Origin of the sequence: Vibrio sp. 10N.222.49.A3 (assembly GCF_041475145.1) — a bacterium.
Lineage (GTDB): Bacteria > Pseudomonadota > Gammaproteobacteria > Enterobacterales > Vibrionaceae > Vibrio > Vibrio tasmaniensis_A.
Genome location: NZ_JBFRVM010000080.1, coordinates 1 through 56,938, shown reverse-complemented (window position 1 = coordinate 56,938; position 56,938 = coordinate 1). Strand labels below are relative to the sequence as shown.

Below are 56,938 nucleotides of genomic sequence, written 5' to 3'. Positions count from 1 at the left end.
CTGACTGGAGCAGATCAGATTGCTGTTGATGGTCAGTAGCTAAAGTTGATAGCAATTGACGACATCACGAACACGAAAAAAGGGTTGGCATAATGCCAACCCTTTTTGTTTTTAATTCTTTAGACTATCAGATCATGCGTACGCGCAGCGCAGTTTCATGATTTCACTATTTATTTCTTTCACGGTTTGGAAGTGACGCTTCTCTGCTCGGTCTGGTAGTACGAGTTTACCGTTATCAAACTCAAATTTACCTACGCCGTAAATGTAGATTCGTCCTTTGAAAAGTCGACTTACATGTTTAGCAATCATACTCGGTGTATAGCGCTTAAACAGTCTCATTTTTAATTATCCTTATATTTACCTAGCCTGCATATTATAGAAAAACTCCGAGATAATTATTGTGATAAGCATGGAGTAATATGCAGTAGAGTTGACGTTAATTAGATATTTGTGCTGTTCTAAGCACTTTCTTCAGTAAATATCTATTTTTACGTGAGCTCCTCCCCAAAATAGTACTGAGTAGTGAACTGCTACGAACTTTCCTGTCCGGTATTAAGCAGTGCTAATGTTACAAGTATAAGAATAGGCGGAATTTTTTTGTTTGTGTAATCAAATTGTAAATTTTGAACAAAAAAAAGCCCGTCTAAAACGGGCGAATAGTCACAGATGCATTACACAAAAGTGGATACTGATGTTACTCAGTGGATTCACTTGTACTGATTTGCTTAAAGGCTAGTCAGTAAAATCACAATAACGCAAATTCAACATTGTGACTACTTATGCTTTTATTTTGAGTAACTATTTAAGGTGGGTGTGTTTTTCTTATGACGAAGTTCACACTAAAAATGTACTCAATGAAATATTAAAATGAAGTTTGCGAAGCATGATCTGTTCGAAACGTTCATCGACTGATGTCAGCGACGATCGGTGCACATAGTGCTATGAGATCATTGGGATCCAACGCAACGCCAGCCATTCGATCACCCGAGCTAATGGTAACGGTCGAGTTGCTCTGAATGGAAGGATCAAAAATGATCGGCATGTATCTCTTTAGAGCAATAGGCCCAACACATCCAGCTTTAAAGCCGGTGATGGCTTCAACATCAGCGAGTGATACGCAGGTCATTCGACGGCAATTCAGTACCGAGCGTACTTTCTTTGGATCGATAGAGCGATCGCCAGGAGTACAGGCCAACGCATACTGGTTTCCCATATCCTTAAGCAGGATGCACTTGACCATTTGAGAGGCATTAATACCTCGTTCTTGCGCTGTCTCTTCGATGCTGGTGGTTGGCTTGCTTTGCACCAACAGGCGATAGTCCACCTGCTGTTGATCTAACCATTGTGTAATCAGTGTTTCCACGTGGCTACTCTTCGTCAAGGCTGTAAGGCAGTGGCAGAATGTTCCATATTTGCTCAGGTTGCGCAGTCAATCGAAGCTGAACATCGTCATCAAGGTTGTTTGGCAACACCATCAAACCAATCGCCTGATTATCAGCAAATTGATAGACGTTTAATAGTCGGCCTGCACCGCGCCAGTTCTCACCTACGCTGCGCTCTAGTTCAATCGTATTCTCTAGAGACAATACATCTGAACTCGTTCCTGAAACAATGCGCATTTCACGCTTGTTCATGCCACGGTATTTAGCACGAGCAACTGTTTCTTGACCTGTGTAACAGCCTTTTGAAAAGCTGATACCGCCAATCGCTTGCAGGTTGAGTGCTTGAGGGATGTGTTCGTTTTGCTCTGCTTTCGATAGGTTCGGCTGAGCATCAAGAATTTCATGATACTGCCAAAGCGCTTCTGATACTTTTTCTGCAGTGCTGCTTGATACCAAGGCTTCTGCTGCTTCTTGCGTAACAAGTAGAGCCCAGCGGTTGTCAGAGACTTGAACAGCGGTGCCACCAGAGATTACACGCACTTTACCTTGGCTTTTTGAAATCGAGTCAATGTATTGATCAGCGGACGCGCCCATGACACCGATAACAACGTCAGACGTTTGCTCGATATCAACCTTAGAGAATACAGCGTATTTCTTGATTTCAACTAATTCGACTTCAATCGCAGACTTAGGCTGCATGAGTGCGTAGCCACCGTTGTGGTGGAACAAGCGAAAGATACTCCATACCTTTCCTTTCGCATCACAATGCGCACCTAATGTAGATTCATCATTAGGAAGAGTGACGACATCGCACGTAACTTGACCTTGTAGGTACGACTTTTTGTCATCGCCTATCATGGTAATTGCGCTCCAATCTGACACGTGTGTCATCATCAGTTCTGGAAGCGATTCATTTTGCGTATGAGCGAGCGGCTGAAATGTGTTTTTCCAATCCATTTTATCTTTCCTAAGAATTTTATTTGGCTCTATGTTAATCCGGTTCTGTTTCTTTGTCAGCTTAGGTTTTTTTGTGAGCTTAGATAGGGACTGTGACTCACATAGTAGTTGCAGAGCGTATGACTTGTTACACTCCGAGAAAGAAAAATTATAGGTGAGGATAGCCAATGTACACTGCAGAGCAGAAAGCACGAATTAAATGGGGTTGCCGTCGTGGCATGTTGGAACTTGACGTAGTTATCATGCCATTTTTCGAAGAGTGTTTTGATTCATTGCAAGAGCAGGAGCAGCGTGAGTTTGTTTCTCTATTAGAGTGTGATGACCCAGACCTGTTTACTTGGGTAATGGGACACGGACGCAGTGAAAACCTAGGCCATGCTTCAATGGTTGATAAAATTGTCGCGCATAACCTCAGCAAGGTTCGTTAAGCTTCAGCTTAACCCTTCGTATTCCGCATTATTTGCAAAAGGCACTGTTTTTGGGTGCCTTTTGTTTTTCATCGTTTTCTCTTCTATTCCACTCGCTGTTGCCCTCTATTGTTTAGCTTTAGTGTTCAGTTTGTTTAAAGCCAATCATGTAATCTTGAATACAGCACATGGATGCTTTGACTATAAAGAAGATGGCGAGATTCGACTCAATGAGCAAGCCTACACACTTAAGTCCGTTGATAAGATCTGGGCGCAGTTCTTCGTTAAATTGCAGTTTGAGTGCGGATATTCAGTCTTGTTGTGGCGAGATAGTTGCAATGAACGTGAATATCGACACTTCTTGGCGCATTTACAACGAGTCCGTTTGATAAACGAAAGCATTGGATAAACAAGAACCAAAGATAAAAGAAAGGGAGCGCTAGGCTCCCTGTCGTCTTTTTCCATGACCAAAAATTAAGACTGGTTTTTCTCTGGTGTCAGAATGGTTGGGCCGCTGTCTTCAGCAAGTTCTGGGTAATCCAGCGTGTAGTGTAGGCCGCGGCTCTCTTTACGTTGCATTGCACAGCGAACCATCAACTCAGCCACTTGTAGTAAGTTACGCAGTTCTAATAGGTTATTTGAAACCTTAAAGTAGCTGTAGTACTCATGAGTTTCCTGCTGCAACATCTGAATGCGGCGCATTGCACGTTCAAGGCGTTTGTCCGTTCGAACAATACCCATGTAATCCCACATGAACAGTCTTAGCTCGTGCCAGTTGTGTTGAATGATCACTTCTTCATCACTGTTGGTGACTTGGCTTTCATCCCATGCCGGAAGTTCAGCGCACAGTTGAGATTGGTCGATGTTTTCAACGATATCTTTTGCGGCTGCCCACGCGTATACCACACACTCAAGCAGTGAGTTTGAAGCCATACGGTTTGCACCGTGCAAGCCGGTATAACTCACTTCGCCAATTGCATATAGGTTAGTTAAGTCGGTTTGACCTTGCTTATTCACCATGACACCACCACAAGTGTAGTGAGCTGCCGGTACGATTGGAATCGGTTCTTTGGTCATATCAATCCCCAAATCCATCAAGCGAGTATGGATCATTGGGAAATGCGTCGTGATGAATTCTTCAGGTTTGTGGCTGATATCAACATACATGCAGTCAGCACCTAAGCGCTTCATTTCAAAGTCAATCGCACGAGCAACCACATCGCGTGGAGCCAATTCACCGCGCTCATCGAAGTCCTTCATAAAGCGAGAGCCATCTGGGCGACGCAAATAGGCACCTTCACCACGCAATGCTTCCGTTAGTAGGAAGTTACGCGCTTCTGGGTGGAATAAGCAAGTCGGGTGGAACTGGTTGAACTCAAGGTTTGCCACACGACAACCCGCACGCCAAGCGATAGCAATACCATCACCTGAAGAGACATCTGGGTTAGAGGTGTATTGGTAAACCTTTGAAGCGCCGCCTGTTGCTAATACAACAAATTTAGCGCGCACGGTTTCAACGTGTTCTTGGTTACGGTTCCAAATATAGGCACCGATAACCTTGTCTTTCGAACCACCTATCTTATCTTCAGTGATTAAATCCAGCGCATTGTGACGCTCGAAGATCTCGATATTTGGGTGATTCTTGACGTTATCTTGCAGTGAGGTTTGCATCGCCATGCCAGTTGCATCGGCAGCGTGCAGAATTCTGCGGTGACTGTGGCCGCCCTCACGAGTGAGGTGATATTTTGGTTGGCCTTCTGTGCTGTTCTCATCTTTATCAAATGGAACACCACCATCAATCAGCCATTGCACACACTCTTTAGCATTTTCAGCAATGAATTGAACTGTATCTTCTTCGCATAACCCAGCCCCAGCAATTTGAGTATCTTCTACATGAGACTCAATACTGTCTGATTCATCGAACACCGCCGCAATACCACCTTGTGCGTAATACGTCGATCCTTCGCTGCGTGGTCCTTTGCTTAATACAATTACTTTTGCATGTTCTGCTACGCGTAAGGCTAATGACAAGCCTGCCGCACCACTTCCTACCACTAATACATCACACTGATGTTCACGGTTTGCGTTCATAAAACTTATTAAATCCCGGGCTATAGTCGAGTTGTCCATGCTCAATTGACTTCGTCTTGTTTTAGGAGTTTGGGTAAGACTGTTATAATCTTTCCCTAGTCATCCTAAAACACGACACAAAATCAATATATAGACAGCTATCTAGAAATATTTAATTGCTCAATACCATTGCTTTTGCTCAAGTTTCCCCAAATTGATAGGGATAACTATTTTTATTACATCACATTGTGAAACAATAATGGCAAATAATTTTAGGAAAGTTGGAACTTTCGGTATTTGGCTTAGTCACAATAGTGCTCTTGTAGACGGTGGTGTCAATACTACATTTCGCATAATTAGTACCCATATCTGTGAAGGTAAGGGTTATAACAATAGGAGTACCCGCTCGAATGAACGAGCAGCTAACCGATCAAGTGTTGATTGAGCGAGTTCAGAGTGGAGATAAGCAGGCATTTAACTTATTAGTGGTTAAGTATCAAAACAAAGTTTGTAATCTTATCTCTCGATACGTGAATAATTCCGGTGATGTACCTGATGTAGCACAAGAAGCTTTTATTAAAGCTTACCGCGCGATACCTAACTTTCGTGGTGAGAGTGCTTTCTATACATGGTTGTACCGAATTGCCGTGAACACCGCTAAAAATCATATTGTTGCCCAGAGCCGCAGGCCGCCAGCAACAGATGTCGATGCAGAAGATGCAGAATATTACGAAACAGGCAGCGCGTTAAAAGAAATATCGAACCCTGAGAACTTAACGCTGTCAAACGAATTGAAACAAGTTGTTTTTGGAGCGATTGAAGCGCTACCCGAAGACTTAAAAACTGCAATGACGTTGCGTGAGCTCGAAGGTTTGAGCTACGAAGAGATTGCAGAAGTAATGGATTGCCCTGTAGGAACCGTACGTTCGCGTATTTTCCGAGCTCGTGAAGCGGTAGAAAAGAAAATTAAACCTCTTTTACAACGCTAGAACTTGTAATAATTATGGTGAAAATAATGGCTGATAAAGAAAAGCTTTCGGCACTCATGGATGGTGAAACGATCGATAAAGCTCTCATAGTAGATCTCGAATCTGATCAAGAAAGCATGGATACCTGGCAGAGTTACCATTTAATTGGTGATGTTATGCGTGGGGATGCGCCAGAAACTCCAGAGTGGAACATTGCTAACAGTGTAGCGGCAGCGCTTGATGATGAGCCTGCACATGGTTCAATGTCGAACCTGCACCAATTGAATGTTGAACCTACTGTTGCTCCAATTGAAGAGCAGCCTAAACCTCAGCAAGCGAAGCGTCAGCTTCCTGCATGGTTACAACAGTTTGGACAAGTTGCCGTGGCAGCGTGTGTTTCATTAGCAGTTGTATTAGGTGTTCAGCAATATGGCGGCAGCGATCCCGCAGCTCCAGAGCAGTTGCCTGTACTCCAGACGATTCCATTTGCAGGTTCTGCGGAACCAGTAAGCTTAACACGTGACTCTGTTGAGAGACCTGCATCTGAAGCTAACATGCAAGAGCAACGCAAACGCGTTCATGCATTGTTAGAAGATTATGAGCTACAACTAAGATTAAACAGTGATGCATCGCCAATGGAAGATGCACGCCTAGAATCGGATATTGAATGAAGAAAATCCTGGTCAGTGCACTGACACTGTTCAGCTTGATGTCTCCAACAGCCTTTGCAGAGGAAACCACTGCAAAGGACTTGTTACATCAAATGAACGAGGCCAGTCAGCATCTAAATTACGAACTCTCCTACATATTGATAAAGAAGAGCAGTATTGAACCTCTGCTTTATCGTCATGCAGTTAACGACGACCAACAACTTGCACACCTTGTTTATCTAAGCGGCCCTGTTCGTGAGGTTATTCGACGTGGTAATGAAGTTAGCTACATCGAACCGGGTACAGAGCCATTTACTATTCAGTCTGGCAGCATGGTTGCACCTGTCATACCGATGATTAATCGAGATATCGATTCTCTCAACCAATACTACGATTTTGTAAAAGTTGGGCGTTCTCGTGAGGCGGGCAGTACCACGCAAGTATTACGCGTAGTGCCGAAAGACGGCCTTCGATACTCTTATGTGGTTTGGGTCGACGAGAAAACCAACCTTCCTTTGCGTGCCGATCTTTTGGATCGTGATGGCGAAGTGCTTGAGCAGTACCGCACTATCTCTTATGTCGTGAACGATAAAATTGCAGAAGCAATGGGCGGCTTGAATCAAGCTAAATTGCCGAAGGTTTTGTCATTGCCAGAAGGCTTGGTGAGTGAGACCGACTGGCAAGCCTCGTGGGTGCCAGAAGGATTTAAATCGAAAGAACTCAGCCGTTACCAAATGGCTGCGACCGAGAAAATGGTTGAAAGCCAGCTTTTCAGTGATGGATTATTTAGCTTTTCGGTTTATATCGCCGATAAAGACGAACATTCATTGAAAGGACAGCTGGTACGCCAAGGGCGAAGAACCTTGCACAGCTTAGTGATTGGCGACAAAGAAATCTCTGTGGTTGGTGATATTCCGCCAGCAACGGCCAAGCGTATCGCTCAATCCGTCACGTTCAATAAACCGGCACCAGCGCAATGATGACTGCGTTGGCAACCGTTAGCTCAGTCGAACAAAAAGGTAAGCAATATTTTGTTCAACTGAGCTGCGAACAACAAACCAGTTGCAGTAGCTGCTCATCTCAAAAAAGCTGCGGAACGGGTATTGTGACCAAGGCTGTTGGCAATAAATCCTTGTTTTGGCAGCTTAAAACCCAAAGCTTAGTTAAAGCCGGCCAGATCGTAGAAATTGGCTTTCCAGAAAAAAGCCTACTTCAGTCTGCAGCTATTGTTTATCTTATCCCGCTTTTCATGTTGATGGTTGGTGCTGGTTTTGGACAACTCTTGTTACAACCCTTATTCCAAGGGGGCGAGGGCATTGTTATCTTAACTGCAGCGCTGTTTACTGCTGGTGGTATTGGTTTGGCGAAGCGCTTAGCTAAACCAATGGAAGACAAATCCAAGCAAGAAGTTGTCTTGATTAGAATCCTAGGCAAGTCTCTCATCTAATTTATGATGCTTATTGCCCTTAAATTGGGTAGAATCTGCCAACTTGATTGAAATGCCGCCACCAATGCTGACTGTAGATTGGACGCGTTGCGGCTTTCTTATTATCCCTATTCAAAGAGTTTAGTCACACCAAGCCTATGAAGCACATTCGTAATTTTTCGATTATCGCCCACATCGACCACGGTAAGTCGACCCTTTCTGACCGCTTAATCCAAGTTTGTGGAGGGTTAAGTGAACGTGAGATGGCAGCTCAAGTCCTCGATTCTATGGATATAGAACGCGAGCGTGGTATTACAATTAAAGCGCAGAGTGTGACTTTAGATTACAAAGCTAAAGATGGTGAAACTTACCAACTTAACTTTATCGATACCCCTGGACACGTAGACTTCTCTTATGAAGTATCTCGCTCTCTAGCCGCTTGTGAAGGCGCGCTTCTTGTAGTGGATGCCGGCCAAGGTGTTGAAGCTCAAACTCTAGCAAACTGTTACACCGCGATCGAAATGGAACTGGAAGTAGTGCCAATCTTGAACAAGATTGACTTACCTGCTGCTGAACCTGAACGAGTTGCTGAAGAAATCGAAGAGATCGTTGGTATCGATGCGATGGAAGCGACGCGTTGTTCTGCAAAAACCGGTATCGGTGTTGATGACGTTCTTGAAAACATCGTAACGGCTATCCCGCCACCGGAAGGTGATCCAGAAGCGCCACTACAAGCTCTGATCATTGACTCTTGGTTCGATAACTACTTAGGCGTTGTTTCTTTGGTTCGTATCAAGAACGGTAAGCTGAAGAAGAACGACAAGATTAAAGTAATGTCGACAGACCAAGTTTGGGGTGTTGACCGTCTAGGTATCTTCACACCTAAGCAAATCGACACAACTGAGCTAAATACTGGCGAAGTTGGCTGGGTTGTTTGTGGTATTAAAGACATCCTTGGCGCACCTGTTGGTGATACGTTGACGCTTGCAAAAGGCGGCAGCACAGAACGTCTACCTGGTTTCCAAAAAGTGAAGCCTCAGGTATACGCAGGTCTATTCCCAGTATCGTCTGATGACTACGAAAACTTCCGTGACGCACTAGGCAAACTAAGCCTGAACGATGCATCACTATTTTACGAACCAGAAAGTTCAGCAGCACTTGGCTTTGGTTTCCGTTGTGGCTTCTTAGGAATGCTTCACATGGAGATCATCCAAGAGCGTTTAGAGCGTGAATACGACCTAGACCTAATCACAACGGCACCAACCGTAGTGTACGAAGTTGTAAAAACGGATGGCACAATTCTCTATGTTGATAGCCCGGCTAAACTGCCTGCTATTAATGACTTAGAAGAAATTCGTGAACCGATTGCTCGCTGTAATATTCTGGTACCTTCGGATTACCTAGGCAACGTGATCACACTGTGTGTTGAGAAGCGTGGCGTGCAAGTCGACATGGTTTATCACGGTAACCAAGTTGCTGTGACGTACGATCTTCCAATGGCTGAGGTGGTTCTAGACTTCTTCGACCGTCTGAAGTCAACGTCTCGCGGGTACGCATCATTGGATTACAACTTCCAACGTTACGAAGCATCAAACATGGTACGTGTAGATGTATTGTTGAATGGTGAAACGGTTGATGCACTGGCGATCATTACACACAAAGATATTGCCCAGTCTCGTGGTCGTCTACTGGTTGAGAAGATGAAAGAATTCATCCCTCGCCAGATGTTTGATATCGCGATTCAAGCCGCGATTGGTAACCACATTATTGCTCGTTCTACAGTGAAACAACTGCGTAAGAACGTAATCGCAAAATGTTACGGTGGTGATATCAGTCGTAAGAAGAAACTTCTTAAGAAACAAAAAGAAGGTAAGAAGCGTATGAAGCAGATCGGTAACGTTGAACTGCCTCAAGAAGCATTCTTAGCAATTCTTCATGTTGGCAAAGACTAGGTATCAATCGCACTAACTATCTGCTGAACATTACTGGTTAAAATCGTTTATTTCTTTGTTGCAAAGATTGCAATTAGGCCCACTAGTCACTGCACTTTGCGCCTCGAACTAAACGATTTTTCCTGCGTAATCTCCCCAGCATTTAGTCAGCATGATTGATACGGATTAGAAATATTAAGCAGAGTGAAAGGGTTATACTCTTTCACTTTCGTTATTTTTAAAGAAATGAAATTTAAGGGATATCAATGGCTAATACATTTTCGCTTATCTTAGTGATCGTAACTCTAGTGACTGGCATTGTATGGGCGTTGGAAAAGTTTGTGTGGGCGAAGAAGCGCCAACAAAAACTGGCTGACGTTGAAGCACAGTCGAATGGCCTAGACGCTGCAACCAGCGCAAAAGTTACGGCTCAGCCTTGGTGGGTTGAGAACAGTGTGTCCATTTTCCCTGTAATTGCATTTGTTTTGGTTTTGCGTTCATTTATTTATGAACCGTTTCAAATTCCATCTGGCTCGATGATGCCAACACTATTGGTTGGTGATTTCATCTTGGTAGAAAAGTACGCTTATGGTCTAAAAGATCCTGTATGGCGCACTCAATTGGTAGAAACAGGCAAACCAGAACGTGGTGATTCAATCGTATTCAAATACCCACCTCAGCCGAATATCGACTACATCAAGCGTGTTATTGGTATGCCGGGTGATACCATTCGCTACAGCAGCAATAAAGAAATCTGCATTCAAGCGAAGGGTGGCAGTAACTGTAAACCAGTGAAATTGAGTAACGTTGAAGAAAGCCAATTTATTCAAGATGGTGTGCCTCTAATTCAGTTGAATGAACAACTGGGTGACGTAGAGCACCAAATCTTAGTTAACCCATTACGCCGTGATCGTGTGCAAGCATATCAACCTCGCAATGGTGTTAACGAGTGGATCGTTCCAGAAGGCCAATACTTTGTTATGGGTGATAACCGTGACAACAGTGCTGACAGCCGTTACTGGGGCTTTGTCCCTGAAGCAAACCTTGTTGGTAAGGCCGTTGCTATTTGGATCAGCTTCGAATTCGAACGTGGTTCAGACAGTGTACTTCCAACATGGATTCCTACTGGTGTGCGTTTTAATCGCATCGGTGGGATTCATTAATCGATCACATAACACATCGAGAGAGCATGAATTCTCCAATTGATAAACTAGAGAGAAAGATTGGCTATCAGTTTAATGATGCCGATCTTATCCATTTGGCGCTGACTCACCGCAGTGCCGCAGGTAAACATAACGAACGTCTTGAGTTTCTGGGCGATTCAATTTTAAGTTTTGTTATCGCTGATGATCTTTACCACCGTTTCCCTAAGGTAAACGAAGGTGATATGAGCCGCATGCGCGCAACATTAGTACGTGGTCATACATTGGCAGAACTAGGTCGTGAATTCGAACTAGGAGATTACTTAAAATTAGGTCCAGGTGAGTTGAAGAGTGGCGGTTTCCGTCGTGATTCTATTCTAGCGGATGCGGTTGAAGCGATCATCGGTGCTGTCTATTTAGATAGTGATACCGAGGTTGTTCGCCGTATTATTTTAAGCTGGTACCAATCTCGCCTAGAGTCTATTCAGCCTGGTGTATCTCAAAAAGATCCAAAAACTCGCTTACAAGAGTTTTTACAAGGCCGAAGAAATCCCCTACCTGTCTACACAGTGACTAATATTAAAGGTGAAGCACACAACCAAGAGTTTACGGTTGAGTGTGAAGTGGCAGGTGTGGATAAACCTGTTATCGGTAAAGGCACTAGCCGCCGCAAGGCAGAACAAGCGGCTGCTGAAACAGCATTAGAGCAACTAAGCAATGTCTGATAACAATCAAGATTTCGATATCGATGCATTCTTTTCATCTGATAGCAAAAAAACGGGCCTACCGGAAAACCAACACTGTGGCTTCATCGCTATCGTGGGTCGACCAAACGTAGGTAAATCGACGCTTCTGAACCATATTTTGGGTCAGAAAATCTCGATCACATCACGTAAACCTCAGACGACACGCCACCGTATTATGGGCGTAGAAACTGAAGGCGATTACCAAGCGATCTACGTTGATACTCCTGGACTTCATATTGAAGAAAAGCGTGCAATTAACCGTTTGATGAACCGTGCGGCGAACAGCTCACTGAGCGATGTGAATCTAGTATTCTTCCTTGTTGACGGTACTCACTGGACTGACGACGATGAGATGGTACTGAATAAGCTGAGAAAAACAGATTTCCCAGTTGTCCTTTGTATTAACAAAGTAGACAACGTTCAAGACCGTACAGACGTGATGCAACACATGATGGAAGTGTCTAAGAAGATGGACTTCCTTGATGTTGTGCCAATCTCGGCGAAGCAAGGTAAGAATATCGATGTACTGCGTAAGCACGTTCGTAATTCTTTACCAAAAGCGACGCACCACTTCCCAGAAGAGTACGTAACGGATCGCTCACAGCGCTTTATGGCCTCTGAAATCATCCGTGAAAAACTGATGCGATTCACAGGCGAAGAGCTACCTTACTCAGTAACGGTTGAAATCGAGCGTTTTGATTACAACCCAGATAACGATGGTTTCCACATCAATGCTTTGATTCTTGTTGAACGTACTGGTCAGAAGAAGATGGTGATTGGTAAAGCGGGCGAGAAGATCAAAACGATTGGTCGTGAAGCTCGTATCGACATGGAAGAACTGTTCGGTCGTAAGGTTTACCTAGAGACTTGGGTTAAAGTTAAGTCTGGTTGGGCTGACGATGAGCGTGCACTTCGCTCGTTAGGCTACATCGACGATCTATAATATATTGAACGTCACTTTCTGATATTAAGAAAGTTGAATTGAATATAAATACAAGAGAGAGTGCGAACTCTCTCTTTTTGTATCTGTAAGAAGGGTAAGTGATTGAGCGAAGGGTTACAGCGATGCTTTGTGTTGCACCGTCGACCATACAGTGAGTCGAGCCTGATTCTGGACGTCTTCAGCGAAGAGTACGGTCGGGTGACGTTGATGTCTAAAGGTGCGCGGAGTAAGCGTTCTAATTTGAAAGGTGCATTGCAACCTTTTACGCCGCTACTGCTTAAGTGGTCTGGCAATGGTTCAATGAAAACGTTGCGCCAAGCTGAACCGATCAGCTTGGGGCTTCCTCTTGCCGGCATTAATCTGTATTCAGCAATGTACGTTAATGAATTAGTTGGGCGAGTGTTGATGGCCGAAGTGGCCATGCCCGCATTTTTTCATGACTATCTTCATGCCTTAACAGAACTCGCTCATAATGAGAACCCTGAGCCAGCACTGCGTCGTTTTGAATTGGCTCTACTTTCCGCTATGGGGTATGGCGTCGACTTTTTACACTGCGCGGGCACTGGCGAAGCGATTGATCCGAGCATGACTTATCGCTATCGAGAGCAGAAAGGCTTCATCGCTTCGGTGCGTCGAGATAACCTGACTTTTATGGGCGATGAACTTATCGCAATCAGTGAGCGTAGGTTTATCACTAAAGAGCAGTTAAAAGCGGCAAAACGCTTTACACGCATAGCCTTAAAGCCGTATCTTGGCGGCAAACCATTAAAAAGTAGAGAGCTATTTATGCCAACAATAGCCCTCTCTAGAGCACGGAGTATTGGAAAATGAGCTCAATCCTTTTAGGCGTTAATATCGACCATATTGCAACTCTACGTAATGCACGTGGTACTAAATATCCAGACCCAGTACACGCAGCTGAAATTGCTGAACGTGCGGGTGCTGACGGCATTACGATTCACTTGCGTGAAGATCGCCGTCATATTGTTGATCGCGATGTACGTATTCTTGCTGAGACAATCCAGACTCGCATGAACTTAGAGATGGCCGTAACGGACGAGATGGTTCAAATTGCACTCGATACTAATCCTGAGTTCGTTTGCTTAGTTCCAGAAAAACGCGAAGAGCTAACGACTGAAGGTGGCTTGGATGTAGTTGGTCAACTTGAAAAGATCAAAGCGGCGACCGAAAAATTGTCCGCTGCTGGTATCAAAGTATCTCTGTTTATCGATGCCGATCGTGAGCAAATCGATGCTGCGAAAGCGTGTGGCGCACCGTTCATTGAACTGCACACTGGCCACTATGCTGATGCTAAAACTGAAGAAGACCAACAAGACGAGCTTAAAAAGATTGCTGCAGGTGCAAGTTACGCAGACGACCTTGGTATTACAGTGAATGCGGGTCACGGTCTGACTTACCATAACGTAGCGCCGATTGCGGCACTTCCTGAGATTTACGAGTTGAACATCGGTCACTCGATCATGGGCCGCGCAGTCTTTGATGGTTTGAATAAAGCCGTTGCAGACATGAAAGCCGTGATGGAAACAGCGCGCAACAACGCTTAGTTCTTTAACTCGGCATTCGTTTAGTTGTAAGCGTTAAGCGGTTAATCAGTAGAATCGAAAAGTTAATAGATAGAAGTTGGTAGTAGGGTAAACATGGCTGTTGTTGGATTAGGTACAGATATCGCAGAAATTGAACGTGTTGAAAAGGCATTATCACGAAGTGGTGAGGCTTTCGCTCAGCGTATTTTGACCGATTCTGAATTTGAAGTATTCCAGCAACTTAAGCAAAAAGGGCGTTACCTTGCAAAGCGTTTTGCTGCAAAAGAGGCGGCGTCTAAGGCATTAGGCACAGGCATCGCTCTTGGTGTGACCTTCCACGACTTCGAGATTTCAAACGATGAGCATGGCAAGCCAGTTCTAAGCCTGCATAAAAAAGCGCGTGAAATCGCAGATGCGAGTGGTACAAAGTCGATTCACCTGACTATCTCTGATGAGCGCCATTATGCGGTGGCGACGGTACTACTCGAGTCGTAAATAGATTACAGCTACTTTATACCAATCGTAGTAAATAACTGTTCACCCTAGCTTGTTAAAAAACTCGATAACTTCGTTAGAATTTTTGATTGTAGAATAACTACTTATCGAAAAATCCTGCCTTGTTCTCAAGCTTTTTTCCTACGCTATTTTTGATCACTTACTTACTGTGATTGGTATTATATCTGGTGCTCTAGGTTCTAGACAGAAAAAAGCAGAGCTCATGAGCTCTGCTTTTTTATTGGCTGGTAAACCGTTTAATGAATGTTTGTGAGTCAGAAATATTCGCTAGGTCTTGGCTGGTTTCAAATAATGAATCGCGGTTGCTTGAACCTTATCTAATTCATCCTGAAGTTCAAAAAGCTCCGGTTCAATGTCTTCAACAGAAGTGCCTGAACGAAGTTCTTTCTCTATCGTTGCACATACCGACTTAAGCCTTGGTACCCCACTGTATGAGCTGCTGCCATGCATCTTGTGGATGATGTGTGTCAGCGCTTCAACGGGGTAGTCACTGTCTTCGATCGCTTTTTCCGCGGCTTCATAAACTTCAGGAATAAAATCTACGAGCATTTGCAGCATATCGCGTGCGAGGTCTTCTTTATTGGCGGCTTGTTTCAAAGCAGCTTGCCAATCAATGATGATGTTCTTGTGCTCGCTGGCTTCAACTTCTGAAACAGAGCTGTGGTCGATTTCAGCAGAGACCGCCGGGTGATCTGGGTCTATTTTATCAATGTGCTCAATCTCAGAGGTAGGGCTCCAATGAATAAGAACCTGTTGTAACACATGCTCTTCGATAGGCTTGGTTAGGTAGTCATCCATACCTGCTTCAAGTAGTCGGTCACGCTCTCCCATCATTGCATGCGCAGTAACAGCAATCACAGGCGTGTTTGCATTGTTCGCCAACGCCTTAATTTTTTGGCAAGCGGTCACGCCGTCCATCTGCGGCATTTGAATATCCATGAAAATGACATCAAATGGAGTCTCTGTCGCTTTGTCGAGAGCTTTCTGACCACTAGTACAACTGATCACTGTCTCTACGCGCTCTTTTAGCAGCGCAGTAATCAGTTTAAGGTTGGCAGGGTTGTCGTCGACCGCCAATACCGTAAGCGGTAGTTTCTCTTCTGAATGTGTTTCAATAGCGGGTGCAATTAAGGTTGGCGCTTGATTTGATACCAAAGTTTGCAGCAACTTCTTGCGAGAGAGAGGCTTAGTAATGCACTGAACATCGACTTCTTTCATCAATTGCTCACCCAACGCTAGCTCGGTACTTGGTGTACCAATAATCACGTTCTGAGCGATCTTCTTCGCGCCAATCGCCCAACCACTCACAGTATCAAATTGATACTCTTGGTTCGCGGCTAAGTTAAGTAGAACGTAGTCATACGAGGTAGATTCGTCAGGCATAACCGAACGGTACGTTACCACTAAGCCTTCTTGGGTTAGGATCTGCTGAGTAATTGATGCCGCTTGCATGTTTGGTTCGATAAGCAGCAGTTGCTTGTCTTGCAGGCACTGAGTCTCTATTAGTTCTGTCATCGGCATATCGGTAGTCGATAGTCTCAGGGTGAACCAGAAGGTGGAGCCTTGGTGAAGACGACTGGTTAGGCTGATCTCTCCGCCCATTTGGCTGACCAGTTTTTGGGTGATTACCAGACCTAAGCCTGTACCACCATAACGACGAGAGATGCTCGCATCGGCTTGGCTGAAGGCTTGGAAAAGTTGTGCTTGTTGGCGTTCTGAGATACCAATGCCCGTATCTCGAACCATAAACTGCAGCTCAATGCTGTCTTCGCTTTGTGAACGAAGTTCAACGCTGATGTCAATGTTGCCACGCTCGGTAAACTTGATCGAGTTACCCACAAGGTTAGTCAGGATCTGTTGGATACGCAGTGGATCACCAACAACGCCTGGTGGTACTTTCGGGTCGATCTTAAGTGTAAGCTCAAGACCTTTTTCATGAGCATTAGTGGCTTGAAGGTTAACCACCTCTTCTAGGCTCGCTTGGAACTCAAATGGAATGTTTTCTAGAGCGAGTTTGCCGGCTTCAAGTTTTGAGAAGTCCAAGATATCGTTGATGATGCTGAGTAGGTTATTGGCCGAGCGTTCAATGGTCTGTAAGTAGTCGGTTTGGCTGTTCGATAGGTGTGTCTTGAGCATCTGACGAGTAAAGCCAATCACACCATTGAGTGGTGTTCTAAGCTCATGAGACATATTCGCCAAGAACTCAGATTTAACACGAGCGGCTTCTTGAGCTCGTTTTTTCGCAATGTCTAACTCAACGTTTTGAATCTCTAATTGCTCTAGGGTTTCACGCAGATCAGATGTTGCTTGGTCGATGCTGTGCTGCATCTCGACGTGATATTCTGATAGCGAGACTGCCATCGCGTTGATACCGTTTTTCAGTGAATCAAGCTCACCATGCATTTTGCCTTCGATACGCACATCGAGGTGACCACGACGAATTCGGTCGACCATGTTTTTCATGTGTGTGATCGGTTGGGTTACATCGTGCATCAAGCGGAAGGCAAATACCCCAGAAAGTCCAAGACCGAGGATCAGCACCAAGAAGGCAGAGAACACTTCTTGATATTGCTGCAATCGAAGTGACGACAAGTCTAACTCTATCGCAATATAGCCGATCGCTTGATTCGCTTGAGACTGGCCATTAGCTGAGTTGATGTATTGCCCCTCAGCGATGATAGGTGTCCTAAGAATCAGCGTGTTATCGAGCAGGTTCGATGAGCTTAAATGCGGAATCGGTTTATCTTTCGGATAGGTCAGGCTTTCAAAATCAGGATGGAAGTTTGACGTTACAAACAACTCATGACGTTCATCAAACACCGCAATACTGCGCACCAGCTTAGAATTTTTTCGATGAGCATAGCTAATCAGCTGACGAACAGACTCTCGACTTTCGAGCTTCATGCCAGACTCACTCGCAATCGCTAGTGGTTCAATGATGCTAGTACCAGTGTTAACCACTTGACCCTCAAGGTCTTGATAGCGGTTAAATGAGAAAAATGCACTCAATAGCAGCCCAATAATTAGGGTTGGAGCTAGAGTTAAGGTAATTACACGGGCTCTTAAGCCATATCTGGTCATGTTCTTTAATTACATCGAGGTCTGGATATGGGAAAATAACGCACACAATGGCGGTTAAGTGAACGGTAAGCTTAATCAAAGCCGTGACGTTCGACAATGATTCCAAGACAGAATAGTGAGTCCTGGATACCAATTACTTATTAAAAGATACATTAGGCACAAGCAATGGCACGTTTTTTCCAACCAAAAAAGAAAACTCAACTCGAGACCAAGCATCAATCGGTTTTGGTTGAACGAATGGATCACAATGGCGCTGGCATCGCTTATCAGAAGAACAAACCAGTTTTCATTGATGGCGCATTGCCCGGTGAGAAGGTGGTTATTCAGCTTACTGAGAGCAAAAGTAAGTTTTCGCGAGCAAAACTCATCAAATTACTTCAACCGAGTGAGCTGCGTTTAAAGCCATTTTGTAAGCACTTTAATCAGTGTGGTGGCTGTCATCTTCAACATCTCGGTTACTCATCTCAGGTTGAGCATAAAGCACAATCTTTGACGCACCTGATGAGCAAATACCAAACGGCTAACACCGAAGTCGCCCAGCCGATTGTCGGTGATGAAACCGGTTATCGTCGTCGCGCGCGTATCAGTCTATTTGTTGATAAGAAGACACAGCTGCTTCAGTTTGGTTTCCGTAAGAAACAAAGTAAACAGATTGAAAACATCACCGACTGCGCGGTGCTTGACCCTCGCCTTAATGTATTGCTGCCAAAACTGAAAAGTTTACTGAACACTTTCAGTAGCCTTACGTCTTTAGGACATGTTGAATTGGTGTTGGGTGATACTGGCCCTGTTATGGTGCTGCGTCACCTTAAACCTTTGGTTGAAAAAGATGAGCAAGCGTTGATGACGCTCGCGAAAGAAGAAGGTGTAACGCTGTACTCGATGCCAGAAACCGATAAGTTGGTTCGTTTGGTGGGTGATTCGCCAAGCTATAGTGAAACCGGTGTAACCTTACCTTTTGAGCCAAACCACTTTATACAAGTTAACCAGAAAGTGAACCAACAGATGGTTGCTCAAGCGATTGAGTGGTTAGAGCCTCAAGCGGATGAGCGTGTGCTTGACCTGTTTTGTGGTTTAGGCAACTTCAGTCTGCCTATCGCACAACAATCGGCGTTTGTCGTTGGTGTGGAAGGCGTTGATGAAATGGTTCAACAGGCAACGGCTAATGCGGCGTTAAACCAGTTAAGCAATACGGAGTTTTATCAAGCGAACCTCGAAGAAGATTTATCTTCACAGCTTTGGGCAAAAGAGAAATTCGATAAAGTATTACTTGACCCTGCACGTGCTGGAGCGAGTGGGATCGTTGATCAAATTTCAGCGTTAGGAGCGAAGCGTGTGGTTTATGTTTCGTGTAATCCTGCTACTCTAGCGAGAGATTCTGAGAGTTTAGAAAAACAAGGCTATCAATTAGCCAAACTTGGTATGTTGGATATGTTTCCCCATACCAGTCATCTAGAATCGATGGCTCTCTTTATCAAGGCTTAGAAGCCCTTAAATATGGCTTAAAAATGAATCACAAAGGCGCAGGGAAGCCTGCGCTGATATCAATATGAGTCGAACTAACTTGGAATCAGTTAGTCATATTGAATTGGGTATAAAACATAATAACTAGGAAGGCATGATGGTTGCGGTACGAAGCGCACATTTAAACCCAAGCGAACAGTTTGAGCTAGAAAGTTGGATTGCGTCACTGAATCAAGACGTAAAAACCTCGAATAAACTGACCAAAGTTTATCGTCACTGTGAAGAGCTATTAAAAGATCACGAGCAAGCGTCGCTCCTGCTTTGGCGTGGGCGTGAGATGATCGAAATCTTGGTTACGTTGTCGATGGACCGTGCCACTTTAATTGCAGCGCAACTTTTCCCCGTTGTTTCAAGCGGCGTTTTTGGACGCGAAGCGTTTGAAGAAAGCTACGGTAAAGAAACCGTAAAGTTAATTGATGGCGTTGAAGAAATGGCAGCTTTGGGCCAGCTAAACGTTACCCTTGAAGGCAGTGCTGCCTCGGGACAAGTAGATAACGTTCGTCGAATGTTACTGGCCATGGTCGATGATTTCCGCTGCGTCGTCATCAAGCTAGCAGAACGAATTTGCAACCTCATCGAGGTAAAAAAGGCCCCTGATGCTGTTCGCCGTGCGGCAGCAAAAGAGTGTGCTAACATCTATGCGCCTCTTGCAAACCGTTTGGGCATTGGTCAGCTAAAGTGGGAAATTGAAGATTACGCTTTCCGCTATCAACAACCAGATACCTACAAGCAGATTGCCAAACAGCTGTCAGAGCGTCGTATCGTGCGCGAACAATACATCACTGACTTTGTTGATGACCTAACATCAGAAATGAACCGTTCAAGCATCAATGCTGAAGTCAGCGGTCGTCCCAAACACATCTACAGCATCTGGCGTAAAATGCAGAAAAAGGGCTTAGAGTTTGATGAGCTTTTTGACGTGCGTGCGGTACGTATTATTGCCGACCAACTGCAAGACTGTTATGCCGGTCTAGGTGTGGTTCACACCAAATATAAACATCTTCCAAGTGAATTTGATGACTATGTGGCGAATCCTAAGCCCAATGGTTACCAATCAATTCATACCGTAGTTCTTGGCCCTGAAGGCAAGACCATCGAAATTCAGATCCGTACCAAGCAAATGCACGAAGACTCTGAGTTAGGTGTGGCTGCGCACTGGAAGTATAAAGAAGGTGCTTCTAGCGGTGTACGCAGTGGCTACGATGAGAAAATCACGTGGTTGCGTAAGCTTATCGACTGGCAAGAAGAGATGTCAGATTCTGGCGAAATGCTGGATGAAGTACGTAGCCAAGTCTTTGATGACCGAGTCTATGCCTTTACACCACGCGGTGATGTGGTCGATTTACCAATGGGTGCAACGCCGTTGGATTTTGCTTACCACATTCACTCGATGGTTGGACACCGTTGTATCGGTGCCAAAGTCGCAGGTCGAATCGTTCCGTTTACTCATAAGTTGGCGATGGGCGATCAAGTTGAGATCATTACTCAAAAAGAACCGAATCCATCACGTGATTGGTTAAATCCGACCACAGGTTTTGTTCATTCAAGTCGAGCTCGAGCAAAAATTAACGCTTGGTTCCGCGCTCAGAGTCGTGAGAAAAACCTCGAAGCTGGACGAGACATCCTAGAAGTCGAGCTAGGCAGAGTCGGCGCAACACTGAAAGATGCTGAGCAATATGCGCTGAAACGATTCAACGTCAATACACCTGATGAATTGTATGCAGGTATTGGTAGCGGCGATTTGCGTATTAACCAAGTGGTTAATCACATCAATGCTCTGGTCAATAAGCCGACGGCTGAAGAAGAAGACAAGAAAGCACTCGAGAAGTTGCTTGAGTCTGACAATAAGCCAGCACATCAGAGCCGTCCGAAAAAGGATGCTGTCGTTGTTGAAGGTGTTGATAACCTAATGACCCACTTGGCTCGTTGTTGTCAGCCTATCCCAGGTGATGTGATCAAAGGTTACATTACTCAAGGGCGTGGTATCTCAGTACACCGCAGCGATTGTGAGCAGTTAAGTGAACTTAACCTACATGCCCCTGAACGTATCATCGATACGGTGTGGGGAGATGGTTTTGTAGGCTCGTATATCTTAACACTGCGTGTAGAGGCGCTAGAACGTACCGGCTTGTTGAAAGACATCACATCCCTGTTCTTGAACGAAAAAGTCAGTGTGACGACAATGAAGAGCCGTATTGACTATAAACGTCAGCTGTCGGTGATGGATTTCGATTTGGAAGTGACCAACATTGAAATTCTGAGTCGAGTGACGAGTCGAGTAGAACAAATCAAAGATGTCATGAGCGTAAAACGCCTCGGCTAACTTTCACGTTGCATTAGTCACTTTTACTGCGTTAACTGCGCTTTCTTGGTCCATCACATAGGCGAGCTATGCTCAGGAATCGCGAAAGCTTGTTGCCTTGTTAGAAGAGCCAATTACTTAGTAAAACAAAGATAGTTGTCATTCCCTACAGTGAGGGACGAACGTGATAGGGAATCTCTCTAAGCGATTTGAGATCCCCAACTCGCTCATTCTTCGCTCTTGAGGATGACTGAAAGAATAGAAAGGTGAGTGGTTTTGGCTGCTCACCTTTTTTAGTTTTAGTGAAGTTTTAAATTTAAAAATCAAAGACAGTGAATAGGAATAAAACGATGAATCACCCGATTGAACAACTTGAACAGATCATGACTAAGCTGCGCGATCCTGAAGGTGGCTGTCCTTGGGATTTGAAACAAAATTTTGAAACAATTGTCCCGCATACGATCGAAGAAACCTATGAAGTAGTGGACGCGATTCACAACAAAGATTGGCCGAACCTACAAGAAGAGCTGGGTGATTTGTTGTTTCAGGTGATTTTCTACAGCCAGCTCGCGAAAGAGCAGGGACTGTTTGAGTTCTCTGATGTGGTCGATGGCATCAATGAGAAGCTAACGCGCCGCCATCCGCATGTGTTTTCTGATACAGAGTTTGCCAGTGATGAAGAAATTAATGCCAACTGGGAAGCTGAAAAAGCCAAAGAGAAAGCACAGGCAGGCAAAACTCAAGAAAGTATTCTAGACTCAATACCAAACTCTCTACCTGCACTTTCGCGTGCTACAAAAATTCAAAAGCAAGTCGCGAAATTTGGCTTTGATTGGGACTCTATTGGCCCAGTCGCCGATAAGGTTTTAGAGGAAGTTGATGAGGTGCTAGAAGAAGCGCTTCAAGTAACACCAAACGAAGATTTAGTTGAAGAAGAACTGGGGGATTTGTTGTTTGCTACCGTCAATTTAGTGCGACATTTGGGTAAAAATCCAGAAACGGCTCTCAATAAAGCCAATCTGAAATTTTCACGCCGCTTTAAAGGTGTGGAACAAAAAGTTCGTCAGCAAGATAAAATTTTGACCGACTTTTCTCTACAACAGCTTGATTCCATATGGGATGAAGTCAAAGTGGCGGAGAAAAGATCATCAAAGCTTTTATCATGAATTGATTTGAAGCAAAAAATAAAAAATAGCAGTGTGATAGATTTCACGTTGTGGCGATAAGGGGCTTCTGGTATATTTTCATCCCGTCCAGAAGTAATCCATTTCCCTCATTCAACCAATTTCAGGTTAAACATGACGACAAATTACATTTTTGTTACTGGCGGGGTTGTATCCTCTCTAGGTAAAGGTATTGCAGCAGCATCTCTTGCGGCTATTTTAGAAGCTCGTGGTCTTAAAGTGACTATGATGAAGCTTGACCCTTACATCAACGTTGATCCAGGCACAATGAGCCCGACTCAACACGGTGAAGTGTTCGTTACGGAAGATGGCGCTGAAACTGACCTTGACCTTGGTCACTACGAGCGATTCATTCGCACCAAGATGACTAAGCGTAACAACTTCACTGCAGGTCGTGTTTACTCAGACGTACTCGCTAAAGAGCGTCGCGGTGATTACCTAGGTGCAACTATTCAGGTTATCCCGCACATCACTAACTCTATCAAAGAACGTGTAATTTCTGGCGCAGCTGGCCACGATATCGCGCTTGTTGAAGTTGGTGGTACGGTTGGTGATATCGAATCTCTACCATTCATGGAAGCGATTCGTCAGCTAGCAGTAGAGCTAGGCCGTGAACGCGCAATGTTCATGCACCTTACTCTAGTGCCATACCTAGCAGCTGCGGGCGAAGTGAAAACTAAGCCAACGCAACACTCTGTAAAAGAGCTGCTGTCTATTGGTATTCAGCCAGACATTCTAGTTTGTCGTTCAGACCGCAACATTCCTTCGAACGAGCGTAAGAAAATTGCTCTGTTCTGTAATGTGCAAGAAAATGCCGTTATTTCTATGCGCGATGTTGACTCTATCTACAAGATCCCTCAGCTTATTAAAGCTCAAGGCACTGATGAACTTGTATGTAAGCGTTTCGGCATCACAGCTCCAGAAGCCGACCTGTCTGAATGGGAACAAGTAATTTACGAAGAAGCTAACCCAACGGGTGAAGTGACGATTGGTATGGTTGGTAAGTACATTGAACTACCAGACGCATACAAATCAGTAAATGAAGCGCTAAAACACGCGGGCTTGAAAAATCGCCTAAGCGTTAATATTAAATACGTAGATTCACAAGACGTTGAGTCTCGTGGCGTAGAAGTTTTAGAAGGCCTAGATGCAATCCTAGTTCCTGGTGGCTTTGGTGATCGTGGTGTTGAAGGTAAGATTCTTGCTGCTCAATACGCTCGTGAAAACAAAGTACCTTACTTAGGTATCTGTCTAGGTATGCAAGTAGCACTTATCGAGTACGCTCGTAACGTTGCGAAAATGGAAGGGGCACACTCTTCTGAATTCTGTACTGAAACTAAGTACCCAGTTGTTGGTCTTATCACTGAGTGGACTGATGGCGAAGGTAAAGTTGAAGAGCGTACAGAAACATCTGACCTTGGCGGCACAATGCGTCTTGGTTCACAGCTTTGTCACCTAGCGAAAGGGACAAAAGCTTACGAATTATACGGTAGCGCGACGATCCATGAACGTCATCGTCACCGTTACGAAGTGAACAACAATCTTCGTCCACAAATTGAAAAAGCGGGCCTAAAAGTATCGGGTCTATCTGCGGACAAGAAACTGGTTGAAGTTATCGAGAACCCGAACCATCCATGGTTCGTTGCTGCTCAATTCCACCCAGAGTTCACTTCAACACCTCGCGATGGTCACCCATTGTTTGCAGGTTTCGTTAAAGCAGCTGGCGAGTTCCAGCGCGGCGAATTAGAGAAGTAAAAAGGAATACAGGTAGCTGCGTAAGTTGTGCTGCTACCTTTAAATTTGACATTTATATATTCAACGAGAAGGAAACATTCAATGTCTAAGATCGTTAAAGTTCTAGGTCGTGAAATCATCGATTCACGTGGTAACCCAACTGTAGAAGCTGAAGTACACCTAGAAGGCGGTTTCGTAGGTATGGCTGCTGCTCCATCTGGCGCATCTACTGGTTCACGCGAAGCTCTTGAGCTACGTGACGGCGACAAATCACGTTTCCTAGGTAAAGGTGTTCTTAAAGCTATTGAAGCTGTAAACGGCCCAATCGCTGAAGCTCTAGTAGGTTCTGACGCTAAAGCACAAGCTGACGTTGACCAAATCATGCTTGACCTAGACGGTACTGAAAACAAGTCTAAGTTCGGTGCGAACGCTATCCTAGCTGTATCTCTAGCTAACGCAAAAGCTGCTGCTGCTGCGAAAGGCATGCCTCTTTACGAGCACATTGCTGAGCTAAACGGTACTGCTGGTCAATTCTCTATGCCTCTACCAATGATGAACATCATCAACGGTGGTGAGCACGCAGATAACAACGTTGACATCCAAGAGTTCATGATCCAACCAGTTGGCGCTAAGACTCTTAAAGAAGGTCTACGTATCGGCGCTGAAGTATTCCACAACCTAGCTAAAGTTCTTAAGTCTAAAGGCTACAGCACTGCAGTTGGTGATGAAGGTGGTTTCGCTCCTAACCTTAAGTCTAACGCTGAAGCTCTAGAAGTTATCGCAGAAGCTGTTGCAGCTGCTGGTTACGAACTAGGTAAAGACGTTACTCTTGCTATGGACTGTGCAGCATCTGAGTTCTTCGACAAAGAAGCTGGTATCTACAACATGAAGGGCGAAGGTAAAACTTTCACTTCTGTAGAGTTCAACCACTACCTAGCTCAGCTAGCGAACAACTTCCCAATCGTTTCTATCGAAGATGGTCTTGACGAGTCTGATTGGGATGGCTTCAAGCACCAAACTGAACTTCTAGGCGACAAGCTTCAAATCGTTGGTGACGATCTGTTCGTTACAAACACGAAGATTCTTGCTGAAGGTATCGAGAAAGGCGTAGCTAACTCTATCCTTATCAAGTTCAACCAAATCGGTTCTCTAACAGAGACTCTAGCTGCTATCAAGATGGCTAAAGACGCTGGCTACACTGCAGTAATCTCTCACCGTTCTGGCGAAACTGAAGATGCAACTATCGCTGATCTAGCGGTAGGTACAGCTGCAGGTCAAATCAAAACTGGTTCTATGAGCCGTTCTGACCGTGTTGCTAAGTACAACCAACTTATCCGTATCGAAGAAGCTCTAGGTTCTAAAGCTCCTTACAACGGTCTTAAAGAAGTTAAAGGTCAATAATTCGTCCTATTTGGCACTGTAGCTGCGTTAACTGCAGAAGATTCACTAAGTCACATAGGAAACTATGCTCCATAGCTGAATCTTCTTTGTTGCCTTGCTACAGCACCAACTAGTTAGAATTATGCACTAATGCTTTTAAATGCCTCGCTTATGCGGGGCATTTTTTTGTCTGCAAAAAGGTGAAGAAAAGAAGCTCTAGGTTATATAGCTTTCTTTTTGATACCGAAAGTTCGTCATTCCCTAGACTGACGAAGGAAGGAGTAGGGAATCTCATTGTTACCATATCTATCCCGACAATAATTCTCCGACTTATTGATTCCCTAACACCACATATCTCGCACCAATAAGCTCATTATGGTATATATGTGCCTTATTCTAGTTCCTTCTTTTTCAACCGGCGAAAGGTGTTATGCGAATTTTTGCTTTAGTACTGCTCATAGTGTTTGGCTGGCTACAACACACACTGTGGCTCGGTAAAAATGGTATTTCTGATTACTACGGTGTGAACAACGAAATCCAAGTTCAACAGCAAGTAAACGAAAAGCTCCATCTTCGTAACGCAGAGATGTTTGCGGAAATCGATGATCTACGCCAAGGCTTAGACGCGATAGAAGAGCGCGCACGTCATGAGCTTGGAATGGTAAAAGAAGGCGAAACGTTTTTCCGCATCATTGGTGAGGAATCCGATTAATGTCGACTCAACTTCAAAGTGTGATTGCCGTTGTACCTGCCGCGGGCGTCGGTAGCCGAATGAAAGCAGACCGCCCTAAGCAATATCTTAAGATTAACGGCAAAACGATTTTAGAGCACACCATTGAGAAATTACTGTCTCATCCACAAGTCTCTCAAATTGTCGTTGCGATCAGCGATGATGACCCCTATTACCCGGAGTTAGCACTCAACCAGAATCCAAAAGTGGTCAGAGTGTCTGGCGGAAGCGAACGAGCGGATTCGGTACTCTCTGCGCTAAACTGTATCGCTGAGCAGCAGCTTAGCGATTGGGTAATGGTTCACGATGCGGCAAGGCCTTGTGTCCAACTCAGTGATATCGACAAGCTAATTTCCGGCGCGATGAGCCATGATGTAGGGGCTATTTTAGCGGCGCCAGTTCGTGACACGATGAAGCGAGGTGCCCAAGGGCAGATCGAACATACCGTTGAGCGAGCCGATCTATGGCATGCACTTACGCCGCAAATGTTCAGAGCAAAGCCTCTGTGGAATGCATTAAGCGAGGCGTTGCAACAAGGCGTTTCGATTACCGATGAAGCCTCAGCCTTTGAATGGAAAGGTTTATCGCCCGCTTTAGTGGCAGGGCGTTCAGATAATTTTAAGATTACTCAGCCTGAAGATTTAGCACTTGCTGAGTTCTATTTAAGTCAGAATAAGGAATAATGATGATTCGTATTGGCCATGGCTTTGATGTACATAAGTTTGGTGGTGAAGGTCCGGTAATTATAGGTGGCGTTAGAGTCCCTTATGAGCAGGGTCTTATCGCACACTCAGATGGTGATGTTGCCCTTCATGCGTTGTGTGACGCTTTATTAGGTGCGATTGCTGCCGGCGATATTGGTCGTCATTTCCCTGATACGGATGATGAGTGGAAAGGCGCGGATAGCCGTGAACTTCTAAAAGATGTTTATCGTCGAGTAAAAGAACAAGGCTACGTGATTGGTAATGCCGATATTACTATCATGGCGCAAGCTCCAAAGATGGCGCCTCATATAGACTCTATGTGCCACGCTATCGCACAAGATTTAGAAACCAGCATTAGCAATGTGAATGTAAAAGCGACGACCACTGAGCGTTTAGGTTTTACAGGTCGCAAAGAGGGCATCGCATGTGAAGCGGTGGTCCTAATTACTAAAAGTGCGTAAGCACCAACACGAAAAGAACAGCATGTCAGATATTTTATCTTCATTGGCTTATCTAAACGGTAAACCAACTGCGAAAGCAAAACTAAAAGCAAAAGCCGAACACTTTGTCGTTAATGAAGACTTAGGTTTTGAGTTCACTGGTGAAGGCGAACACCTTATGGTTCGTATTCGTAAAACGGGTGAGAACACGAGCTTTGTAGCAAACGAGCTGGCTAAAGCGTGTGGTGTTAAGTCGAAAGACGTGAGTTGGGCTGGTTTGAAAGACCGTCATGCTGTGACAGAACAGTGGTTGAGCGTGCATCTACCAAAAGGTGAACCTGACTTTTCTGCTTTTCTTGCACAATACCCAAGCATTGAGATCTTGGCGACAGCACGCCACAACAAAAAGTTACGTCCAGGCGATTTAGTTGGCAACCAATTCGAGCTAACTTTGTCTGAAGTAACGGACTGCGATGATGTAGTCAAACGTTTGGAAAAAGTCGCTCAAGTGGGCGTGCCAAATTACTTTGGTGCTCAGAGGTTTGGCAATGAAGGTAACAACTTATCTGAAGCTCGTCGTTGGGGGCGTGAAAACGTTCGTACGCGTAATCAAAATAAGCGCAGCTTGTACCTCTCTGCAGCTCGTTCTTGGATCTACAATTTAATTCTTTCTGACCGTATTGAGCACGATGCGTTTGCTTCGGCATTGGTCGGCGATATTGTTGTTAAAAACGATGCTCAACTTGCTGTGACAGCCGCTAATATCGAAGCTGTAAACCAAGATATCGCCAATGGTTCTGCGTTTATTACCGTTGCTTTAGCTGGAGATAATGCGTTACCGACGACGGATGCGTCTCAAGCTCTAGAGCAGAAACACCTTGATGCTGAACCGGATCTAATGGCGCTTATTTGTGGCAACCGTATGCGCCATGATCGCCGTGAAGCTTCGTTGAAGCCGATGGGTTTAGCGTGGGAAGTGAACGAAGACAATGTCACTCTTAAGTTCTCTCTCGATGCAGGTTGTTTCGCAACCGCTATTGTTCGTGAATTGGTTGAAGAAGTTCATGTAGAGAGAAGCTACGAGCAATAACGATTCTGCTTGGAGCGAAGTCACTTGATATCGGAAATTAAGTGACTTGGCATTGGAACAAAAGAAAGGATACAAGATGAAGATTTTACTCAGCAACGATGATGGTGTGCACGCTCAAGGTATTCATGAGCTGGCCAATGAATTACGTGATCTTGCTGAAATTATCATTGTTGCACCTGACCGTAATCGCTCGGGCGCTTCAAATTCATTAACTTTAGAACAGCCTTTACGTGTTCAAGAAATTACCGAAAATACATATTCGGTACAAGGAACACCGACCGACTGTGTACATTTCGCATTGAACGAACTCCTAAAGAGTGACATGCCTGATCTGGTTTTAACGGGTATTAATCACGGAGCTAACCTTGGTGATGACGTGCTTTATTCAGGTACAGTCGCAGCAGCAATGGAAGGCCACTTTCTAGGTGTTCAATCGGTGGCATTTTCTCTGGTTGGAAAACAACATTTTAAGACAGCAGCAGCGGTTGCTCGCCGTATTGTCGAACAACATTTAGCAAACCCAATCCCGACCAATCGCCTGTTAAACGTGAACGTCCCTGATTTAGCATTAGATCAACTATCGGGTACTCAGGTGACACGTCTAGGTGCTCGTCACCATGCTGAAGATATGATTAAGCAGAAAGACCCACGTGGTCATGATATCTATTGGCTTGGCCCTCCTGGTAAGGAGCAAGATGCTGGTGAGGGTACTGATTTTTACGCCATTGAACATGGTTTTGTGTCGGTAACACCACTACAAGTTGATCTGACGGCACATGAGTCGTTGGGTGCGATGACTACATGGTTAGGGGATAAATAAGTGAGTAATCCACAAGCTGAGCGCTTAGTTACTTTTCTGATAGAAAATGGTATTCGGGATCAAAAGGTTCTTGATGCTATTTACTTACTACCGAGAGAGAGCTTTTTATCACAGGCTATGCATCACCAAGCCTATGATAATAATGCGCTGCCGATCGGGCAGGGGCAGACAATTTCTCAGCCTTATATTGTTGCTAAAATGACCGAGTTACTTGAGTTACAACAAGACAGCCGCGTTTTGGAGATCGGAACGGGTTCTGGTTATCAAACGGCTGTTTTGGCTCAGTTGGTTGATCACGTGTATTCGGTTGAAAGAATAAAGTCGCTACAATGGGATGCTAAGCGTAGGTTGAAGCAACTCGATTTCTACAATATCTCAACCAAGCACGGTGATGGTTGGCAAGGTTGGTCTTCTAAGGCGCCTTTTGATGCGATTATTGTCACCGCTGCTGCAGAGTCGATCCCTCAAGCGCTTTTGCAGCAGTTGAAAGATGGAGGCCGCTTATTAATTCCGGTCGGGGATGACGAACAACAACTGTTGAAGATTGTTCGCCACGGTGATGAGTTTTTATCGAGTGTTATCGAGATGGTGCGATTTGTACCTCTTGTACCTGGTGAGTTAGCTTAATAAAATTATTGATGGTGTAGGTGGATAGAAAGTCGATGCGTTCGAAGGTTTTTAAAGGAAGTTCTCTACTGCTTAGCTGTGCACTTGTTGGGTGTGCGGCGAATTCGCCTGCGCCAGTTTCAAGCTTAAACAAGAATTACTCATCGATTGATCGTGGTAGTTATCGTGGTAGTTACTATGAAGTGAAAAAAGGCGATACCCTTTATTTTATTGCTTACGTAACAAATAAAGATGTTAAAGAGCTTATTCGTTATAACAATCTGTCTGCACCTTATACCATCCATCCCGGACAGAGCCTTAAGTTATGGCGTCCTAGCTACAACGCTCCAGCGTATGGTAAATCAACGGTAGCGGTTGCAGCCGTCGCTGCGCCTGTTGCCGCATCCACAACTTTGTTGGCCTCAAGCAAACCTAAAACAATATCTCAAAAGAGTAAAAGCTCTAAACCTGCGCCCGCTCAAACAACCACCAAAGTGGCGAAAAAAGATCCACAAAAGAAGGTTGTACAATCCAAATCAAAGGAGTATGTTGGTTCTAAAGGTAAACAGAATGTTACACCGCCAACAAAACCAACGAGTAACAAAGTATCCAAATGGTTATGGCCAACGAAAGGGAGAGTAATTAAGAATTTCTCTGTAGGCGAACAAGGAAATAAAGGCATAGACATAGCAGGACAGCGAGGTCAGCCAATAGTATCTACTGCAGGGGGAACGGTTGTTTATTCGGGTAATGCATTACGAGGCTACGGCAATCTAGTGATTGTGAAGCACAATGATAATTACTTAAGTGCATACGCGCATAACGACCGACTATTAGTATCTGAAGGGCAAAGTGTGAAACCAGGGCAGAAGATTGCAACAATGGGAAGCTCTGGAGCCAGCAGTGTCAGGCTGCACTTTGAGATTCGTTACCAAGGTAAATCAGTTAATCCAAAACGGTATTTACCTTAAATACAATATGCAAAAATTACGTATTGTATGGAGTGACATAGTCATTTAGCGACATATGAAGTTGTAATGTCATGCTAATTTCGCCAGGGGGAGGCGTTATGAGTATAAGCAATGCAGTAACCAAAGAAGAGTTCGATCTTAACCAAGCAACCACGGAACAGGAAGCTCTTGGAAAAGCAAAACGAACAGTCACTAAGAAAACCGAAGCGAAAGAAGAGACTGAAGTTACGTCTAAAAGCTTAGATGCGACTCAACTCTACTTAGGCGAAATCGGTTTCTCACCACTATTAACCGCTGAAGAAGAAGTGCTTTATGCACGTCGAGCTCTACGCGGTGATGAAGCAGCACGCAAACGCATGATCGAAAGTAACCTGCGTTTGGTGGTAAAAATTTCTCGTCGTTATAGCAACCGTGGTCTTGCACTTCTCGATCTTATTGAAGAAGGCAACCTAGGTTTGATTCGCGCCGTAGAGAAATTTGATCCAGAGCGTGGCTTCCGCTTCTCAACTTACGCAACATGGTGGATTCGTCAAACCATTGAACGCGCGCTAATGAATCAGACTCGCACTATCCGTTTGCCAATTCATGTTGTGAAAGAGCTGAATATCTACCTGCGTACGGCACGAGAGCTATCACAAAAACTTGACCATGAACCAACGGCAGAAGAAATTGCTTCTAAGCTAGACAAACCTGTTGGTGATGTGAGCAAGATGCTTCGTCTAAACGAAAGAGTGAGCTCCGTTGATACACCTATCGGTGGTGATGGTGAGAAAGCGCTACTGGATATTATTCCGGACATCAATAACTCAGATCCTGAGGTTTCAACTCAAGATAGCGATATTAAGAACTCGTTGATTTTCTGGCTTGATGAGCTGAATCCTAAGCAGAAAGAAGTGCTTGCACGTCGATTTGGACTATTAGGTTATGAACCGTCAACATTAGAAGAAGTAGGCCGTGAAATCAGCCTGACTCGTGAACGTGTTCGTCAAATCCAAGTTGAAGGCCTGCGTCGTCTACGTGAGATTCTTATCAAGCAAGGTCTGAATATGGAAAACCTGTTCAACGTAGAAAACGACTAATTGAACGGATGATGCTGCTTCTCTAAATAGAAGGCAAATAAAAACGCTGACTTAAAGTCAGCGTTTTTTTTGTTTGTGGCTTTGGTATTTCATGCCGTCTAATCAAAATCACGGACGGCAATAACAAGCTACTTGATAAGAAACTAAAGCAGCTTCTTCAAGCGGTAGAGTTCTTCCAATGCTTGGCGAGGTGTCAGATCATCAGGATCAACATTCGCAAGTGCTTGTTCTACTTCACTTGGTTCAGGTATCAGGCTCAGTTGGTTCGCGATATCAACGCCACTTGGCTTTGATGTCGGAGAGTCGATACTCAATGCTTCTAGCTGAGTCAGCTTCGCACGTGCGTTTTTGATCACTGCTTTAGGCACGCCAGCCAATCCTGCAACCGCAAGGCCGTAAGATTTACTTGCGGCACCTTCTTGAACTGCGTGCATAAAGGCAATGCTGTCGCCATGTTCAACCGCATCTAAGTGTACGTTCGCTAAGGTTGGTATTTGGTTTGGTAGCTCAGTTAGCTCAAAGTAGTGCGTTGCAAATAGTGTCATCGCATTGATTTGATTGGCTAGCCATTCCGCACTTGCCCAAGCCAGAGACAGACCATCGTAAGTACTGGTACCACGACCGATTTCATCCATTAACACAAGGCTATTTGGTGTCGCGTTGTGCAGAATGTTTGCGGTTTCTGTCATCTCAACCATGAAGGTTGAACGACCCGAAGCCAAATCATCGGATGCGCCAATACGAGTGAAGATACGGTCGATAGAACCAATCGTCGCGCTTTCTGCTGGAACATAACAACCAATATGAGCCATCAGCGCAATGAGTGCGGTCTGACGCATGTAGGTCGACTTACCACCCATGTTTGGACCTGTGATGATCAGCATCTTACGTTGTTCATTGAGGTCGATAGGGTTAGCAATAAACGGTTCGTCCATTACTTGTTCAACAACGGGGTGACGACCCGCCTGAATTTGTACGCCAGCAGACTCTGTCATGGTTGGACGACAGTAATCAAGGGTGTCTGCGCGTTCAGCTAAGTTTTGTAGAACATCCAGTTGAGACACTGAAGAAGCAATGTTTTGTAGTCGCTCTAGATAAGGCAGTAACAAATCAAACAACTCATCCCACAACTTCTTCTCGATAGCTAGGGCTTTCGATTTAGAGCTAAGCACTTTGTCTTCGTGCTCTTTTAGCTCAGGAATGATGTAACGCTCTGCATTTTTCAGCGTTTGACGGCGAACATAGTGTGGTGGCACAAGGTGGCTTTGTCCGCGGCTTACTTGAATGAAGAAACCGTGTACGTTGTTGTAGCCCACTTTAAGTGTATCGATACCATGACGTTCGCGCTCTTCTTGCTCAAGTTTATCAAGAAATTCGGTTGCGCCAGCTGCAAGGTCGCGCCATTCGTCTAACTCGGCATTGTAGCCTTCTGCAATTACACCACCGTCACGGATAACCACGGGAGGGTTTTCTTTGATCGCTCGCTCAAGTAGTTCAGAAACCTCATCCACAGGCGAGGCATATTGAGCAAGTTGAGTTAGGTATGGGTGCTTTAATTGCGTCAGTGTTTCTGCAAGTTCTGGCAAATATTCCATCGCTTGGCGAAGTCGTGCCATATCACGAGGACGAGCTGAGCGAAGTGCTAGTCGAGCAAGAATACGTTCGATATCCCCGATCTGTTTCAAGGTTGGCTGTAGCTCTGTAAAGAGAGCCAAATCTTTCATTTCACCAATAGCATCTAGGCGCTGATCGAGTGCAGAGATATTGCGCATTGGTTGATGTAACCAGCGCTTAAGCATACGGCTACCCATAGCCGTCGCGGTGTGATCAAGTACTTCGGCAAGGGTGTTATCAGTACCACCACCAAGATTTTGCGTGATCTCCAAATTACGACGAGTCGCTGCATCGAGGATCACCGAGTGATCTTGCTTATCCATCGTCAGTGAACGGATATGTGGAAGGGCAGTACGTTGGGTATCTTTCACGTATTGGATCAAACAACCAGCCGCACATAAGCCTAGTTTCGCGCCTTCTACGCCAAAGCCAACCAGATCGCGAGTACCAAACTGCTTATTCAATTGCTGCTTCGCGGTATCTAATTCAAATTCCCATACCGGGCGGCGGCGATTGCCATTACGGCTTGCCATTAGATTTACAGGTTCGAAATCTTCAGGGAACAGTAGCTCACGAGGTGAGGTTCTCTGCAGTTCTGCCGCCATTGCTTCTTCGGTTTCTGGTTCGCAAAGTTGGAATCTACCAGAGGTAATATCCAGTGTCGCGTAACCAAACTTACCGTTGTGATGGTAGATGGCTGCAATCAGGTTATCAATGCGCTCAGAAAGCAAAGCCTCATCGGTCACGGTTCCGGGTGTAACGATACGCACGACAGCACGCTCAACAGGGCCTTTTGAAGTTGCTGGATTACCAATCTGTTCACAAATTGCTACGGATTCACCAAGTTGCACTAACTTTGCAAGGTACCCTTCAACGGCATGGTAAGGAACACCTGCCATAGGAATCGGCTCACCATTTGAAGAGCCACGCTTGGTCAGTGAAATATCGAGGAGTTGAGAGGCTTTTTTAGCATCATCATAGAAAAGCTCGTAGAAATCGCCCATGCGGTAGAACAGCAGAATTTCTGGATTTTCTGCTTTTAGCTTTAGGTACTGCTGCATCATGGGAGTATGTTTTTGATCGGCTTTCACAGTTAACTTCTTTCGTTTATTTCTATTGCGGCTTAGGATACGTGAAAGCGTTTCGTGCGAAAAGCGACACATGCGAAAAGATGCGAATCCGAATGATATGACAGTAGATAAAGGGAAGTTGATGATGCAGATGACTCAAGATCTTAGTGAACAGCTTGGATACTTACTCGCTAAACATAAACACGTTTTAGTGACGGCTGAATCTTGTACTGGCGGTGGGGTTGCTAGCGCGGTGACGGATATCGCAGGGAGCTCTGGTTGGTTTGATCGTGCATTTGTTACTTATAGCAATGAAGCGAAGCAAGAGATGATCGGCGTACAGCTTAAAACCTTAGTTGAGTTCGGTGCGGTGAGTGAGCCTGTCGTAATAGAAATGGCGAGCGGGGCATTGCAACATTCAAATGGGACTATCTCTGTATCGATCAGTGGTATTGCTGGCCCAGGTGGCGCGACCGAAGATAAGCCTGTTGGAACGGTATGTTTCGCTTGGAAAGCACTAAACGGTTGGGATAAAGTAGAAACGCATGTATTTACAGGCGATAGATCACAAGTACGCCAACAAGCCACGCACCATGCCCTACAAGTTATTTATGATTACCTATCAATGGAAGGTAAGTAACATTTGTACAAATTATTTTCATACAGGTATAGACACTGTATGAATCAACAGTATAATAAAAGCCAATTAGTCACCCCTATGTGGGTTAGAAATAGATTCTAGATCGCTTGTTAAGACAACCGATTATGTGGAGATAGAGATGGACGAGAATAAACAAAAAGCGTTAGCCGCAGCCCTTGGTCAGATTGAAAAGCAATTTGGTAAAGGTTCTATCATGCGTCTTGGTGATAACCGCACAATGGACGTAGAAACTATTTCTACAGGTTCTCTATCTCTAGATATCGCACTAGGTGCTGGTGGCCTACCGATGGGACGTATCGTAGAAGTTTACGGTCCAGAATCATCAGGTAAAACAACGCTAACGCTTGAGCTTATTGCTGCAGCACAGAAAGTGGGCAAAACGTGTGCATTCGTCGATGCCGAGCACGCACTAGACCCTATCTACGCTCAAAAGTTGGGTGTTGATATCGACGCTTTGCTTGTGTCTCAACCAGATACAGGCGAACAAGCTCTAGAAATTTGTGATGCACTGGCTCGTTCAGGTGCTATCGATGTTCTTGTTATTGACTCAGTAGCAGCACTAACACCTAAAGCAGAAATCGAAGGCGAAATGGGCGATAGCCATATGGGTCTTCAAGCACGTATGCTTTCTCAAGCAATGCGTAAGCTAACAGGTAACCTTAAGCAGTCTAACTGTATGGCTATCTTCATTAACCAAATTCGTATGAAAATTGGTGTGATGTTTGGTAACCCTGAAACAACAACAGGTGGTAACGCACTTAAGTTCTACGCATCTGTTCGTCTTGATATTCGCCGTACTGGCGCGATTAAAGATGGTGATGAAGTTGTTGGTAACGAAACTCGTATCAAGGTTGTTAAGAACAAGATTGCTGCACCATTCAAACAAGCTGAAACTCAAATCCTTTACGGCAAGGGCTTCAACCGCGAAGGTGAGCTTATCGACTTAGGTGTTAAGAATAAGCTAGTAGAAAAAGCAGGCGCTTGGTACAGCTACAAAGGCGACAAGATCGGCCAAGGTAAAGCTAACGCTGGTAAATACCTGCGTGAAAACCCAGAAGTTGCTCTAGAAATTGATACTAAACTTCGTGAGTTACTGCTAACTCCTGCTGTGCTTGAAGAGAAAGGTGCAGAGAAGGAAGAAGAAAACGAAGAGCTATAAGCTAACGTTTTGTTAAGTCACCTTCATAAGAAAGCATGACTTTGAAAGATTTTAAAGCCTCGAATTTTCGAGGCTTTATTGTTTCAGTCGTAAAAATATAAGGTATTTGATTGTTTAGAGGAAAGTGACGGTAGGTTGGTTGCTCTAGATTACTTACAGTCATGCACTCATAGGTCTATTCTTTATCAAATAATCAAAGAAACCCTTTGGGTTAAATCGATTACCGTCAAAAGTTCTTGCCCCTAAAGGCCTATTACTAGACCTTTGTTCGTATCTTATTATTGAATTCGATCTGCTGAGTTAGTGCTTCTTAAGCTCGTCGAGTACCATAGCATTGTGCTGTTCGTGAATCGTATTTACTCTGACGTGTTGGTGCTGATTAGGAGCCAGGCGCTCGTATTCTGTTAGGTAAATATCGCTGTGAATATGCTCTGCTATCATTTTTACAATTAAGCGATTATTGGCATACAAACCTAAGGTTTCTTCACGGTGTGAGAACATGAGGGCGAGCTTCATATCGGCTACACACATAAAGCGGTGTGAAGGGTATTCGGTTTCTTCATTTTCAGAACGCGAATGTAATTCTATCTTTTCATGTGGGCTCGCCATTTTGTTGAATGAAAAGCCAATCACTCGAACTCCACGTTCCACGGCGTCGCATAATTCTTTGCCAAACAATTCAAGGTTAAAATCGGTATTCAGGTAAATTTCTAGATTTGCCTGATTAATGATTTCCTTGGCCTTTTGAAGTAAGTTGTCGAACCCCGATACGTTGTAAACAAACTCTTTTTCCTCTTTCAGCATCATCTTAGATAATTCTGATTTAAGGAAATTAATATTGGTGACGGTCTTTTTTTCTATCTGGCTGAAAATCAAGTCTGGTGATTTAGCTTCGTACTCTTTAGTGTCGCCATCAGACATGAAAATGTAGCCATTGGCGTAAAGGTTATCGATAGACGAGTAAACAGAAGAGCGGGAGATAGAGATCTCTTTCGCGATTTTATATCCGCTGGATTGGCCATTTTTGAGTAAATTAATATAAACAAGCGCATCGGTTTTGGTAAACCCAAAATCCATTAATTTGGTGACTAGCTCTGACACGGGTTGTCCTCTGAAACTATTCAATATCTTCTCCTTCTAAGGTTACCATTCTTGTCACGACGAGCGTAAATGATTGTTGTGATTTTTTTCAGCGATGAGAAACGCTCCGCGAGCAAAGGTGAATTCATCTTGTTTTGGGTGAATAATCACTGGAATTTCATTAACGTGAATGTAGCGAGACAATGCGACTTTTAAATCTGCCGTTAATGTAGGATAGGTCGTTGCTTCGCCTGATAATACGAGTCGTGTGGGCTGTAATTGCTGAATGGGATTAACTAAACTGCGCGCCAATTGGTCGATATAAGTACGATAGATGCGCGATGCATGCGGTTCACTTTGGTCTACGCCTGAAAAAATTTGCGTTAAAGTTTGGTCTTTTAGCACGACTTGATGATATTGCCGCTCAATACTTGGTGCGGATAAAAACTGTTCAATGCACGCCTCGTTTCCACAGCGACATATAGGAGTTAAGCCATCAACGAGCCATTGAAAATTTGGTAACGTTGAATGTGCCCAATGTGAGCTTAATGGGTGGTGCACTTGCTCGTTATTTTGATAAAAACTTATGCCACAACCATCGCCCAAAAATACGCTGAGTATGGCCTCTTTGTGTAAATCTCTAGCCCTCTTATTTAGACTTGAACCTGCCGAGAGTGGTTGTTCAATTGAGTCTGCGTTCGTCATTGCGTTACTAATAGCGTCGCACGCAATGGCCGCACTGTGTGAATGCATCACAAGCGAGCAGTCGACCTTGAAATGCTGATTTAGGTTTCGTGTTAATTGGGTGATTTCTGGCGAGTGAGTAGGACTTGATTTTGCAAGTTTATGTGCGGATTGGCGATGAGATAACAAAAACTCAGATACACTTATGCCTATCGCGGCGATACGTCCATAGCGGTAGCTGACGCTTGATATTCGGCTTATCAAATGCTGAGTCAAGTGGGCAAGGTCGCCAGGAGTGCGCTGCACCATTCTATACACCTCTTGTCCGTTAGAAGTGCTGGCGACCGAGTAAATAGAGTGGGAATCAATCGCGATTCCCATCACTATATTTGGTTCTGCTTTAATGAGCATGATTTGATTAACGAAACACTTGGATTTAGTTCGCTTGCTCAATCACGTAGCCATAAGCGCTAATGGTCAGTGATTTTCCATCGAGCATGATCTGTTTATCTTTATCGCTGTTGTTTAGAACAAACATTAAATTGCCACGGCGGTAAGCGATACAATCTTTGTCTGCCGTCCCTTTTTCATCCTCCACGTTTAACCAGTCAATGCTAGGCTGATTAAAATCGGGATTAGCTTTGCGCAAAGCGATCATTTCTTGAATGAAGTTTTTGAATTCTAAGTCTTGCTCTGATTCTTCCCAGATCATGCATTTTCGGTTGTCTTCGCTGCCCATGCCACGGCCGCCATCCATACCAATCTCGCCACCATAATAAATGCATGGAGCTCCGACTTGAGTGAACATAAATAAATAGGCCAATTTAGCTTTACGTTTGTCGCCCTGACATAAGGAGATAATGCGAGTGGTGTCATGGCTATCTAATAAGTTAAACATCGCTTCGTTTACGTTACGTGGGTATGCCATGTACGACGCGTTCACTGCATTTACAAAGCTCTCTTTATCAACGTCGCCAAGACCAAAGTAGTCGGTAATGGCTTGTGTCAGAGGGTAATTCATCAACGAATCGTATTGGTCGCCGCGTAGCCAAGGCATACCTTCGTGCCAAATCTCACCAAGAATGTAGCAGTCTGGGTTGGCATCTTTTACGACTTTACGGAAGTCACGCCAAAACGCGTGGTCCACTTCGTTGGCTACGTCTAAACGCCATCCATCAATGTTGAACTCTTCTACCCAGTGGCGCGCTACGTCTAATAAGTATGCGCGACACTCTTCATTTTCAGTATTCAGCTTTGGCATTTCGACGACGTTGGCGAAAGTTTCGTAGTTTAAGTTCCAAAAATCCCAGTCTTCTTTTGGTGTATCTGGGTATACAGGGAATTGATTGATCCAAAACCAGTCGGCGTATTTGGACTTTGCCCCGTTATTCACAACGTCTAGCCATAGTGGTGATTGAGACCCAATGTGGTTGAACACCGCGTCGAGCATAATTTTCATGCCGCGTTTATGGGCTTCATCGACGAGTGCTTTAAAAGCTTCATTACCGCCAAAGTGCGGGTCTACATTGTAGTAGTCGACAGTGTCGTATTTATGGTTGGCGTTGGCTGTGAAAATAGGGCACAAATACAAACCATTCACGCCAAGATCTTGCAGGTAATCGAGCTTATCGATCACGCCCCATAAATCGCCACCCATAAAGTTGTCGGATACAGGTCTGGTTCCCCAAGGTTGCACGTTGGCAGGTGATGTTTCAGGGCGACCATTAGCAAAGCGCTCTGGGAATATTTGGTACCAAATGGTGTCTTTTATCCACGTCGGTGTCTTTAAAACGTCACGAGGGTTTATGTAAGGAAAACAGAAGAAATTACTTAAGTTGCTCAGCTCGATTTCTGCGTTTTCAGTCGTTGAAATGTCGGCGCAGCGTTTTTCTCCAAATAGAATCTTTTCGCCGCCTTTTCCGTACAAAATAAAGCCATAGCGGCTACGACGTTTCGGTGGAGTAAACTCTGCAAACCAGTGGTCGTGGTACTCGGTTTCCCCTTCATGAATCATGGTCACTTCATTGCCACCCACCCAACCGTGTGCATCACTGCCACCTAGGTTGCCACCATCGAGGCCACCTTCTGCCCAGTGGTACGGGTCGCCTATCCAAAGTGAAACCTTGTCTAGTTCGCCTTTTGCACAGCGTAAGCGAAGGTGAAGCGTTTCATTGTTGTAAGCGTAGCTGTCTGCACTTTTTGCTGAGTGAGTCAGCGAGCTTTTTGTAATCGGTTTGTTGATAACTGAATTTGTAATAGCCATAGCGGAAATCATCCCTAATTATTATTCTTTAACTGCGCCGCTGACGAGGCCGGTAGTAATGTGTTTTTGAGTCGCAACAAATAGCAAAGTGATAGGTACTGCAACCAATAATGAACCCGCGGCAAACAGTGTGAAATTCTCCGCTGAGTTAGATGAAATCCAACTGAAAATACCGATGGCTAGCGTCATTTTTTCTTCGCTGCGTAAGATAAGCGTAGGTAAAATGAAGTCCATCCAAGGTGCGGTGAAAGACACTAAACCAACAAACACTAAGATAGGTTTCGCGAGAGGGAGAATGATCTCGAGGAAAATCGTCATGTGGCCTGCACCATCAATTTTTGCGGCTTCATCTAATGAAGTGGGAATGGCATCGAAATAACCTTTCACCAACCAAATCATGAATGGTAATGAGCCCGTTACATACACAAATAACAAGCCAGCATAGGTATCAATCAATCCCATTTTTGATAGCAAAATGTAGATAGCCGTCATCGAAAGAAAGGCCGGGAACATCTGCAATACAAGAATGCTCATCATAATGTTGCGCTTACCATTGAAGCGGTAGCGAGAGAACACAAACGCTGAAATAGTCACGACAACCAGTGAGATAACCATATTCGCTGTCGCGAGAAGAAAGGTGTTTTTATACCAGTCTAAATAGGGTGTGTCCGTGAATAACGCGCGGTAGTGGTCGAGCGTAAAGTCAATACTTGTGAAAGAAGAACTGAATAAGTTATTCCCCGTTTTGAATGAAGCTAGCACTGTCCAAATCACTGGGCCAAGTACTAATAATGCGTTGGCAATGAGAAATAAGTACACGACTAGGGTGCCTATTTTGCCAATGTATTTGTCCATGTTAATTAACTTACCCGTACTATTTAAATTAGCCATGTTACATACCTACATCGTCTTTGAATGACTTCATGCGGCTGAATTGCCATATCGCAATACCAGACAAGAACAAGAAAATAATGATTGAGATAACCGAAGCGATTTGATATTGCTGGAAGTCGAGCGTGAGCTTGTAAATCCAAGTGATCAGAATGTCGGTATGTCCTGCAAATCGATATTCAGGGTTGATAGGACCCCCTTCGGTTAACAGGTAAATCGCCCCAAAGTTATTGAAGTTATGGGCAAAGGTCATGACCAACGATGGGGCCACTTGGTGCAACACCATAGGCAGGGTGATTTCTTTAAATTGCTGGAATTTGCTTGCACCATCGACTTCACTGGCTTCATAAAGTTCGCTTGAAATGTTAGTCAGTGCCCCTGCAATAAGCAGCATAAAGTAAGGTGCGCCAACCCAAACACTCACCGCGATAACGGTAATTTTTGCGGTGAAGGGGTCTGATAAGAAGGCAATCGAATCAAAGCCCCACGAGTTTAACGTTGCGTTGACTGGTCCAATACCATTCAGTAGTAAGCGGAACATCAATAAGGTCACGAAAGCCGGAATGGCATAAGGGAGAATAAAGATAAAGCGCCATGCTTTTTTTGCTTTAATGTTTCTATTTTGTAGCGCAAGCGCCAGTAAGAAACCAAACCCACAAGTACATATGGTGGCAAAAAATGCCCACAGAACCGTCCAAGAAGCGACACCGAAGAAAGTGCTCGACCATATTTTTAGTTCAAATAGTGAAACAAAGTTTTTAAACCCCACCCAATCTACGAGGTTTCTTGGTGGGATATGATGAGGTGCCGAATAGTTAGTGAAAGAGACGAGTACCGTAATAATGATTGGTAAAATAATGAATGCGATACTGGCAATAAAAGCTGGCGATAGCATGATGAACGCGAACTTTTGGTCGTAAATGTCTTTAAATTGTTCTCGAAGATTCAGTCGTGACTTAAGGCTGACTTTTGCATCTTGGACATTAGCGATGTACAGACAGATGAATAAGAAGCTGTAGAGTAAGGCTATGACTCCTTCGACCAACATAAAGACAGAGTTATCGCCCTGTAATATTTTAAAGCCTTCACGAACTTGAGCGACATCTCCTAAAGTGACTAAGCCTTTTAGCGAGGCCAACAGCTCCGGGAGAATCAACAATGTGATTAGCTGCATGGCTAAAAATACACCGCCTTTTATCCAATGACCTTTTACGATCTGTGTACTCCCCATAATAAGGAGTGAAGCGGGCATTCGTGATGCCGGCTGATTCTCTGTTAACAACATTGTTTATCTCTATTGTTTAGGTTGTCGTTATGTATTCGTTTTCTGGTCACGCCCTGAACTAGCGCTGTGGCTTTATGACACAGCGCATGAGCTAAGTCGCTTGTAAGTCGCGACGGGAGTTCAGAGGTTACTCTTGTAATTCTATTTGTTCTTCGATGATCGAAAGCGCACGGTCAAGAACAGAACTCGCAGGTTTATCGTTTACCCAGTAGTCTGTAATAGCACTGGCCATTGGTGACCAAATGAAGCCCATTTCAGGAATCGATGGCATTGCGTCTGAGTAGAAACCTTGCGTAATAATGGCGTAAGTGGCTTCATCGGCATCAACAATGATCTCTTCCATAACTGACTGGATCGGAGGGAGTGCTCTTGACATCTCATAGCGTTTTTTCAGCATCGCGTCGGAAGTAAGGTAGTCAGCAAATAATTGTGCGGCTTTCGGATACTCAGTGTAAGAAGACACAACCGCAAGACGAACAGTTGCAAAAGTGCGTGGTTGTTGGCCTGCTAATTTAGGCATAGGTACAACACCAAGATTTATCCCTGATTCTTGATACCCTTCGATTGCCCAAGGGCCGTCGATAATAGCGGCGACTTTTCCTTCATTAAATAAGCCACGACGTACTTGCGGGTTGCGCATATCAACTGGATTTGAATTGTTGGCCACTTGCAGGGTTTTCATTGCTTCTAAGCCTTGTTGGGCTTTTTCAGAATTGATGCCGATGTCTTTTGCATCGGTACCGTTATTACCAAATTCGTATGCGCCGTAAAGCGTGACAAACATACGAGACTCGTAATAGTTCTGTATGTCCCAGAGCAGTGCGTATTTATGTTCTTGCTTATTGTTGAAAGTTTTTGAAAATTCGATAATTTCTTCAAAAGTCTCAGGTGCTTTAGTCAGTAAATCTTTATTGTAGAACAGAGCGGTAGTAGCGAAGCTAACTGGGAAGCCATAGCTCACCCCTTCAGCTTGAGACGCATTAATCGCATTTGGCATAAAAGTATTCGAGATACGTTCGGCAGACACCAGATTCTCCATCGCCCCACCTGCCACGACTAATCGCCCCAATAAGTCATGTTCAATCTCTACTACATCTGCCACGCGAGCAGAGCCGCCATCCTGAATCAAACGAGAAGCGGCATCGATCGGCGCTAACCCACGGAATGAAAAATCAATATCGTATCCTAACTCTTTATTAAAGGACTGAGCGGCGTACTCCATGTAGTCGAGTGTTGTTTTGTCGGTCCAGATTAACAACTCAGCCCCATTTTCTGGCTGAATTGTGTCTGCGTTTGCATCTGCTGCAGCCGTTAATGTACTGGTCGTTAACGTTGCCGCCATTAAGGCTGCCGCGAATAGATTCTTTTTCATTCCTGAATTTTTCATACTGACACCGCGCTATTTAAAATCATAGTAGTCGTTCGTTAAGTACTACTATGGTATGTCTCGCCGACAATATGTCAACATCACCTGGTTAAAATGTCAGCGTATTTGTGATGCTTGTCACCTTCCGTTTGTGCTTTTTACATCTAGTAGCTATAGGGTTTTATGCCTTGTTTATTGGGGGGGTTGAACGGTGCTTTGTTCGTTTTGATACTTAGATTAATGAAAAGCCTACCGTTTGTGATGGTGATCAATAATCTCCGCAGTCAAGGGTGATTGATCTCTCATTTCTAAATTCAATAGGAAGCAAAACATTTATAATTCTAGAACAATAAATAGGCGTTCATTACGGACGACTATGTTTTTCTGGTTAAATGTTGCGAAATCAGCAAGCCTATCAAGAGACACCGTGGATAGATAAAGAGAAACAGTGAACAAAAATAACCCTACAAATAACAACAAATGATTCAGTGAAGAATCAATAAGGAATGACCGTGAAAAAAACATTATTGTCTGTAGTGATCACCAACACTCTACTTATTAGTGCTGGCGCTTCGGCTGCTGATGACCGAACTATGTCTCCAAGTGATATCTTTTTTTATGACGCTTTAAAATTTGGTGGGCATGTTGGAACATCGATTGAAGTCGAAGAGAAAAACATCACTGATTTTGCATCATGGGGTGGTGGCAAGTCTAAAGAGCGTACAACGACTCATGAAGTGTTTAACGTCTTCTATAACAACGCTGCGTGGAATGCGACAGCACTTTACGCGTTCAAACTTGAAAATCGTAAGAAAAAGAAAGGCGCATACGCAGAAACAGAAAATGGATATAAGCACTTATTATCATTAAATAAAAGTTTTCAGCTAGGAAATGGTTGGGGAACGGGCTTGATCTATGAGTTGGAATATACAAAGGGTGATATTGTTACTTCTGCGAAAGTAGACGGCTTGAAAACCACGAAAGCTGAGCACAGTATTCGTCCATACCTTACGTACTGGAATAATGAATATTCAGCGGGCTTCTATTCAAACCTAGAGTACCTATACAACGATTCAGATAAGAGTGCTTGGGGTTCTCGTGAAGAGGAAGGTTACAGTCTCTTATTTAAACCTTACAAGCGCTTTGGTCAGTGGGAAGTTGCAGCTGAGCTCTACTATCAAGTTAAAGAAAATAAAGCGAAAACCGCTAACGGTTCACTCAATGAAGCCAGCGATTTCACCGAGATGTACATTGAGCCAATCGTTCAGTACAGCTTTGAAGAAGCCGGCACTATGTACGTTCGTGCTCGTATTGGTGAAAACGAAACGAAACATACAGACGGTTGGGCAAAGAACGAAACTTTCTTCAAAGATATTCGTAAGGCAACTTTAGGCTATGAGCAAGCAATTGGCGACGATTGGTTGGTAAAAGGCGAACTTGAGTGGGCTAAAGACACAGAGACTTTCTCTAAGCTGAAAGGCGAAGAGAAAACTGTAGAACAAGAAACAATGTATCTACAAGCGCTTTACCGCTTCTAAGTGGTATTAATCACAACTCAAATGACAGAGTAATATTATGATCAAAGTTTCAGATATCGCCCAAATCGTTGGTGGAAAAATTGAAGGTGATAACACGGTAGAAATATCTAAGATTCGCCCAGTTTCCAGCGTAGAAGAGGGCGGCTTAGCCATTGTCTTTGCTAAAGCCGATTTAAAAGGGCTATCTGAAACTTTGGCTGATGTCATTGTTGGGCCAGAAGCCATTTTACAGACTAAAGCAAAAACAAAAATCGTGATTGAGAAGCTCGAAGCTGAGAAGCTCAATCAACTAATGCGTCATTATAAAGTTCAAAAATATCAATTATTTGATCAAGGGAATACATCAGATACTCCCGATGTTTATATCGGAAAGCATTGTCAAATAGGTGAAGGTTGCCATTTCATGCCCGGTGTTAAAATCATGAACGGTGTAACAATCGGCAATAACGTTGCAATTCATGCCAATACAGTCATCAAAGAAGGCACAGTGATTGGTAACAATGTCACCATCGACTCTAACAACTCCATTGGTAATTACAGCTTCGAATACATGACCGGGCACAACACCCGTTATGAACGCGTGGAAAGTGTGGGTCGAGTGATCATTGGTGATGAAGTTGAAATTGGCTGTAATAACACCATCGACAGAGGCACTTTAGGCGACACCGTTATTGGTCGTGGAACCAAAATAGATAACCTAGTGCAAATAGGGCATGACTGCAAAATAGGCCAGCATTGTTTACTGGTATCTCAGGCTGGTTTTGCGGGCCACACTACCTTGGAAGATCATGTCATTGTTCATGGTCAAGCCGGTACCGCAGGGCATCTTACTATCGGGAAAAACTCCGTTATTAAAGCCAAATCAGGTGTGAGCCACTCTTTCCCTGCCAATAGTGATCTGTTCGGTTATCCGGCGAAAGATGCACGTTCTTATTATAAAAACTTAGCCGTATTGAACAAATTAACTCATCAAAAAAACAGTAACCCCCGTCCAAACTCTAAATCGTTAGAACTTGATACAGACAAAAGAGCGGTGGTACCGAAAAAGAGCTTAATAGCGAGACTATTTCGTTTATAGGTTGCCGAAGCGAGAGCTTAAAAATTAAAGCCCTAACTCGCGATGACTAAAACGGAATAGAACCCTACATATATAAAAAATAATAAGGAAATGACAATGAAACGTACTCTACTTGTAGCCGCACTTTTATCTTCAGCGTTAATGGGCTGTGCGAGCACAGCTGACACGCCAGCAGCTGATCAAATGAAAGCAACAGGTCCTTTCGCCGATTGTAATCTCGCCACGGTGGAAGATCGCGGGCCAATTCGTCCTTCACTTTATGTTATAGGCACTTTCCCTGATGGTCAGTGGCTCCACATGGAAAACCGTCAAATGTCGCATAAAGGCAAAGGTATTTACCAAGTGGTAAGCGAAGAAAAAGCGGGCAACGTAAGTTTGCAGTTCGCAACGATGGGCTGGTCTCCACAATTTACCGCAGCTGGCATGTCGATGACGACAGGTTATGAGAAAGCGCTAAAACGCGGTGGCTTTGCAAAAAACACAACCGTTAATATTCCAGAAGATGGCAAATATTTATGGAGTGTTGAAATTAGCGAAGATAAGAAGCCGGTTCGCGCATTGGTTAAAGCGTGTAAATAAGCGATGTAGCCAACCTACATGACCCACTCTATATCACTATTTATAACCACGCTTTATAACACCGTTTATAAACTCGTGGTTGAACGCAGTGATACAGAAGAAAGGTGCTCTGAATATCAGAGTACCTATGTTTTAAACATAAACCCTAAATGTTCAATGATTAACGTTTACGTCTTTTTAGCCAGTAACTTGAGAGCTCCAGTCACTGGCTAAAAAGATTTTTACCTATCAAGATTTAACCCGTATTCGGAGTTTCAAATGGCAACAGTTAGCCTGCGTAAAGTAGAAAAACAGTACGATAATGGTTTTAAAGCCGTACACGGAATTGACTTAGATATTCACGAAGGTGAGTTCATGGTATTTGTGGGGCCGTCTGGTTGCGCCAAATCTACCACATTGCGAATGATTGCTGGCTTAGAAGATATCTCAGCAGGCGAAGTGCGTATTGGCGATAGAGTGGTGAATGATTTAGCGCCTAAAGAGCGTGGTATTGCCATGGTATTCCAAAACTATGCGTTGTACCCACACAAAACGGTCTTCGATAACATGGCCTTTGGTTTGAAAATGCAAAAGCGACCAAAAGAAGAGATCAAACAACGCGTAGAAGATGCCGCTGAAAAACTAGAAATTACTGATCTCCTGTATCGTAAGCCTAAAGAAATGTCGGGTGGTCAGCGTCAGCGTGTCGCGGTGGGACGAGCCATTGTTCGTAAACCAGACGTGTTCTTATTTGATGAGCCTCTATCCAATCTTGATGCCAAACTGCGTGTTTCGATGCGTGTAAAAATTGCACAACTACACAAGTCTCTTAAAGATGAAGGTAACCCTGCGACCATGATTTATGTCACGCACGATCAAACGGAAGCTTTAACCTTAGGCGACCGAATTTGTGTATTAAATCAAGGTAACATTATGCAAGTGGACACGCCGACCAACTTGTACAACGCACCGCAGAACAAGTTTGTGGCGGGTTTTATCGGCTCCCCAGCCATGAATCTAGTGAACACAACCCTACGCAAGTTAGGTGATGATATTTACGTGGAACTTGCCCCTAACGCCCAAATTATTATTCCTAAACGTTTGCAAGAAAAGCTTGTGGATCATATTGATAAGCCTGTGTGTCTAGGCATTCGACCTGAACACATAAATATTGCCGCTGATGATGAGATGGTGAACGTACACCCTGGTGAGCTGACCGTGGTTGAAAACTTAGGGAATGAAAAATACCTGTATTTCAAATTGGGTGATAACGAAATTGTTGCGCGAGTGAATAACCAAAGCATAAGTACATCAGATATTGGCAGCCAAGTACGCTTTAATTTTGATTCTGCGTTTTGTCATATTTTTGATGGTGAAACCGAACAGAACCTGACGTTGTAAAATCAGGCATTATTGGCATTAACTATCGTAGATGAATGGTTTCAATAGAACGTTCTAACACCTCACTTTAATAATATGCCCTAAGTATCTCACTTTGGCTTAAGGGCATAATAAAAATATAAATGAATCCTGAGAACTCATTCTCAAGATACTGTCACGCCTCAATTAAATAGAACTTATATAAGGAAGGTTTTATTCGTACAGCTGACTTCATCGCTTCTGACATTATTTAACGCGGCCGTAATGGTTGTATGGGAGGGAGACTATATAGCATGCTCACGAAACACGACCTGATAGTTAAATCGCGTGACAAGAATATAAAACAATAACCTACACCAACATAACGTGAATAAAGGACGACACATGAAGAATAAGCTTATTGTGCTATCAGCATTACTGGCTTCCCTACCTGCTATGGCAGATTGGAACCAGGCCTATTTCCGTGGTACAGCCAATAACTGGCAAGCCGAATCTATGGTTAAAGTGAAAGCAAACCACTGGCAAATAGTGAAAAAATTTAATACCGGTGATGGAACGAACTCTCCTAGTTTTAAGGTTGATCGCTTTGGTGATTGGTCTGAAAACTACCCTCTATCAAATTTCTCTGTTGACCCTAATAAAACCTACGAAATTAATTTCTATGACGACACGAATAAAGTGGTGGTCCATGAAAAACTTCCCTTTGATATGCGTGATGAAACCATGTATTTCGTGTTTCTTGACCGTTTCTATGATGGCGATTCAGCCAATAATACATCGACGGGTGCCGACATGTATTCGGCAGACAAATCGGATTTCAAAAAATACTTTGGTGGTGACTTAAAAGGTTTAACTGCAAAGCTAGATTACTTGCATGATATGGGGATCACGGCCATTTGGATAACGCCTCCAGCTGATAACATTAACGTACCTGACAGTCGGGGGGGAGCGGGTTACCACGGCTACTGGGGACGTGACTTCTTTAAAGTCGACGAGCATCTGGGTACCGTTGCCGATTTTAAAGCATTAAAGACGAAAATGGATAGCTACGGCATGAAACTCGTACTGGACTATGCGCCTAATCACTCTAACCCTGATGATGAAGGGGAATACGGTGCACTTTATAAAAAGGGTGTCCGAGTTACCGACTACAAAAATGATAATGCAGGGTATTACCATCATAATGGAGCGATCGCTGAAAACGGTAAAGATTGGGAATGGAACGACGCATGGGCGGTTCGTAATAAAACCTTGTTTAACTTAACCGATTTTGACCAACGTAAAGATGGCCCTGCGCGTCAGTACTTGATTGATGGCGCGAAATTCTGGGTAGACTTAGGGGTGGATGCGATTCGTATTGATGCGGTGAAACATATGGATAAAGAGTTTATCCAAGATTTTACTGGCCAAATAAACGCGTACGCGAAGAAAAGCCAAGGTAAAGATTTCTATTTCTTTGGTGAGTGGATGGATTCAGGTGCTGACGCAACGGGATCAAACTTTGCCTCTATAGATTTTGCCAATACATCAGGCTCTGCATTGCTTGATTTTGGTTTGAGAAACACCATCGAAAACGCCTTGCTAAACCACAATGGCACTGGTATGTATGCCATTAATAACTACATGAAGCTGAGAGACCAGAAATTCACAAGCAGTGATTGGCAAGTGGTGTTCTTAGATAACCACGATGCGTCACGTATCTCTACGGTTTTGCGTTCCGATGCGAAGAACTTTGGCGCAGGTAAAGACAAGTGGGGTGGTCGTCAAAGTGTTGCATTTGCACAAGACAGAGTGGAGCTGGGTTTAGCGCTTATCATGACCTCTCGTGGTATCCCATGTATTTACTATGGAACAGAGCACTACGCAGCTAACTTCACTACCAACGGTTTTGGCCAGCAAGGTAACGACCCATACAACCGTGAAATGATGCCAAGTTTTGATAAAACGACCAATGCTTACAAGATGATTAAAAAGTTGAGTAAGTTACGTAAAGACAGCTATGCGGTGCAGCAAGGTGATTATATCGAGCGCTGGATAAGCAATGATGTATTGGTATATGAACGTAACGCAGGCGATGACGTAGTTGTGGTTGCAATGAACCTCGGTCAAGGTACATCGGTTAACGCGGTGAATTTAGGATTGGCAAACGGAACTTACGACAGTGTATTAGGCACTGACCAAGTAGTTGTTTCTAATGGCAGTGGCACATTTAATCTAGACCAAAATGAAGTGGTTATCTTACGCACTAAGCACTAGCAGGTAATACAGGCTATTGATAACGGTTTTACTGGTTTTTGATTGAGTATCAACAGCATAAACCTCGTACATAGTGTGCGAGGTTTTTTTTATTTTTCTTCGCTTGAGCTAGTGGAATATTCTTCATTTTATCGAATTCCAACTAAAATCCTGCCCAAGGGTGTCTTTTCTACAAGAAAACTAGTCGAAGCCTTAACCATGATCTACAATACGGCAAAATTCTAACTCGACTATTTTCAGGAAGAGCTGCATGTACATGAGCACTGATGAGGTTCGCAACGCGTTCCTTAAGTTCTTTGAGAGCAAAGAACACCAAATCGTAGACAGTTCATCGTTAGTTCCACATAACGATCCAACCCTGCTATTTACTAACGCAGGCATGAACCAATTCAAAGATTGCTTCTTAGGCGCCGAAAAACGTGCCTACACTCGAGCAACTACGGCTCAGCGTTGTGTACGTGCGGGTGGTAAACACAATGACCTTGAAAACGTAGGTTTCACGGCTCGTCACCACACGTTCTTCGAAATGCTAGGCAACTTCAGCTTTGGCGACTACTTCAAAGAAGAAGCGATTGGCTTTGCTTGGGAATTCCTGACTGAAACACTAGGTCTGCCAAAAGATCGCCTGTTAGTAACGGTTTACGAGACAGATGACGAAGCATTCGAAATCTGGAACAAGAAAGTGGGCATCCCAGCTGACAAGATTGTTCGCATCGGCGACAAAGAAGGTGGCAAGAAGTTTGAATCTGATAACTTCTGGACAATGGGTGACACAGGCCCTTGTGGTCCATGTACTGAAATCTTCTACGATCACGGTGAGCACATTTGGGGTGGCCGCCCTGGTACACCTGAAGAAGATGGTGACCGTTTTATCGAGATTTGGAACAACGTATTCATGCAGTTCAACCGTCACGCTGACGGCACTATGGAACCGCTACCTAAGCCAGCTGTAGATACTGGTATGGGTATTGAGCGTATCTCTGCAATCATGCAGGGCGTTCACTCTAACTACGAAATTGATGTATTCCAAAAGCTAATCAAAGCGACAGCAGAAGTGGTGGGTCACGACGACCTATCTAACCAATCGCTGCGCGTTATTGCTGACCACATCCGTTCTTGTTCATTCCTAATCGCTGATGGCGTAATGCCTTCAAACGAAGGTCGTGGCTACGTTCTACGTCGTATTATTCGTCGTGCAGTTCGTCACGGTAACAAGATTGGTGCACAAGGCGTGTTCTTCCACAAACTTGTGGGCGTACTGGCTGAAGTGATGGGTTCTGCAGCTGAAGAGCTTAAGAAACAACAAGAGCTTGTTGAAAAAGTACTTCGCATCGAAGAAGAGAACTTTGGTCGCACGCTAGAGCGTGGCATGGTTATCCTAAACCAAGAATTGGATGTTATTGAATCTGAGCTTAATTTAGCTATTCAGAATAAAGAGCAATATAGCAATGAAGTATTTGGGGTTTTACCAGGTGAGGTTGTGTTTAAATTGTATGACACATACGGCTTCCCAGCAGACCTTACTAACGATGTAGCGCGAGAGCGAAATTTATTTATTGATGAAGAAGGCTTTGAAAAGGCGATGGAAGAGCAGCGTCAGCGTGCTCGTGAAGCGGGCCAATTCGGCACGGATTACAACGCGACGATCAAAGTAGACACCAACACTGATTTCTGTGGCTACACAGGTACTGAAGGTTCAGGTGAAATCTCTGCGCTATTCGTTGACGGCGAAGAAGTATCTTCACTATCGGCTGGCGACAAAGCAATCATCATCCTTGAAGAGACACCATTCTACGCTGAGTCAGGCGGTCAATGTGGTGACGCGGGTACGCTAAGCACAGAGTCAGGTCTATTCAAAGTACAAGATACTCAAAAGCTAGGTAATGCATTTGCACACCACGGTGAGCTAGTTGAAGGCGTATTTGCTCAAGGCGATAAAGTAGACGCTATTGTTGACGCTGAGCGTCGTGCTGCTATTTCACTAAACCACTCTGCAACTCACTTACTTCACTCTGCACTACGCGAAGTGCTAGGTGAGCACGTTGCTCAGAAAGGTTCTTTAGTTAAGCCAGACAACCTACGTTTTGACTTCTCTAATCTTGAAGCGGTAACACCAGCACAGATTAAAGAAGTAGAGCGTCTAGTTAACGCACAAGTTCGTAAGAACCATGTGATTGAAACTAACATCATGGACATCGAGTCAGCGAAAGAAAAAGGTGCGATGGCACTGTTTGGCGAGAAGTACGATGATGAAGTTCGCGTTCTGTCTATGGGCGATTTCTCTACTGAGCTTTGTGGTGGTATCCACGCGAGCAACACCGGTGATATCGGTCTATTCAAGATCACTTCTGAAGGTGGTATTGCTGCGGGTATTCGTCGAATTGAAGCGGTAACGGGTGAAGCTGCTCTAGATGCAGTAGAAGCTCAGGCTAACGCTTACGAAGAGAAGCTTGCTGAATCAGCTAAGAAAGCGAAATCGCTAGAGAAAGAAATCCAACTACTTAAAGAAAAGATGGCTGCAGCTGAAGGTGCAAACATCATGGGTAAAGTAGAAGAGATCTCTGGTACTAAGGTACTGGTTGCTGCCATTGAAGGTGCAGACAACAAGAACCTACGTACTATGGTTGATAACGCTAAAAACCAAGTAGGTAGCGGCATCATCCTGATCGCGAACGTAGCAGACGGTAAAGTTGGCCTGATTGCTGGCGTAACTAAAGACCTTATCGGCAAAGTTAAAGCGGGTGACCTCGTTAAGATGGTTGCTGAGCAAGTTGGCGGTAAAGGCGGCGGTCGTCCAGATATGGCTCAAGCGGGTGGTACTAACGTTGAAGCACTACCTGAAGCGCTCAAATCAGTACGTATTTGGCTTGAAGAGCGTCTTTAAGCTTAAGTAATTGATACAAAGATGCCCAATCAACTGATTGGGCATCTTTTATTTTGCCCATTGGAAGAACCTTTGAAAAAGGTTTGATTGAGATTAACCAAGAAGGCTAATGGTAACGTTAGACTCCTTGGTTAATTTTTATTGCTTCGCCATGACGCGGAGTATGTGTTTTTTTGTCATATATAGACATTGGTCTTGGGAAGGTGAGGAAGGGTGAAAATGCCTCTTATCGTGCAGAAATTTGGTGGAACGTCGGTGGGTTCAATTGAACGAATCCATCATGTAGCAGAAAAAATCATTGAAGCGAAAAATGAAGGGAACCAGATCCTGGTTGTCGTTTCTGCTATGTCAGGTGAAACAAATCGGTTAGTTAACTTAGCTTCACAAGTTGATAGCGTACCAAACGCTAGAGAGTTGGATGTGCTGTTAACGGCCGGAGAACAAGTTTCCATGGCTTTGTTGGCGATGACGTTGCACAAGTTGGGTTATGAAGCGACATCGATGACTGGCTATCAAGCCAAAATACACACCGATTCTAATCATAATAATGCGACGATTGAGCGTATTGATACCGCTCCTATTAAAGCGCTGTTAGATGATGACCAGATTGTCATTGTTGCAGGTTTTCAAGGCGTTAATGCAAAAGGTGATATCACAACCTTAGGGCGAGGTGGTTCAGACACCACGGCCGTTGCGTTGGCAGGCGCCCTTCAAGCGAAAGAGTGTCAGATATATACCGATTTTGATGGCGTATATTCCTGCGACCCTAGAGTGGTTAAGCAATCTAAGAAATTAGATACCTTAGACTTTCCCTCTATGGAAGAAATGGCTCGCAGAGGCGCTAAGGTTTTACACCTTCCATGTGTTCAACATGCGTGGCGACACAATGTACCATTGAGAGTGCTTTCGAGCTTTGAAGAAGGCGAGGGAACTCTTATCGCGGGTAATGACTGTTTGAATGATATTGCTGGGATAGCCATTCAAAGAGATATGGTTCGCGTCGAGTGTTTGAATCAAGATTTACCGTCTCTCATGTCGCATTGCCATTTATTAGGGATTGAAGTCTGTAGTGTGATCGAGGAAACAGAACGGGCAGCACTCATTATCAAACCGGACATTAGTGCTAAATTAAAACTAGTTTTTGACGAGAAAATCCGTAATAGTGAACAGGTTAGTTTGTTAACTGTGGTAGGAAGCCGAACACAAGAAATTGTGGTCAGTTCACATGGATTGTTGTCTGAAGGCGAAATTGATGTACAGCATCACTTATTGCAACAGCAGTCTTTAACTTTGGTGATATCACCAACGCAAGTCGATATGGCTGCTAACATATTACACAATGCATACATCGTAGCGCGTGAAACACAGGGTTATCCTAAAAAAGAAGTGCATTTTGGTTAAATAAACTCAATCGATAGTTTACGAAAATATAACTTTTGTTGGATAATGCTCGCGTAGCTAGATAAATTTAGAGATTACTCAAGGAGCAAAGAATGCTAATTTTGACTCGCCGCGTTGGCGAAACACTGATGATTGGTGACGAAGTAACAGTTACTGTACTAGGCGTTAAAGGTAACCAAGTACGTATTGGTGTTAACGCACCTAAAGAAGTATCTGTTCACCGTGAAGAGATCTACATGCGCATTCAAGCTGAAAAAGGTAATGGTAACGTTGCACCCGGCAACTACTAATACTTTTGCGTAGAGAAGAGGCTAGCATTGTTGCTAGCCTTTTTTGATCTTGGGGAAATGGAAATACGCATTTGAACATCGATGGGGTGGTAGCGGGTTAGTCTTAACGCGGTGAAGTGAGAGCTTTATGACGTTATGAAATACAAATAGGATCGATCATCGCTATTACACGGTATTTTGTCTGCGCAAACTCAAGATTTGTTAGCTTCCCCTATGGCGCAAATACGCATCCCGTAGTATTGTGCAAACAGCGGTAGCACTTGCTGCTGGATAAATTAGATAATTGTTTTCGGCTATTTATTATTGCCAATCTTTCACCTTAATTTTTAAGGGAAAAAGCGCGATTTGAAGCTTATAAGTTCAATTTGCAAGCGCTTTGATTAAATAGCAAACGGTTGAGTGTTTTTGTCCAATTTTTTTCAATAAAGTGTTTGACATATTTTCGGTAAAACGTAATATGTGCCTCCGCAAGACGGTGAGGTGGCCGAGAGGCCGAAGGCGCTCCCCTGCTAAGGGAGTATGTGGTTTGTAGCCGCATCGAGGGTTCGAATCCCTCCCTCACCGCCATTTCTTGCACGTTTGAATTTGCAAGCAAACACAGAAGTAACAATGTGCGCCCTTAGCTCAGCTGGATAGAGTACCTGGCTACGAACCAGGCGGTCGGAGGTTCGAATCCTCCAGGGCGCACCATTCTCTTTACTCTTACTTGTAAGTGTTTCGAGAATAATGAATAAGGTGAGGTGGCCGAGTGGCCGAAGGCGCTCCCCTGCTAAGGGAGTATGTGGTTTGTAGCCGCATCGAGGGTTCGAATCCCTCCCTCACCGCCATTCATTACAGGCCTATGGCCTTTTTTTTGTTTCGTAGAAACAGAATGTGATATATTTCACAACTTCTTCTCTTGAAGATACCGTGCGCCCTTAGCTCAGCTGGATAGAGTACCTGGCTACGAACCAGGCGGTCGGAGGTTCGAATCCTCCAGGGCGCACCACTATTTAGGGTTTTCATTAATCCTGATGTTGAACGTTTAGTTTTAACTGCTTTATTGCCTTAACTAACAGCTTAATATCGAAACCGTTGCGCCCTTAGCTCAGCTGGATAGAGTACCTGGCTACGAACCAGGCGGTCGGAGGTTCGAATCCTCCAGGGCGCACCA

48 protein-coding genes and 5 tRNA genes are annotated in these 56,938 nt (G+C 44.2%); 41 read left to right on the top strand and 12 right to left on the bottom strand.

Annotated features, from left to right (window positions below; translation table 11 throughout):
* Positions 1–132: 132 nt before the first annotated feature.
* The 3 genes from AB4589_RS15385 to ygfZ all read right to left on the bottom strand — a co-directional run bounded on the left by AB4589_RS15385 (position 133) and on the right by ygfZ (position 2,339).
* Positions 133–339, bottom strand: a complete 207-nt coding sequence (locus AB4589_RS15385) for a DUF1107 domain-containing protein (protein ID WP_009847660.1) — start codon at positions 337–339, stop codon at positions 133–135.
* Positions 340–901: 562 nt separating this feature from the next.
* A complete protein-coding gene (locus tag AB4589_RS15380; RefSeq protein WP_009847659.1) occupies positions 902–1,363 on the bottom strand; it encodes an aminoacyl-tRNA deacylase in 462 nt (153 codons plus the stop codon).
* A 4-nt stretch (positions 1,364–1,367) separates the two neighbouring features.
* A complete protein-coding gene (ygfZ, locus tag AB4589_RS15375; protein ID WP_372101010.1) occupies positions 1,368–2,339 on the bottom strand; it encodes a tRNA-modifying protein YgfZ in 972 nt (323 codons plus the stop codon).
* Positions 2,340–2,506: 167 nt separating this feature from the next.
* Here ygfZ and AB4589_RS15370 point away from each other — a divergent pair, with 167 nt between their 5' ends.
* Both AB4589_RS15370 and AB4589_RS15365 read left to right on the top strand, forming a co-directional pair.
* Entirely contained in the window at positions 2,507–2,767 is a 261-nt protein-coding gene (locus AB4589_RS15370) for a succinate dehydrogenase assembly factor 2 (RefSeq protein WP_004735374.1), read from the top strand.
* Complete coding sequence (locus AB4589_RS15365) at positions 2,715–3,155, top strand: protein YgfX (RefSeq protein ID WP_012604792.1); 441 nt, start codon at positions 2,715–2,717, stop codon at positions 3,153–3,155. The genes AB4589_RS15370 and AB4589_RS15365 overlap by 53 nt, the downstream gene beginning before the upstream one ends.
* Before the next feature lie 65 nt (positions 3,156–3,220).
* Here the strand turns inward: AB4589_RS15365 and nadB are convergent, their stop codons facing one another.
* Positions 3,221–4,837 (bottom strand): L-aspartate oxidase, encoded by a 1,617-nt coding sequence (nadB, locus tag AB4589_RS15360; RefSeq protein WP_012604791.1) that lies wholly within the window; start codon positions 4,835–4,837, stop codon positions 3,221–3,223.
* Positions 4,838–5,226: 389 nt separating this feature from the next.
* Here nadB and rpoE point away from each other — a divergent pair, with 389 nt between their 5' ends.
* From rpoE to acpS, 11 genes are all read left to right on the top strand, one after another.
* Entirely contained in the window at positions 5,227–5,805 is a 579-nt protein-coding gene (gene rpoE / locus AB4589_RS15355; protein WP_004735377.1) for an RNA polymerase sigma factor RpoE, read from the top strand.
* A gap of 26 nt (positions 5,806–5,831) precedes the next feature.
* Positions 5,832–6,455 (top strand): RseA family anti-sigma factor, encoded by a 624-nt coding sequence (locus AB4589_RS15350; RefSeq protein ID WP_372101007.1) that lies wholly within the window; start codon positions 5,832–5,834, stop codon positions 6,453–6,455.
* A complete protein-coding gene (rseB, locus tag AB4589_RS15345) occupies positions 6,452–7,414 on the top strand; it encodes a sigma-E factor regulatory protein RseB (protein ID WP_372101005.1) in 963 nt (320 codons plus the stop codon). The genes AB4589_RS15350 and rseB overlap by 4 nt, the downstream gene beginning before the upstream one ends.
* On the top strand, positions 7,411–7,881 hold the full coding sequence (locus tag AB4589_RS15340; protein ID WP_017097295.1) for a SoxR reducing system RseC family protein: 471 nt from the start codon (positions 7,411–7,413) through the stop codon (positions 7,879–7,881). Before rseB ends, AB4589_RS15340 begins: the two co-directional genes overlap by 4 nt.
* Positions 7,882–8,018: 137 nt before the next feature.
* Entirely contained in the window at positions 8,019–9,812 is a 1,794-nt protein-coding gene (lepA, locus tag AB4589_RS15335) for a translation elongation factor 4 (protein ID WP_009847653.1), read from the top strand.
* A 245-nt stretch (positions 9,813–10,057) separates the two neighbouring features.
* A complete protein-coding gene (gene lepB / locus AB4589_RS15330; RefSeq protein ID WP_102249683.1) occupies positions 10,058–10,954 on the top strand; it encodes a signal peptidase I in 897 nt (298 codons plus the stop codon).
* A 26-nt stretch (positions 10,955–10,980) separates the two neighbouring features.
* On the top strand, positions 10,981–11,658 hold the full coding sequence (gene rnc, locus AB4589_RS15325; protein ID WP_004735383.1) for a ribonuclease III: 678 nt from the start codon (positions 10,981–10,983) through the stop codon (positions 11,656–11,658).
* Positions 11,651–12,622, top strand: a complete 972-nt coding sequence (gene era / locus AB4589_RS15320) for a GTPase Era (protein WP_004735384.1) — start codon at positions 11,651–11,653, stop codon at positions 12,620–12,622. Before rnc ends, era begins: the two co-directional genes overlap by 8 nt.
* Before the next feature lie 102 nt (positions 12,623–12,724).
* Positions 12,725–13,453, top strand: coding sequence for a DNA repair protein RecO (gene recO, locus AB4589_RS15315; RefSeq protein ID WP_012604785.1), 729 nt, complete (start codon positions 12,725–12,727; stop codon positions 13,451–13,453).
* The gene (gene pdxJ, locus AB4589_RS15310; protein WP_009847651.1) at positions 13,450–14,187 is read left to right on the top strand and encodes a pyridoxine 5'-phosphate synthase; all 738 of its coding nucleotides are present in this window, start codon (positions 13,450–13,452) and stop codon (positions 14,185–14,187) included. Before recO ends, pdxJ begins: the two co-directional genes overlap by 4 nt.
* Before the next feature lie 93 nt (positions 14,188–14,280).
* The gene (acpS, locus tag AB4589_RS15305) at positions 14,281–14,661 is read left to right on the top strand and encodes a holo-ACP synthase (RefSeq protein ID WP_009847650.1); all 381 of its coding nucleotides are present in this window, start codon (positions 14,281–14,283) and stop codon (positions 14,659–14,661) included.
* A gap of 288 nt (positions 14,662–14,949) precedes the next feature.
* On the opposite strand, the gene barA is transcribed toward acpS, so the two are convergent.
* A complete protein-coding gene (gene barA / locus AB4589_RS15300; RefSeq protein ID WP_017103821.1) occupies positions 14,950–17,763 on the bottom strand; it encodes a two-component sensor histidine kinase BarA in 2,814 nt (937 codons plus the stop codon).
* 165 nt (positions 17,764–17,928) lie between these two features.
* Here barA and rlmD point away from each other — a divergent pair, with 165 nt between their 5' ends.
* From rlmD to rpoS, 13 genes are all read left to right on the top strand, one after another.
* The gene (rlmD, locus tag AB4589_RS15295) at positions 17,929–19,248 is read left to right on the top strand and encodes a 23S rRNA (uracil(1939)-C(5))-methyltransferase RlmD (RefSeq protein WP_017097666.1); all 1,320 of its coding nucleotides are present in this window, start codon (positions 17,929–17,931) and stop codon (positions 19,246–19,248) included.
* A 136-nt stretch (positions 19,249–19,384) separates the two neighbouring features.
* On the top strand, positions 19,385–21,610 hold the full coding sequence (gene relA, locus AB4589_RS15290; RefSeq protein ID WP_009847647.1) for a GTP diphosphokinase: 2,226 nt from the start codon (positions 19,385–19,387) through the stop codon (positions 21,608–21,610).
* Between the two features lie 329 nt (positions 21,611–21,939).
* A complete protein-coding gene (gene mazG, locus AB4589_RS15285; protein WP_029223072.1) occupies positions 21,940–22,755 on the top strand; it encodes a nucleoside triphosphate pyrophosphohydrolase in 816 nt (271 codons plus the stop codon).
* Between the two features lie 132 nt (positions 22,756–22,887).
* Complete coding sequence (locus tag AB4589_RS15280; RefSeq protein WP_012604779.1) at positions 22,888–24,528, top strand: CTP synthase; 1,641 nt, start codon at positions 22,888–22,890, stop codon at positions 24,526–24,528.
* An 81-nt stretch (positions 24,529–24,609) separates the two neighbouring features.
* The gene (gene eno, locus AB4589_RS15275) at positions 24,610–25,908 is read left to right on the top strand and encodes a phosphopyruvate hydratase (protein WP_372101002.1); all 1,299 of its coding nucleotides are present in this window, start codon (positions 24,610–24,612) and stop codon (positions 25,906–25,908) included.
* Between the two features lie 409 nt (positions 25,909–26,317).
* Positions 26,318–26,599, top strand: a complete 282-nt coding sequence (gene ftsB, locus AB4589_RS15270; RefSeq protein WP_372101000.1) for a cell division protein FtsB — start codon at positions 26,318–26,320, stop codon at positions 26,597–26,599.
* On the top strand, positions 26,599–27,300 hold the full coding sequence (gene ispD / locus AB4589_RS15265) for a 2-C-methyl-D-erythritol 4-phosphate cytidylyltransferase (RefSeq protein WP_009847642.1): 702 nt from the start codon (positions 26,599–26,601) through the stop codon (positions 27,298–27,300). The genes ftsB and ispD overlap by 1 nt, the downstream gene beginning before the upstream one ends.
* A 2-nt stretch (positions 27,301–27,302) precedes the next feature.
* The gene (ispF, locus tag AB4589_RS15260; protein ID WP_029223073.1) at positions 27,303–27,782 is read left to right on the top strand and encodes a 2-C-methyl-D-erythritol 2,4-cyclodiphosphate synthase; all 480 of its coding nucleotides are present in this window, start codon (positions 27,303–27,305) and stop codon (positions 27,780–27,782) included.
* A 22-nt stretch (positions 27,783–27,804) separates the two neighbouring features.
* Complete coding sequence (truD, locus tag AB4589_RS15255; protein WP_372100998.1) at positions 27,805–28,851, top strand: tRNA pseudouridine(13) synthase TruD; 1,047 nt, start codon at positions 27,805–27,807, stop codon at positions 28,849–28,851.
* A 76-nt stretch (positions 28,852–28,927) separates the two neighbouring features.
* The gene (surE, locus tag AB4589_RS15250; RefSeq protein WP_372100996.1) at positions 28,928–29,671 is read left to right on the top strand and encodes a 5'/3'-nucleotidase SurE; all 744 of its coding nucleotides are present in this window, start codon (positions 28,928–28,930) and stop codon (positions 29,669–29,671) included.
* Entirely contained in the window at positions 29,672–30,298 is a 627-nt protein-coding gene (locus AB4589_RS15245; RefSeq protein ID WP_017100754.1) for a protein-L-isoaspartate(D-aspartate) O-methyltransferase, read from the top strand.
* Between the two features lie 35 nt (positions 30,299–30,333).
* Entirely contained in the window at positions 30,334–31,248 is a 915-nt protein-coding gene (gene nlpD / locus AB4589_RS15240; protein WP_372100993.1) for a murein hydrolase activator NlpD, read from the top strand.
* A gap of 98 nt (positions 31,249–31,346) precedes the next feature.
* Positions 31,347–32,327 (top strand): RNA polymerase sigma factor RpoS, encoded by a 981-nt coding sequence (gene rpoS / locus AB4589_RS15235; RefSeq protein ID WP_009847636.1) that lies wholly within the window; start codon positions 31,347–31,349, stop codon positions 32,325–32,327.
* Between the two features lie 143 nt (positions 32,328–32,470).
* Here the strand turns inward: rpoS and mutS are convergent, their stop codons facing one another.
* Positions 32,471–35,032, bottom strand: a complete 2,562-nt coding sequence (mutS, locus tag AB4589_RS15230; protein WP_371695215.1) for a DNA mismatch repair protein MutS — start codon at positions 35,030–35,032, stop codon at positions 32,471–32,473.
* 124 nt (positions 35,033–35,156) lie between these two features.
* On the opposite strand from mutS, the gene AB4589_RS15225 reads away from it, so the two are divergent.
* Together AB4589_RS15225 and recA are read left to right on the top strand one after the other, a co-directional pair.
* The gene (locus AB4589_RS15225; RefSeq protein WP_029225457.1) at positions 35,157–35,651 is read left to right on the top strand and encodes a CinA family protein; all 495 of its coding nucleotides are present in this window, start codon (positions 35,157–35,159) and stop codon (positions 35,649–35,651) included.
* Positions 35,652–35,790: 139 nt separating this feature from the next.
* A complete protein-coding gene (gene recA, locus AB4589_RS15220; protein ID WP_009847633.1) occupies positions 35,791–36,831 on the top strand; it encodes a recombinase RecA in 1,041 nt (346 codons plus the stop codon).
* 300 nt (positions 36,832–37,131) lie between these two features.
* Here recA and AB4589_RS15215 read toward each other — a convergent pair whose 3' ends face one another.
* From AB4589_RS15215 to AB4589_RS15190, 6 genes are all read right to left on the bottom strand, one after another.
* Complete coding sequence (locus AB4589_RS15215; RefSeq protein WP_009847632.1) at positions 37,132–37,932, bottom strand: TrmB family transcriptional regulator; 801 nt, start codon at positions 37,930–37,932, stop codon at positions 37,132–37,134.
* Between the two features lie 54 nt (positions 37,933–37,986).
* A complete protein-coding gene (locus tag AB4589_RS15210) occupies positions 37,987–39,048 on the bottom strand; it encodes an ROK family protein (protein ID WP_372100991.1) in 1,062 nt (353 codons plus the stop codon).
* Positions 39,032–40,870: a glycoside hydrolase family 13 protein gene (locus AB4589_RS15205; protein WP_017097676.1), complete on the bottom strand. Its 1,839-nt coding sequence runs from the start codon at positions 40,868–40,870 to the stop codon at positions 39,032–39,034. Before AB4589_RS15205 ends, AB4589_RS15210 begins: the two co-directional genes overlap by 17 nt.
* Before the next feature lie 9 nt (positions 40,871–40,879).
* Positions 40,880–41,713 carry a sugar ABC transporter permease gene (locus AB4589_RS15200; RefSeq protein WP_029223077.1) on the bottom strand — a complete coding sequence of 278 codons (834 nt, stop codon included), beginning with the start codon at positions 41,711–41,713 and terminating at the stop codon, positions 40,880–40,882.
* Positions 41,714–41,750: 37 nt separating this feature from the next.
* A complete protein-coding gene (locus AB4589_RS15195) occupies positions 41,751–43,034 on the bottom strand; it encodes a carbohydrate ABC transporter permease (protein ID WP_009847628.1) in 1,284 nt (427 codons plus the stop codon).
* Positions 43,035–43,161: 127 nt separating this feature from the next.
* Complete coding sequence (locus AB4589_RS15190) at positions 43,162–44,406, bottom strand: maltose ABC transporter substrate-binding protein (protein WP_009847627.1); 1,245 nt, start codon at positions 44,404–44,406, stop codon at positions 43,162–43,164.
* Between the two features lie 500 nt (positions 44,407–44,906).
* Here AB4589_RS15190 and AB4589_RS15185 point away from each other — a divergent pair, with 500 nt between their 5' ends.
* The 13 genes from AB4589_RS15185 to AB4589_RS15125 all read left to right on the top strand — a co-directional run bounded on the left by AB4589_RS15185 (position 44,907) and on the right by AB4589_RS15125 (position 56,938).
* Positions 44,907–45,938 carry a hypothetical protein gene (locus AB4589_RS15185; protein ID WP_012604766.1) on the top strand — a complete coding sequence of 344 codons (1,032 nt, stop codon included), beginning with the start codon at positions 44,907–44,909 and terminating at the stop codon, positions 45,936–45,938.
* Positions 45,939–45,975: 37 nt separating this feature from the next.
* Positions 45,976–47,016 carry a UDP-3-O-(3-hydroxymyristoyl)glucosamine N-acyltransferase gene (gene lpxD / locus AB4589_RS15180; protein WP_135382314.1) on the top strand — a complete coding sequence of 347 codons (1,041 nt, stop codon included), beginning with the start codon at positions 45,976–45,978 and terminating at the stop codon, positions 47,014–47,016.
* A 96-nt stretch (positions 47,017–47,112) separates the two neighbouring features.
* A complete protein-coding gene (locus AB4589_RS15175) occupies positions 47,113–47,595 on the top strand; it encodes a glycosidase (protein ID WP_372100989.1) in 483 nt (160 codons plus the stop codon).
* Between the two features lie 258 nt (positions 47,596–47,853).
* The gene (locus AB4589_RS15170; protein WP_012604763.1) at positions 47,854–48,975 is read left to right on the top strand and encodes an ABC transporter ATP-binding protein; all 1,122 of its coding nucleotides are present in this window, start codon (positions 47,854–47,856) and stop codon (positions 48,973–48,975) included.
* A gap of 363 nt (positions 48,976–49,338) precedes the next feature.
* Positions 49,339–51,210 (top strand): alpha-amylase family glycosyl hydrolase, encoded by a 1,872-nt coding sequence (locus tag AB4589_RS15165; protein ID WP_372100987.1) that lies wholly within the window; start codon positions 49,339–49,341, stop codon positions 51,208–51,210.
* A gap of 250 nt (positions 51,211–51,460) precedes the next feature.
* Positions 51,461–54,094, top strand: coding sequence for an alanine--tRNA ligase (gene alaS / locus AB4589_RS15160; protein WP_372100985.1), 2,634 nt, complete (start codon positions 51,461–51,463; stop codon positions 54,092–54,094).
* Positions 54,095–54,313: 219 nt separating this feature from the next.
* Positions 54,314–55,495: an aspartate kinase gene (locus tag AB4589_RS15155; RefSeq protein ID WP_372100983.1), complete on the top strand. Its 1,182-nt coding sequence runs from the start codon at positions 54,314–54,316 to the stop codon at positions 55,493–55,495.
* A 92-nt stretch (positions 55,496–55,587) separates the two neighbouring features.
* The gene (csrA, locus tag AB4589_RS15150) at positions 55,588–55,785 is read left to right on the top strand and encodes a carbon storage regulator CsrA (protein ID WP_009847619.1); all 198 of its coding nucleotides are present in this window, start codon (positions 55,588–55,590) and stop codon (positions 55,783–55,785) included.
* A gap of 474 nt (positions 55,786–56,259) precedes the next feature.
* Positions 56,260–56,352: transfer RNA gene (locus AB4589_RS15145), tRNA-Ser, on the top strand.
* A 46-nt stretch (positions 56,353–56,398) separates the two neighbouring features.
* Positions 56,399–56,475 (top strand) — tRNA-Arg (locus tag AB4589_RS15140).
* Positions 56,476–56,519: 44 nt separating this feature from the next.
* Positions 56,520–56,612: transfer RNA gene (locus AB4589_RS15135), tRNA-Ser, on the top strand.
* 84 nt (positions 56,613–56,696) lie between these two features.
* Positions 56,697–56,773, top strand: a tRNA-Arg gene (locus tag AB4589_RS15130).
* A gap of 88 nt (positions 56,774–56,861) precedes the next feature.
* Positions 56,862–56,938: transfer RNA gene (locus tag AB4589_RS15125), tRNA-Arg, on the top strand.

Bases quoted from the DNA above. Each gene is read 5' to 3' on its own strand.
- AB4589_RS15385 (WP_009847660.1), bottom strand. From the start codon at position 339: ATGAGACTGTTTAAGCGCTATACACCGAGTATGATTGCTAAACATGTA.
- AB4589_RS15185 (WP_012604766.1), top strand. From the start codon at position 44,907: ATGACCGTGAAAAAAACATTATTGTCTGTAGTGATCACCAACACTCTA.
- AB4589_RS15350 (WP_372101007.1), top strand. From the start codon at position 5,832: ATGGCTGATAAAGAAAAGCTTTCGGCACTCATGGATGGTGAAACGATC.
- AB4589_RS15170 (WP_012604763.1), top strand. From the start codon at position 47,854: ATGGCAACAGTTAGCCTGCGTAAAGTAGAAAAACAGTACGATAATGGT.
- ftsB (WP_372101000.1), top strand. From the start codon at position 26,318: ATGCGAATTTTTGCTTTAGTACTGCTCATAGTGTTTGGCTGGCTACAA.
- pdxJ (WP_009847651.1), top strand. From the start codon at position 13,450: ATGAGCTCAATCCTTTTAGGCGTTAATATCGACCATATTGCAACTCTA.
- lepA (WP_009847653.1), top strand. From the start codon at position 8,019: ATGAAGCACATTCGTAATTTTTCGATTATCGCCCACATCGACCACGGT.
- truD (WP_372100998.1), top strand. From the start codon at position 27,805: ATGTCAGATATTTTATCTTCATTGGCTTATCTAAACGGTAAACCAACT.
- relA (WP_009847647.1), top strand. From the start codon at position 19,385: ATGGTTGCGGTACGAAGCGCACATTTAAACCCAAGCGAACAGTTTGAG.
- ygfZ (WP_372101010.1), bottom strand. From the start codon at position 2,339: ATGGATTGGAAAAACACATTTCAGCCGCTCGCTCATACGCAAAATGAA.
- AB4589_RS15365 (WP_012604792.1), top strand. From the start codon at position 2,715: ATGCTTCAATGGTTGATAAAATTGTCGCGCATAACCTCAGCAAGGTTC.
- barA (WP_017103821.1), bottom strand. From the start codon at position 17,763: ATGACCAGATATGGCTTAAGAGCCCGTGTAATTACCTTAACTCTAGCT.
- AB4589_RS15370 (WP_004735374.1), top strand. From the start codon at position 2,507: ATGTACACTGCAGAGCAGAAAGCACGAATTAAATGGGGTTGCCGTCGT.
- csrA (WP_009847619.1), top strand. From the start codon at position 55,588: ATGCTAATTTTGACTCGCCGCGTTGGCGAAACACTGATGATTGGTGAC.
- AB4589_RS15340 (WP_017097295.1), top strand. From the start codon at position 7,411: ATGATGACTGCGTTGGCAACCGTTAGCTCAGTCGAACAAAAAGGTAAG.
- rnc (WP_004735383.1), top strand. From the start codon at position 10,981: ATGAATTCTCCAATTGATAAACTAGAGAGAAAGATTGGCTATCAGTTT.
- AB4589_RS15205 (WP_017097676.1), bottom strand. From the start codon at position 40,870: ATGATTTCCGCTATGGCTATTACAAATTCAGTTATCAACAAACCGATT.
- AB4589_RS15280 (WP_012604779.1), top strand. From the start codon at position 22,888: ATGACGACAAATTACATTTTTGTTACTGGCGGGGTTGTATCCTCTCTA.
- surE (WP_372100996.1), top strand. From the start codon at position 28,928: ATGAAGATTTTACTCAGCAACGATGATGGTGTGCACGCTCAAGGTATT.
- AB4589_RS15175 (WP_372100989.1), top strand. From the start codon at position 47,113: ATGAAACGTACTCTACTTGTAGCCGCACTTTTATCTTCAGCGTTAATG.
- AB4589_RS15195 (WP_009847628.1), bottom strand. From the start codon at position 43,034: ATGTTGTTAACAGAGAATCAGCCGGCATCACGAATGCCCGCTTCACTC.
- lpxD (WP_135382314.1), top strand. From the start codon at position 45,976: ATGATCAAAGTTTCAGATATCGCCCAAATCGTTGGTGGAAAAATTGAA.
- AB4589_RS15225 (WP_029225457.1), top strand. From the start codon at position 35,157: ATGCAGATGACTCAAGATCTTAGTGAACAGCTTGGATACTTACTCGCT.
- rpoS (WP_009847636.1), top strand. From the start codon at position 31,347: ATGAGTATAAGCAATGCAGTAACCAAAGAAGAGTTCGATCTTAACCAA.
- eno (WP_372101002.1), top strand. From the start codon at position 24,610: ATGTCTAAGATCGTTAAAGTTCTAGGTCGTGAAATCATCGATTCACGT.
- recA (WP_009847633.1), top strand. From the start codon at position 35,791: ATGGACGAGAATAAACAAAAAGCGTTAGCCGCAGCCCTTGGTCAGATT.
- lepB (WP_102249683.1), top strand. From the start codon at position 10,058: ATGGCTAATACATTTTCGCTTATCTTAGTGATCGTAACTCTAGTGACT.
- rseB (WP_372101005.1), top strand. From the start codon at position 6,452: ATGAAGAAAATCCTGGTCAGTGCACTGACACTGTTCAGCTTGATGTCT.
- ispD (WP_009847642.1), top strand. From the start codon at position 26,599: ATGTCGACTCAACTTCAAAGTGTGATTGCCGTTGTACCTGCCGCGGGC.
- AB4589_RS15200 (WP_029223077.1), bottom strand. From the start codon at position 41,713: ATGGACAAATACATTGGCAAAATAGGCACCCTAGTCGTGTACTTATTT.
- AB4589_RS15155 (WP_372100983.1), top strand. From the start codon at position 54,314: ATGCCTCTTATCGTGCAGAAATTTGGTGGAACGTCGGTGGGTTCAATT.
- ispF (WP_029223073.1), top strand. From the start codon at position 27,303: ATGATTCGTATTGGCCATGGCTTTGATGTACATAAGTTTGGTGGTGAA.
- nadB (WP_012604791.1), bottom strand. From the start codon at position 4,837: ATGAACGCAAACCGTGAACATCAGTGTGATGTATTAGTGGTAGGAAGT.
- rlmD (WP_017097666.1), top strand. From the start codon at position 17,929: ATGGCACGTTTTTTCCAACCAAAAAAGAAAACTCAACTCGAGACCAAG.
- acpS (WP_009847650.1), top strand. From the start codon at position 14,281: ATGGCTGTTGTTGGATTAGGTACAGATATCGCAGAAATTGAACGTGTT.
- era (WP_004735384.1), top strand. From the start codon at position 11,651: ATGTCTGATAACAATCAAGATTTCGATATCGATGCATTCTTTTCATCT.
- mazG (WP_029223072.1), top strand. From the start codon at position 21,940: ATGAATCACCCGATTGAACAACTTGAACAGATCATGACTAAGCTGCGC.
- rpoE (WP_004735377.1), top strand. From the start codon at position 5,227: ATGAACGAGCAGCTAACCGATCAAGTGTTGATTGAGCGAGTTCAGAGT.
- alaS (WP_372100985.1), top strand. From the start codon at position 51,461: ATGTACATGAGCACTGATGAGGTTCGCAACGCGTTCCTTAAGTTCTTT.
- nlpD (WP_372100993.1), top strand. From the start codon at position 30,334: ATGCGTTCGAAGGTTTTTAAAGGAAGTTCTCTACTGCTTAGCTGTGCA.
- AB4589_RS15190 (WP_009847627.1), bottom strand. From the start codon at position 44,406: ATGAAAAAGAATCTATTCGCGGCAGCCTTAATGGCGGCAACGTTAACG.
- AB4589_RS15165 (WP_372100987.1), top strand. From the start codon at position 49,339: ATGAAGAATAAGCTTATTGTGCTATCAGCATTACTGGCTTCCCTACCT.